Consider the following 57,671-nt stretch of genomic DNA (forward strand, 5'->3'; position numbering starts at 1 on the left):
GGTGACGATGGCACTATTTCAATTGTGCCCGCGGATTCGCCAAGCAATCAGTTGGTGGTATTGGACCGAATTCGATTGGTTAAGCCAGACCCGAAAGATTTGGAAAAAGGTTTGGATGGTTATGCACGATTGAAGGCTGATGCGCCTCCTGTACAACAGGAACAAGTAACCGTAGTCAGTGGCGCTTTGGAAAGCAGTAATGTGAATACCGCAGAAGCGCTGGTAAATATGATTGAGTTGTCTAGAAAGTATGAGATGCAAGTCAAAATGATGGCAACAACCAAAAATCATGCACAGAAATCTGATTCGATATTGTCGATTCGATAAGTTAGAGGGATAAAAAAAATGAATAGAGCATTATATGTTGCAAAAACGGGTTTAGAAGCTCAACAGTTTCGTTTAGCCGCTATTTCCAATAACATCGCAAACGCCAATACTTATGGATATAAAACTGGACGAGCAGAGTTTGATGATTTGATTTATCAGAATGTTCGTCAGCCTGGCGCTCAAGCATCACAAGATCAAGCCAATACCTTGCCTTCTGGTCTTCAGTTAGGGACGGGGGTGAAAGCCATCGGTGTGCAAAAAATCCATACGCAAGGTAACTTGATGGTAACCGATAATCAATTGGATATTGCGATTGAGGGAAAAGGTTTTTTCCAAGTTTTAGATCAAGAAGGTAACTTGATGTACACCCGTGACGGTTCATTTGAAGTGAATCAGAATGGCGATGTGGTGACATCATCGGGTTACTTGTTAGAGCCTAATATCAATATTCCGCAAGATGCAACTGAGATATCCATTACCCGTGATGGCGCTGTCTATGTTAGCCAACCTGGTAATGTCGAGCAAAACCAGGTCGGACAAATTGAATTGGCCAGCTTTATCAACCCAGCGGGTTTAGAGTCATTGGGGCATAACTTTTATTCTGAAACCACGGCAAGTGGAACTCCTAATATCAATAATCCTCAGACGGCTGAAGCAGGCGCTTTAACCCAAGGTGCGTTAGAAGCCTCTAACGTGAACACGGTGGAAGAGCTTATCGGAATGATTGAAGCGCAGCGAACTTATGAGATGAATTCTAAGGCGATATCTGCAGCAGATGGAATGATGCAGTACTTGAATAACAATACTTAAAACAATCTCTAAGACATTGAACGATTAATAGTTGAATGGCCTTATTAGAGCAATAAGAATCAAAAGAACCAGTGTGTTAAGACAGCTATAAATAAACTGGCATTAAGATAGGATTACAAAAATGAAAATAACAACAATGAAAAATTTTGGCGCTATTAGCCTTATTTTAGGTAGTGTTGTTTTGGTCGGTTGTTCTTCCGGTGCGCCAGAAAGAATGCAGAAAATAGATTATTCGCCAAGTTATCCTCTAAATATCCCTCAAGCGGCTCAGCCAGCCAACGGGTCTTTATATCAAACTGGGGCAATGACGTTATTTAATGATGCCCGTGCTCACAGAGTAGGCGATATTATCACTATTTCATTAAGTGAAAATATGACAGCCAAAAAGAAAGATGAGGCTAAGTACAATAAGTCAAACAGCCAAGATTACGGCATTACCACCCCGTTTAGTGTGACAACACCGAATAATATCATTGGCGACGCGATTAGTACCGTTACCTCTCCGTTAAAAGGGTTGAGTATAGGTTATGGTTCAGAAGGAGCCTTTTCTGGTAAAAGTGATGTTAAGCAGAACTCAAGTTTGTCCGGATCGATTGCGGTAACGGTGGTAGAGGTTATCCCGAATGGTAACTTGGTGATTCGAGGAGAGAAGTGGATAACCATTCATGATGGTGACGAGGTTGTACAGTTTGCAGGTATTATTCGCCCGGAAGACATTCAACCAGACAATACAATCTCTTCGGAAAAGGTAGCCGATGTTAGACTGGTCTATAAGGATGTAGGTATGACAGGTAATAATGCCCGTACTGGCGCAGGGACTCAATGGCTAACCAAATATTGGCCGCTTTAAGTGGGTTTTCTAAAATGATAGCATTAGTTTGAGTTGTGAAAATTTCAATGAAAATAAGTGGTTAAGGTTTTTAAAGCCAAAAAAATAGTCTAAAATGACAAATCTAATCCTACTGTTCTTTAATACTAAAGAATAGCAAAGTTTGATTACTTCAAGGTATTCAAAACTGATAAAAACCGTTTTTACCGATCTGTTTTTAAATCTCCTTTTTGCAGATCGGTTTTTTCCTTTTCAGTTTTCTCTAAATTTCAAAAAGCTACCAGGCCTGGTAACTTTGTTCTCATATTCAAAATTTTCGTAAATGCAAAAGAAATGATTTATAGAATTAACCGGCTTCAATGTGTTTTGGGTGGGTGTTGTTTTATAACGTCTTATAAACAAGTGGTTAACGGCCGTACTGTTGGTAACTTTAGTGTAAATTGTTTATTTGGCATAAGGCATGCTTTTACATACTCAGATAAAAACCATGAATTCATTAGAAATTCAGGTTTATATAACAAAAAATACGATAAACCAGAATAAATGGCCGTAACAGGCAAGGGATGTTCATATGTATAGCAGAAAAATAGTCATATTTTTGACGATACTACTGAGTTGGAGTAGTTTTAGTTATGCAGAGAGAGTCAAGGATATTGCGGATGTAGGTGGAGTTCGCTCCAACCAATTGGTCGGTTATGGCCTTGTCGTTGGTTTGAATGGTTCTGGAGATAAGACGCCTTTTGCCGAGCAGAGTTTATTGAGCATGTTGAATAAATTTGGCATCAAGGTGCCAGCTGGGGTTAAAACCAACTCTAAAAACATCGCAGCGGTGGCGGTTCACGCCGAATTACCCGCTTTTGCGAAGTCCGGTCAAAAAATTGATATTACCGTTTCATCTTTAGGTAATGCGAAAAGTTTAAGAGGCGGTACACTTTTGCTGACCCCTTTGAAAGGGGTGGATGGAAATGTCTACGCTCTAGGACAAGGTAACCTAGTTGTCGGTGGCTTAGATGCGAGTGGTGCAGATGGTTCCAGAATTACCATCAATGTGCCGAGTGTAGGGCGTATTCCTGATGGTGCTATGGTCGAGCGAACCGTCAATACAGGATTTGATTTAGGCAATACGATTACCTTAAATTTAAAAGATGCTGACTTTACTACGGCAACAAATCTGGTGAATGCGGTCAACAAAGAACTGGGTGCAGGAACTGCAAGTGCCGTTGATGCTGAAACGGTCGAGGTCATGGCGCCACGCTTGCCGAATCAACGTGTTGCCTTTTTATCGTTACTGGAAAATATTGAAGTTGTTCCAGGCGAGGGTGCAGCCAGAATTATCGTGAATTCAAGAACCGGTACCGTGGTTATCGGCCAAAATGTACGAGTCAGCCCTGCAGCCGTCACTCATGGCGGTTTGACGGTTAAGATTACCGAATCCAATGAGGTCTCTCAGCCGAATCCTTTTGCGGGGGGCAATACCGCTGTGACTCCGAATTCGGTTGTGGATGTGTCGACCAATGGAACAGGGCGCATGTTTAAGTTTCCTCAAGGGGTTTCTTTAAATGATATTGTCCAAGCGGTCAACAAGGTGGGTGCGGCGCCGGGCGATTTAGTGGCGATATTGGAAGCATTGAAACAGTCTGGTGCTTTAAAAGCAGATTTAATGATTATCTAGTCATCTAGGAGTAGAATAATGAATATAAACAGCCGTGTTGACGCCCTAGCAAACCAGAGTGTCGCTTCTAGCGAGCATCAAAACTATGCTAATCTTCAAGGTTTAGATGGTTTAAAGCAGCAAGCTAGAGAGGATCAACGCGCGGCTTTAAAGCCAGTTGCCGAACAGTTTGAAGCAATCTTTGTTCAGCAAATATTCAAAGAAGCGAGAAAAGTCAGTTTTGATGATGGTTGGCTCGATGGAAATCAGGGCGATTTTTATAAAGATTGGCACGATAAACAATTAGCGCAAGATTTAGCGGCTAAAGGAAATCTAGGATTTGCCGATAAAATAGTAGAGCAGCTTTTACCCAGTATTCCAGCGACTAAAAATATCCAACAACAAGAAGCGGTCGCGGAACAAAATACACAAGGAATCCCTGAAGAAAAACAACAACTGGTTTCTTCAACCAAAGATGCTCTAGCGTTAAGGAAAATCAAATAATTTTTGGTTTTTCAAATACTTACTCAAAAGGTAAGTCATAAATAGAATTACTATTCTGACCAGAATGAGGAATGAACTATGGCTGATATGTTAACTATCGCCTCACTATCTTTGAATACGTTCAAAAAGGCACTGGAAGTTACCAGTCATAACGTAGCTAACGTGTCTACCGAGGGGTATACAAAACAGCGTGTTATTATCCAGAGTAGCGCACCAGGTAATGCCGGTAATAACTACCAGGGTAGTGGTTCTATGGTGGGTGGAATAGAGCGTCTATATTCGGAATACCTACAAACCCAGCTTTATTCAAGTCAAAGTCTTTTAGATCGTTATGACACTCAAGCAAGCTTATCCAAACAAGTTGAGGGGATTGTTGCGAGTAACGATGAAGGTGTGCAAGAGTTCATCAATCGTTATTTTTCTTCCCTACAAGCATTATCAGATAATCCAGCTTCAACAACGAGTCGACAGCAAGTGTTGGATGAAGCGGGTAGTTTGGAAAGCCATGTCGGTAATTTAACAACGGTGCTCAATGACACCAGTGCTCAAACCAATAACCAGATTTCTGATGTTGTGACAGAGGTGAATAACCGACTTAAGTCTATTCAACAGATGAATGTGGAAATAGATAATATTCTCAAAAATACCGAAAGCACGCCAAATGACCTAATGGATCAGCGAGACCAGGCTATTTTAGAGATTAGTCAGTATATGGATATTAAAACCTACTACCATGATAATGGAGGGGTTGACCTTTATGCCGCCAATGGACGAGTACCGTTGTTGGCGAGCAATACGTTAATGCGCCTAGAAGCCAGTCGTAGTGATTATCAGGATGAAAACCGCACCGAGGTCTATGCTTATATCGGTGACCAAAAACAACTTATCAGCGATAAAATCGTTGGTGGTGAATTGGGTGGTCTTTTAGACTTTAGGGATAATATGCTCGGCCAGGCTCAAAACGATTTGGGGCTAACCTTAAATGGTATTGTCGCTTCTATGAATTGGCAGCATTATCAGGGGTATGACATAAATGGTGATGCCGGTGGAAACTTATTCCAACCCTTGTCCACTAATGCTATGGATAACCAAAACAATAAAGGTACGGTTTATGGTTCAGACATTACCGTCAGTTTTAATCCGAATGCCGGTGTGTCTGAACCGCCTTATGATGGTTTGACCGCTCTAAGTTCACAGCCCGCTACTTATGGTGATAAAGAAACTTATCTTGAGAATGCTTTCTCTGAAATAGGACAATTTCAGCCTAGAGAGTATGAGTTAATGTATAACGCATCAACGGACTCGTTTGATTTTTTTGATTACACGACTAAGCAACCAGTATTAGATAGTTCTGGAACGCCTATCTCGATAGCGAGAGGAACGGCGGCAAATGTCGAAGGTTTAAATTTTGACTTTACCGCAATCACTTCTGCGCCGGTTGATGAAGATTCTTTTTTGGTTAAACCGCATAAACAGATTTTAGAAGACTTTTCTAAAGTGATTTCAGATCCTGGTTTACTGGCTACTCGAGGTCAGAGTCCTGTTGATTCGAATTCCGATGGTAGCCTAGATGATGAAGTCCCTGCTCCAGCAGGAATTGGTGACAACGTCAACATTGCAAATATGGCAGGTTTACAATCCGCGAAAATTTTATTTTCTGGTATCGATGGTAAAGCAACCGAGAGTTTGTTAGGTGGTTACTCGAAAATGGCTTCGAATGTGGGAATGTATGTCAGGGGGACTAATATCCAGTTTACTGCCCAATCGAGTGTCCATGACGTGATGGTTACGCAGAGAGAGTCTTATTCAGGGGTTAGTTTAGATGAGGAAGCCGCTAATCTTGTCCGCTATCAGCAGGCATATGAAGCTTCTGCCCAAATTGTAGCCACGGTTCAAGAATTGTTTAGAACCTTATTAGATCTTTCAAGAGTATAGAGTCATGAGAATTTCAACGAACTTATTTCATAGTCAAGGGTTGCAGTCGATTCAAAAACATCAACAAGATGTTTTAGATGCGCAACTCAAGTTAAGTACTGGAAAGCGTATTAATGCGCCAGGAGATGATCCTGTTGCGCTTAATCAAATCCACTCTTTAAACCGCACCATGAACAGCATTGACCAATATGCAATGAATGGCGTATTCGCCAAAGCCCAATTGGTTTTTGAAGAAACGGCGATTGCAGATACAACCGATTCATTACAACGCGCGCGTGAATTAACGATTCAAATGTTAAACGGCACTTACACAGCGGAAGACCGTCAGGCTACAGGTAAAGAGATAGAGCAGATTATTTTGCAAGTACAAAATATGATGAATTACCGTAACTCTGAAGGTGAGTTGATTTTTGCCGGTAGCAGTGTGAATGCTGAAAAGGCGTTTGTTGAAGATGTCAATAATCCTGGGTATTACGCTTATATAGGTAGCCCTAATGCAGCAGGTCAGTTTGAATCCGATGGAGTTACCCCTGTTGAGGATCCATTGGCAAATTATGGATCGCGTTTTGTTCAAATTGGTTTTGATGATGATAATAAGTTAAAACCAAATGATGAGGGTGACTCTAGCCGAGTTAGAATCAGTGATAATGGACAAAAAGTTTTCGGTATCAGCACGACAACAACGTTTACCGGGACTCCTGATCAAAATATTTTGAATGTTTTAGTTGAATTGAAAAATGCCTTGAATGCCGGTTTGGAACCTCCTGCGGGAGTTGCCGAAGACTTGAAAGCGGGGATTGAGCAATTAGCAGAAGTCAGAGCCGAAATTGGTGGTAGACAAAATAGGATTCAGACACAGTTTGACGCGGGTGAGTCTTTCAAGATAGCGCTTGAAGAGCGCAGAATGGGCTTGGAAGATATGGATATTGTCGAAGGTGTTACCGAATTAACGAAAAGCCAAAATGCATTGCAGATGGCACAACAAGTTTTTTCACGTGTTCAAGACATGTCGCTGTTTAACTATTTAAGATAATATTATAAAGCTCTTTTAAGTTAACAATAAGACTTGGTATTCGTTTTGCTAAAGCCTCCTATATGGAGGTTTTTTTGTGGAAAAACAAATCAAATCAATAACAACGATTGCGTTAGTTTCAGGGCTTATTTTGCTTAGTGCCAGTTACGTTGTGCCGTTTCAAAACTGGATTTTATTGAATGCATCTGTTAATAAACCTACAGATAATCAAAGGGTTAATAGTGTTTTTTATGCTTCCGGTATTCGTGGGATGGTCTCGGAAAACAGTCTGACGAATAATGTGATGTCTTCAAATCTGGAGTTGATAGGTGAAGATAATGATATTGATGGTGTCAAAAAACAAGCATTACCTTTAGATTTGGTAGTTGGTTCAGTTAAAACTCCGTTTAATAATCTTTCTCAAGACGATGCGTTACGTGTTGAAGAGAAGTCTTTTTCTAATACCTATTCAGAAAATCTACCGAATCAAGTAAAGCCTAGAGAAATTCCTTTATTGGTTGAATTAGAGGATGAAGTTTTAGTTGAGTTTTCTGCAGACTATTCCAAAAGAGATATGCAAAAAGCGCTCTCACGATTGCTGGTTTTACCTGAACGTATTGACGCTAATCGAATGGTGGCTACAGAAGCGATCAATACCCGAATAAAACCTTATTTGTATGGGCGAGTTTTAAACGAATATAAAAAACCGATTCGTTATCCAGCCCAAGCTTTTCGTTATGCGGAATCTTTGATTTTGAACCATAGTGAGAAAGTTACCGATGAACAGGGTGATTTCGTTGTCGTAAGTATTCCTTTAACTGAATATCAGGTTCCTAATTCGGTTAAGAGTTACCAGGCCTGGGTGAATCAATACGCAAATCAATACGGTGTATCAGCAGAGTTGATTTTTGCAATTATGCATGTGGAGAGTGCTTTCAACCCTAAAGCGGTGAGCCAGTCTAATGCTCTTGGTTTGATGCAAATTAAAGCTGGTTCTGCTGGACGCGATGTGTATAAAAATATTGATCAACGAGCAGGTCAACCGACTAAAACGGAATTGTTTAATCCAAAAGAAAACATTCGATTGGGTACGGCTTATGTCAGTTTATTGAATAATGTGTATTTGAAAGATATTCGTAACTCTGAGAGTAGAGAGTTACTGACAATTTCTTCATATAACGGCGGGATTTCAACGGTGTTGAAGTTATTTGGAGCTACACCTGAAAAAGCTGTTAATAGGATTAATCAGTTGCACCCTAGGCAAGTATATCGTACCTTAAGATACAAGCATCAATCTGATGAAACCAAAAGATATATAGAAAAGGTTACTCAAGCTAAAAACCGTTATAAAGAACTTCTCAATTTTGCTGCTTAGCAATGTTGCCGATTACTTCATCAAAGCGAAATCGGTAATGTTCAATTTCGTCGATCGCTCTATTTTGTTCAAGATATTGATGCTGGAGAAATCATTACGGCTGAGCATGTTAAGAGTATTCGTCCGGGCTTTGGAATAGAGCCTAAGTATTTAGACTTGCTGATAGGTCGTAGGGTAAAACAGAGTGTAAGAAAAGGCCAGGCTGTGACTAAACAGATATTCGACCAGACCTGGTAGGAAATAGTTAAATTTTAAGTAGTGTCAAAAGGCCTAAAACAACATTATTTACAGTCTCTTTATATAGAGATAATGAGGATGGAGAGTCACGATGAGTTATAAAACCGAGCAGGAATTATTTTGGGCGGGTGAATTTGGCGATGCTTATAGTCAGCGAAATGATGGTGAACAATTACTCTTGAGTAAAATAGCACTTTTTTCAAAAATTGTGCAACGTACGGGAAGGTTGTCATCGGTAATTGAATTCGGCGCAAATATTGGCCTAAACCTCAAAGCGTTAAAGAATTTACTTCCTAATGCTGCGGTGTCTGCTGTTGAAATCAATGAGTTTGCTAAAAACCAACTAGAACAGTGGGGGGGGTGTGAAGCCATTTACCATCAGTCTGCTTTAGATTTTTCTTCTCCTAAAACCTATGAATTATCAATGGTTTTGGGGGTGCTAATTCACATCCATCCTGATGAGCTTGCCACTATGTATGCCAACTTGTATTCATCTAGTAGCCGTTGGATTTTATTATCGGAATCTTACAATCCCACTCCGGTTGCAATTGACTATCGAGGCAATGAAGGACGTTATTTTAAGCGTGATTTTGCTGGGGAAATGATGGCGCAATATCCAGATCTAAAATTGGTTGACTACGGCTTTGTTTATCGTAATGATCCAAACTTTCCTTTAGATGACACCACTTGGTTTTTGTTAGAAAAATGCTGACAATTTCATAGTAAGTGCATTCTTAGATTGCCTATAAAATCAATAAAGATGATAAAAAAATGATGCAAACACCTCAGATAGCATTAACTGAATTTAACGAAACGGTTCTTGAAAGTTACTTTCCTGACGTATTTCAACATACTCTGTCACAAACTATTTATAAAAACTTTGTTGGTTTGAGTTTGCCTGAAGATAAATTGTTTGTTGTATTGGGTACCGACTCAGGATTACTGGCAGATTACCTTTCTCAGATTGCAACGCCTGGACAACGGTTTATTTTGCTTGATCACGCTCCTGTTATTGAATGGCTTAAACAAAATAAAGAGATTAATCCTAAGATGGAACTGTACGCTTTTAATGATTTTAATTTTGAAGTGCTGTATGAAACACATCAAGATTATGTCATTAGAAATGCAATCATCTTGTTAAAGTCGCTTGTTGTAGATAGAGAAATGGATTTATACCAAGGGCTTTTTAGACGTTATGAAGAGCAATTTCAGCGCTTTAGAATCGATAGAGTGGATAACCGTGATTTTAAAAAGGTGTTTGATCAACAGCTCGAAAACGTTTGTGATTTAGTACACCCTTTACAGGTAATCAAAGACCGCCTTAAAGGAGAAGTACCCGGAATTATCTTGGGCGGAGGGCCTTCTTTAGATCAAATCATTCCATGGCTGAAAGTAAATCAGAATAAAGTTTGGATATTTGCAGCAAGTAGAATTTGTAAGAGACTGTTAAAAGAAGGGATTACCCCCGATTTTATTGCTTCGTTAGACCCTCAGCCTTTGATTTTTGAATATTCGAAGGAGATGTATCAATTTGCTGACCAGAGTATCTTAATTACTGGAGAACACCCTTATCCAAGATTAATCCAGCAATGGAAAGGTTTAAAAACCTATACTCGTCGAAGGTTTCCGTGGGCGAAAGGCAGTGAGGATAACTTTATTTCTGATGGACCCACAGTGACTAACGCTATGTTTGGCATGGCGGTCTATTTAGGCGTATCAAATCTCTATTTAGCGGGTGTTGATTTCTGTTTTACGCTAGACGGAGTGTGTCATGAATCGGGTAGTATTGAATCCCAAATGGGAATTAGGGATTACTTTGATACTCAAGCGATTAATTACAGAGGTGAAAAAGTAGGTACGAATATACAATTGTATGATGCACGCAATCTATTTGAAGAGCAATTTGCTAAGCTTTCAAAAACTTGGACTGGGTTACAAGCGCATAACTTGAACTCTGGCGCTGCGGTTGTTAACGGTATTGATTATCAATCCATTGAATCGTTAGATTTAAGTGTTGATAAATTTGATGTAGTGGATGTGTTTAAATCTGAGTTACAAGATTCTATTGAATCGCAAAAACAGTTTTTAAAGTTCTTAACCGCTGAGCTCAACCGGGCTAAGATTTGGCTTGAGCAGATTGCTAACAAAGCTAAAACAGGTGTTCACCTTACCTCTATCCTTTTCAAGGATGTTAAAAAACAGCCTGAAAGAATTAATGAAGTATTAAAGATAAAACAGCAGTTAGAAAATTATGTTGGTGTGGACTATCAAACAATGGTGAATTACGCCTATGTTGATTTTATGGAAACACTTCAGCCTGTCGAGTCAGAAGAAGCAATGTCTCAGCAAGAAATGACCAACGCCTTAATGGGTTTTTTTGGCGGCTTACAAAAAGGTTCGGAAGGATTTTTAGAGCGCATATTGTCCATTCGAAACGAGATCAACTTTAGAAAGTCTGAAATGGATTCTAGTACTCACTTTCCTGAATTAGCGCAACAGTGGTTAAATAAGGGGGTTCCTGGTCGATTTTATGTGTGGTTAGAAAGCATTGATGAGCATGGTTATGAATATTATTTGTCAAAGTTTCCTAATGAAGTTAAGGAGTTGGAATCTGCTTATGAAGAACTCGTTCACGATGAAAGAAAATTGAAGACCCGCTTTGAAAGCCGCCTGTCAGACCCTCAAGAGTATGTGTTGCAAGTCGTAAAGGCTTTTGAACAGAAAATGTTCCATCCAATAGAAAAGGTGATTCGTCAGCTTCAATCATTACCAAAAGAGCATTTTCAGGCCGTTAAGTTATTTGCAGAAGGTACTCTCTTTGAATTACAGAACCACCCTGAGCAAGCGTTAGAGAAATACTTAGAGGCTGATCCAGAAAAAACAAAAGCGTATGTTCTGCAAAGACTATTTCCTCTGGCATTTACTTTGAGTAAATACGATTTAGCTCTTGAAACTTTAGAAGTTTTGTGTCGATACGATAAAAGGTATATGCCTATTTTTGCAGACTCTTTAGCTTTGTTGGGTAATGTCGATGGTGCAATCCAAACTTACCAAGCTTATCCTTTACTTAAACAAGATACCAACGCAGTGATAAGCCTTCTTAAACTTTACGTTCAAGTAGGGCTGGTTGATTTGGCAAACACTCTGTTAAGTGAGGCTGAGGGAAGTCCCCTATTAGATCAGCAAAAACTTCAAAGCTTTGTTGATGATTTGAATACTTCATCATAAAACCCAATTCTTTTACAGGTATTTACCTGATTTGAATCACTAAGCCATTCTTCTGAATGGCTTTTTTTTTGTCCCATCTAAAAAAGTAAAAAATAATTCTAAAGTTTTTTAAATACGCACCGTTAAGGTAATTGAAGGCAAGAGACATTGCCTCAAATTAAAAAATAAATAACACAAGTAAACACACAACATACTTATTAAAAGTATAGGGAGAAATATCATGGCAATGGTAATCAACACAAACATCGCTTCTTTAAATGCAACACGCCAACTAGACCTATCTAGTCGTGAACAATCAGTATCAATGGAACGTTTGACTTCAGGTCTTCGTATTAATAGCGCAGCAGATGATGCGGCAGGTTTAGCAGTTGCAACAAGAATGACAACTCAAATCATGGGTACGGATATGGCGATTCGTAATACGAATGACGGTATCTCTCTTGCACAAACTATTGATGGTGCGGCAGAAGAAATGATGGGAATGATGCAGCGTCAACGTGAATTAGCAGTCCAGTCGTTGAACGGAACTTATTCAGCCGCCAACCGAACTGCGATGGATGCAGAGTTTAATGCGTTATCAGCTGAAATGACTCGAATCTCAAGCACAACAAAGTTTAATGGTGTATCTGTTCTTGATACTGCGGCTCAAATTGAAATTCATGCCGGTTGGGAGGATAACGCAGCAGACTCGATAGTTGTTACCGCAATTGGTGGAACAGCGATTGCAACTGCTGTAACAGCGCTAGGTGTAGACACTTCTGCAAATGCAGCTGCTGCAATTACTGGTTTAGATGGACAGATTTCAGTGTTAAATACCGCAAGATCAGGTGTTGGTGCAGTTCAAAATCGTTTAGAGCATACGGTCGCTAACTTACAAAATATTAGTGAGAACATTAGTGCATCACGTTCAAGCATTCTGGATGCTGATTTTGCAAAAGAAAGTGCTAACTTGGCTCGTACACAGGTCTTACAGCAAGCAGGTATGAGTATGTTAAGTCAAGCTAACCAAGCTTCTCAGAATGTAATGCAGTTACTGCAATAAGTAAAATTAGAGTTTATTAGGCTTTTATCAGGCCTGGTAACTAAAATTTTGAAGAGTTCTTTTTATGAGGCTCTCAAACGGAATTCGCCACCTAGTTGGCGGATAACATAAAAGTTAGAACGCCAACTAGGGCAAAACTAACATTTCTTTACAAAAAGGAGATTTATCATGGCAATGGTAATCAACACAAATGTAAGTTCTATCAATGCAACTCGTCAACTTGATGGAACAAGTCGTCAACAAGCAGTGTCAATGGAGCGTTTGACTTCTGGTCTACGTATCAATAGTGCGGCAGATGATGCGGCAGGTTTAGCAGTAGCAACCAAAATGACTTCACAAATTATGGGTACTGATCAAGCGGTGCGCAATGCGAATGATGGTATTTCTATGGCACAAACTATTGATGGTGCGGCAGAAGAAATGTCAAGCATGATGCAGCGTCAACGTGAATTAGCGGTACAATCATTAAACGGAACATACTCTGCGGCCAACCGAGCTTCAATGGATGCTGAATTTAATGCATTATCGGCTGAATTAACTCGTATTTCTTCAACAACCAAGTTTAATGGCGTGTCAGTTCTAGATACAGCTGTGTCAACTAACTTACAAGTTGGTTGGGAAGATAATGCTAATGATTCAATCAATATTACAACAATTGGTGGAACTGCGATTGCAACTGCTGTAACAGCGCTAGGTGTAGATACTTCTGCAAATGCTGCTGCTGCAATTACTGGTTTAGATGGCCAGATTTCTGTATTAAGTACAGCTCGTTCAGGTGTTGGTGCGGTTCAAAACCGTTTAGAGCACACTGTTGCTAACTTACAGAATGTGAGTGAGAATATTTCAGCAGCTCGTTCTAGCATTCAAGATGCAGACTTTGCAAAAGAAAGCGCTAACTTAGCCCGTACACAAGTGCTTCAGCAAGCGGGTATGAGTATGTTAAGCCAGGCAAATGGTAACTCACAAAACGTATTGGCTCTATTACGATAAACTTAGGTTTAGCGTGGATAGTCTAATTCACTAGTGAGCTAAATAGGAGGGATTGAGATGGACGTAAACTCTATATCATCCCCTGTACAGGGAACGAACTCTGCTCAGACTTTAGCAACATCGTCTAATGCAAATAAAGTTCCCCAACAACAGGTCGAGACCTCAGTCGTCTCTCCTAACTTGATAAAGGCTCAGCAAGAAACCCAAGAGATGTTGCAAAAACAAGTTGAACAGGTTAACTCAAGACTTGATCAACTTGGATTAGGTGTAACCTTTACGGTGGATGAAAATACTCAGTCTTCAGTAGTTAAAGTTATTGATAAAGCGACTGATGAAGTAGTTAAACAGTACCCAAATGAAGAATCGTTGAAAATGATGAAAAACATTCAAAACTATCTTGATTCGGTACAACAAAGTGGACTATCTAACAAAGAAGGTTTGACAGGTGCCTTATTCAATGAAATCATATAGATGATGAACTGAATTAAGGAGGGGGGTATGGCTGAGTTAAGCGGAATACAACCTAATAATCTGACTAAAATTCCTTTGGATGTGTCCACAACTCCCACTGCTTCTAGCGGTTTTGAGAGGGTAAGCCAGCAGGATGTTGCTCAACAAGTTGAGCAGAAGAAAGCGGGTTTTAAACAATCAACACCGCAAGAAGTGAGTGGCCAAATTGATGCAGTTGAGCTTGATAAGCAGATGAATGACTTAAATGCTCAGTTGCAAAAACTTCAAAATTATTTGAAGTTTGAAAGAGATGAAGATTCTGACAGAATGGTCATCTTCATTAAAGATAGAGAATCTGATGAAGTGATTCGTCAGATTCCTTCTCAAGAATTTTTAGCTATATCAAAAAGTATTGGACAATACTTAGAGATGAGCAAACAGGTTTCTGAAAAGATATTGCCACCCATTGGTTTGTTGACCAATGAAACTGTATAAAACAGGTGGTACCATTTCCCTTGTGTGTTTAGCGGCCTTTTGGCCGCTTTTTTTATTTTTAGCCCTAGAATTCTTAAAGTTTTTTATTTTTAGCCGTTATAGAAGTTATAACAAAAGATAAGTTGGCATTTTTGGTGCTAATGTTATTCTGAGATAAAATAAATTAAAATTCTTTTTCCCCGACCAGGAGCGCTGTTATGGCAAATGAAATTGGTACAACGCTTTTAAATACGTTAACAAATAGCACATTTGATATTGGTAATATGGCTAAAGTCATGGCTGAGGCTGAGGTAGCAGGGCCTCGTTCAATTGTGGAAAAGAGCCAAACTAAGGTAAATACAGAGTTAAGTGCATTGAAGTATTTAGAATCTAATATTACCGCTTTTCAAAGTTATTTAACGGACTTATCTTCCCCGAACCTATTTCAAAGTAGACAAGCTCAGTCTTCTAATGAGTCTGTTTTTACAGTTCAAACTAATGGAGTGCCTGTAACGGGCTCTTACCAAATTGAATCTGTACAAATTGCTAAAGCGCACACCTTGGTTGGTAATCAAACATATAGCTCAGCTTCAGATCTTATTTCAACAGGCAATTTGACTATTAGTGTTGGAGGGCAAACCCAAAATATACTTATTGATAATACAAACAACACCCTTGAAGGATTACAAAATATTATTAATAACGGTGATTACGGAGTTAATGCCTCGATTATTAATAATGGTGGTAGCTATCAAATTATGTTTTCGTCTAAAAATACTGGCGCAGCATCGGAAATATCTATTAGTGGGATTGTCGATTTTGATGTAAATGGCCTTACCACGACCACTGAAGCTCAAAATGCGGTTTTAAGCGTAAATGGATTGAATATTTCTAGTGCTACAAATACATTTAGTGAAGTTATTGACGGTTTAGAGATTAAATTAAATTCAGCTTCTCCAGGAACAACACAAAGCCTGACCGTAAATTCAGATTCGGAAAAAATTACCAATACAGTTCTAGATTTTGTTGATGTTTACAATCAATTAGATACGATTTTGGATGATTTAGGTTCTTATAAGCAGCTTACTCCGGAAGAAGAAACGATGGAGGATTATGCTTTTTTTGGTGATTTAGCAGGCAGTTCACTACTTAGAAGTTTAAAAGAACAGTTAAGAAGTTCGCTTAGCGGAGCCATTCCAGAATTAACCGATCCAAATACCCTTGCTTCAGTAGGGATCTCTTTTGATAAAGAGGGAAAACTTTCGGTAGATAGTGCTGTATTAGATAATTTAGTGAGTTCCAATTTAGATGCTTTATCCAGCGTTTTTTCAAAAAGTGGTCAGACAACGGATTCATTGATGAATGTTATTGGTGGCAGTGATGAGACTTTAGCTGGTACTTACGCGATTGATGTGACACAGCTTGCTGAAAGGGCAACTGTTACCGGTGGTAATGTTGTATATGCTGCCAATGAATATCGTGTTGCTGGAAGTTCTGTACAAGATCCTGTTGCCGCTTTGACTATTGAGGCGGGTTCATCCTTTGATATCTCTTTTAATGGCGGGGCTGTTTCTACTATTAATCTTACTTCTGGAAGCTATGGCTCTAGAGATTTAGTGGCAGCACAGATGCAAGCGGATATAAGTGCACAAACAGGACAGTCAGTTTTAGTAGCTTATGATTCATCGCAGTCACGTTTTGAAATTTCGAGTTCGACTGGAACGCTGGATATATCAGCAGCCACATTATTGCAGAATCAAGGTTTTTTAGCCGGAAACTATGCAAGTGAACAGTTAATTGATATTGCTACAGACGCCAGTTTTGATGTTTCTATCGATGGTTCAACTGCAGCATCTGCGGTTATTTCAGCGGACAAATACACTTTAAGTGAGTTAGCCGAAACTATGCGTAGCTCAATAAATAATTTGAGTGAAGTCTCTGCGTTAGGGGCGAGTATTAATATTGCTACCGCAGGTGATGCTTTAACGATAACTTCAGGTCGATATGGTTTTGCTTCAAATGTTTCGTTAACGAATTTTTTGAACTTCGGGAACGCGGGTTTAGCTACTGATTTAATTGATGCTGGGCAAAATATTGATGGTACGATTACTACGGCAAGTGGTAGTTTAAGCTTAGGGGCATACGCAGATAGTGATGATGGTCGTAAGGTTAAAATTTCCGATTATGCTGTTATTGGTACGACAGCCGCTGAAGTAAGGGGGTTAGAGTTTGAAATTCTTGGTGGCGCAATTGGCTCAAGAGGTGATATCGTCTTTTCCCAAGGTTTTGCAAGTCGAGTAAATGACACAATAGGACGTTTGCTAGATAGTGAAAACGGTCTTGTTACAGACAGAATGGATTCATTGACTAAACGGGTTAGTGAGCTAAATGATAAAAATGACAAGCTAGATGCGCGTTATGAAAAAATGTTATTGAAATATCAACTTCAATTTTCTTCATTGCAGTCGTTATTGTCTAGTTCACAACAAACAAGTGACTTTCTAACTGCAACATTCTCAAATAATAACAATAATAACTAAGATTGTTTGAATAGGTGAAAAATATGAACATGGCAATGAAAAAACAGTTTGTTCAACAATACGCTAATACATATGTAGAAACAGCTGTTTCTGAGGCAACACCTCATAAATTGGTTGAAATGCTTTATGATGGCGCTTTGAAAAATATGAATCTTGCAAAAGTATTTATGTTGCAAAAGGATTTTGAAAAAAAATCTACCCATATAAATAAGGCATTGGCGATTTTAGCCTCACTAAGAACTTGTGTTGATTTGGAGAAAGGAGGGGACATAGCTAAGAATTTATATGATTTATATGAGTACTGTTATCGTCGTTTATTTGAATCGTCACTAAAAAATGATACAGAAATTGTTGATGAGGTGATTTCTCATATCAGCACGGTTAGCGAAGCTTGGAAAATGATGCCTGATAATATTAAGAAGGTTTCAAAAGAGCAAATTGATAAAATCAAAGTTTAAGTTTAATGACTTTACAAAATACCAAAATATCCTTGTTGGCGCACTCAAAGAACATGCTGTTATCCGCGCAGAGAGCCGATTGGCAGAGGTTTTCAGAGTTAGATTCTGAGTGGCTGAAAATGCTGGAAACAGCAGTAAATAAATATGGACAACAAGTTGAAGATATTAGTTTAGAGCTGTTGGCTGATAATGTACAAATACAAGAATTAATCGAAAAAGAACAGAGGCTAATCCTAAGGAATCTACAAAACGATACTAAAAATATGGTTTCAGTTAAAACTTACTTAAAATAAACCTACAAAAAATGTTGCCAAAATTTTGACATCGCTATCAAAGCAGTATATAAAAGTGACCTAGGTGTCATACAATTAAACGGCGACTAGATGTCTCAAGAAATTTTTGCTTCACTCGTTGGCAGTGGTCCAGCGATGCAACAGGTTAAAAAACTCATCCTTCAGGTAGCGCAAACCGATGCGACTGTTCTGATTCTTGGCGAATCGGGTACGGGTAAAGAGGTGGTTGCACAAGCCTTGCACAATGTTTCGGATCGATCCAATAAGGCTTTTATTCCTATTAATTGCGGCGCTATTCCCGCAGAACTTTTAGAAAGTGAACTCTTTGGTCATGAAAAAGGGGCTTTTACCGGGGCGATTACCGCTCGTAAAGGCCGTTTTGAAATGGCTGAAAAAGGTTCCATTTTTCTGGATGAAATTGGCGATATGCCGCTGCCGATGCAGGTTAAGCTGTTACGCGTTTTACAAGAACGAATTTACGAAAGAGTGGGCGGCAATAAAAGTTTTGAATGCGATGTTCGTGTTATTGCCGCTACACATAGAAATTTGGAAGATAGCATTGAAGCGGGGGATTTTCGTGAGGATCTTTTTTATCGCTTAAACGTCTTTCCGATTGAAATGCCCTCCTTACGGGAAAGACCCGAAGATATTGTTGAACTCCTTGAGTTTATGTTGAGCCGTATCCAGGCCAATGGTCGAAAAATCCCTACCTTCTCTGAAAAAGCTTTAATTGCTCTCCAAAACTATCCTTGGCCAGGTAATGTACGCGAGCTTGGTAACCTTTCAGAAAGACTTTCTATATTGTTTCCAGGCTTGCCAGTCGATTATGATGATCTACCTGCAAAATATCAGGTTGAATTGCCAGAAGATGCCCAGTTAATTGTTGCTCCAAAAGCTGAAGACTCGCAAGTGAGTAGTGTTGAGGTGTTGCAAAACACTACTGCAGAAAAGGATGAATTGGATGAGAAGTTAAGCAATGCCAACTCTTCATCCAATGCGTTTGAATCATCAGATTTAGTGAATACGACGCCTAATTTGGACGAAGGTTTGGATTTGAAGTCTTATTTAGTGGAGATGGAGGTTCAGCTGATTCAACGGGCTCTGTCACAAACTGATGGCAATGTATCTCAAGCTGCAAAATTATTACAAACGAATAGAACAACTTTGGTAGAAAAAATTCGTAAGTATGATTTGTCATAACCACAATGTAATGAATGTTAGGTGAATTGAGTTGATTAATATTGAAGAGCAAAAGCGTTTGAATGAGTTGGAAGCGGCTTTTGATTTGTTTAATCAAACCTCAATGCAATTGACCTCGTCCTACGATGCTCTTCAGACTCAGGCCGCCCATCTTCAAAAACAACTTGCGGAAAGCGATCAAGAAAAAAGACAAGTAGCGGATAAGTTGAGCCGCTTGTTGGATTTGTTGCCTGCTGGTGTGATTGTTTTAAATGAAAAAAATCAAATACTCGAAATGAATCCAAGTGCGAAATCGATCTTAGGTGAAGATGCGATTGGGCGTGATTGGGATATTGTCATTATGAATGTCTTTCTGAATTCAAATGATGCTGGAGAACTCATTACCCACGACGGTTTGGTTTTTCAACTATCGGAATCTCCTGCGGATAGTGATTTAAGTCGTATTCTATTGATTCAGGATGTGAGTGCGGCAAGGCAATTGCAAGAACATGTCAGTCGTCACCAACGATTGCATTCTATGGGTGAGATGGCAGCCTCTTTGGCTCACCAGATTAGAACGCCTTTGTCTTCTGCGTTGCTGTATGTTTCTCAAATGAACTCCGAACATTTGGATACGGATAAACGCGAAAAATTTGTAGGCAAGGCGTTGAATAGTTTGAATCACTTAGAGTCCTTGGTTAAAGATATGTTGCGCTATGCCAAAGGCGGTAAAGGTAGCGAAAAAGAGATTTTAATTGATTCTTTGATTGCTAACTTGGAACAAGCTGTTGATGCTCAAATCACACAGTCGAACAGTAAAATCCGTTTTAATGGATTCTTACCAGGCCTAGTCATTACCGGGGATCAAGATGCATTGATGACTGCATTGCAGAATTTAGTTGGAAATGCCATTGATGTGGTTGGCCAAGCGGCGCAAATAGAAGTCAGTGTGAATAAACTTTCCGATGAAAAAGTGGATTTGGTCATTAGTGACAAAGGGCCAGGCATCGAATCGGAAAAGTTAGAAAAAATTTTTGAACCTTTTTATACCAGTAGGGCAAAAGGGACGGGTTTGGGTTTGGCGGTTGTTAGAGCCATTGCCGAAGCACATGGTGGTGAAGTTTGGGTTAAGTCAATAGTGGGTTATGGCACGCAGTTTGGGTTGCGTTTACCATTAACGTCTAGAAAGGAAACTGTATGAGTATTGCCAAAATTTTGGTGGTTGAAGATGATTGTGAACTTCAAGAGGCATTGGTTGATACTTTAACGTTAAATGGCTTTGAAATTATCAGTGTAAGCAGTGCCGAGGAAGCTTTGCAGGCTTTAGATGACGAAATTGGCATGGTGTTTAGCGATATCCGCATGGATGGCATGGATGGTTATGCGCTTATGTTGCGAATCCGTGCAATCAAGCCTTACTTGCCGATTGTCTTGATGACCGCTTATGGCACCATTGAACAAGCGGTTGAGGCGATGAAAGCCGGTGCTGTGGACTATATCGTAAAACCCTTTGAAGCCAGTGTTTTGGTGGAAAAGGCTAAGGTTTATTTCAATCGTGATGCTTCCAGTGAGGATGACTTTATTGTTGCCGAGCCTGCTACACAACAGCTTAAGACGATGGCTAAAAAAGTCGCTCAAAGTGAAGCCAGCGTTTTAATTAGCGGGGAGAGTGGTACCGGTAAAGAGGTTTTAGCCCGCTATATTCACATGCAGTCTCCTCGTGCTAAACAGCCGTTTGTTGCGATTAACTGCGCAGCCATTCCAGAAAGCATGCTTGAAGCGATGCTGTTCGGTTATGAGAAAGGGGCTTTTACTGGGGCTGCAAAAGCGATGCCTGGTAAGTTTGAGCAGGCGCAGCATGGGACGATTTTCTTGGATGAAATCGGTGAGATGAAACCGGATTTACAAGCCAAGCTTTTACGTGTGCTCCAAGAAAAAGAGGTTGAGCGTATCGGAAGCTCCAAGGTGGTTGAGTTGGATGTGCGTGTCCTGAGTGCTTCAAATGTCGATATGAAAAAAGCGATTGGCGAGGGAACCTTTAGGGATGACCTGTTTTATCGTTTGAATGTCTTCCCAATGCATTTACCACCTTTGAGAAAGCGTCAAAGAGATATCGCGGCGATAGCGGAACGTTTAATTCAGAGGCATTGCGGTTCTACCCGAGTTCAGCCAATGATTTCCGCCCCGGCGATGAAACGCCTTATTCAATATACCTGGCCTGGTAATATTCGCGAATTAGATAATGTGATTCAGCGAGCCTTGGTTATGATGTCTGGTGATACCATTCAAGAGCAAAATATCTTATTGGACGAAGGGTTTGAATCCAATGTTGTGTTAAGTTCATCCTCCGATTCGGAGTCAGTCCAATCTGCTAAAAACGATATTGATGCCATTAACGAGTCTGAAGTTGTAACGCTATCTTATGAAGACGACTTTACTCCCATGGAGTTACCAATGGATTTAAAAGCCCGAGAAACTCAGCTGATTTTAGAAACGCTTAGGCAGAATTCTGGGCATCGTCAAAAGACGGCAGAAGCGTTGAATATTAGTCCGCGAACTTTACGTTATAAGATTGCCAAACTTAAAGAACAAGGTGTTGATGTGCCATAAAATCCCCGTTATCGGCCAATTGAATAATTAGTTTAGAGAATTGTTGGTTTTTTGACGGAAAAATGGCATATCAATTGCTGAAAGACGTTTAGAACTATGTGATAATGCATTGCATTCATAGAATTTAGTTGAAATAGCATACTGCCTTTTTTGGAGTTAACGATACAGATGAACCCGATTGATACGCAAAGTTTAATGTTGCAAATGAGATCTCTAGCTGCGCAAGCTGAGTCCAAGTCCGTTGTGGATGCAACAGAAAGTGTGCAAGCAGGAGGCGATAAAGCGGCTAATTTTGCCGATTTATTGGCTGAGTCTGTGCAATCTGTTAACCATGAGCAGCACAAAGCTGGTGATATGAAAAAAGCCTTTGAACAAGGTGATTCGGAAATGGAATTGTCTGAAGTTATGCTTCAGGTTCAGAAAGCAAGTTTGTCTTTTCAGGCCATGACCCAGGTAAGGAATAAACTCGTTGAAGCCTATAAAGATGTGATTAATATGCCTTTATAGTTAGCAGCTTGATTGTCTAACTAAAATTAAAAGATAAGAAGATTTCATAATGGCTGAACAACAAGCTTCAATAGATAACACACTGAATACCATGCCTCCTTCTGGTGTTGGGTCTACGCTGTTAAATAATCTCACTTCTTTATCGGTTGCCAAACAGGTTAGCTTGGTTGTCGCATTAGCTGCGTCACTGGCTTTGGTTGTTGGGATTGTACTCTGGTCACAAAATACTCCGTATACCTTGCTTTTCGGCAGCGTTGATGCCAAAGATATGAATGAAATCGTGCAAACATTAGAGCAGGATGGCGTTAAATATCAGATAGATCAGGCTAGCGGTGGGATTCTAGTTCCAACCGATAAGGTTCATTCATTACGTCTTAAACTTGCCGCCGCAGGGTATCCCAAACAAGCCGCAACAGGCTATCAACTTTTAGATGCCGAACAAGGGTTCGGTATTTCTCAGTTTAAAGAAACCACCCGTTATCATCGAGCATTAGAAGGTGAGCTGGCCAAGTCGGTATCCTCTATTAATGCGGTCAAGTCTGCAAGAGTTATGTTGGGGTTGCCTAAACGTTCGGTGTTTGTTCGTAAACAGCAACAACCTTCGGCATCGGTTGTTGTTAAGCTTTATCCTGGTAGAACCCTGAATGAAGAGCAAGTGAGTGCCATTGTCTACCTGGTCGCCTCTAGTATTCCCAATATGGATGTCAAGTTTGTTACGGTTGTTGACCAACATGGTAATTTATTAACCGGTTCTCATTCGAATACTGGCATGCTTAACATGAGTATGAAGCAGCTTGATTATACTCGACAGGTTGAAGAGACGCTTTCCAATAGAATTATTAAGTTGCTGGCTCCTATTGTTGGTGGTGAAAATAAGGTTCGAGCTCAGGTTACAGCCGAACTCGACTTTACTCAGCAAGAGCAAACACGTGAAAACTATGAGCCTGATCCGGAAGCCGTGCGTTCTGAACAGGAAGTTAAAGAAATCAATCGTAATCAGGGACCAACAGGGATTCCTGGTGCTTTAACCAACCAACCCCCAAGAGCAGGCCTTGCTCCTGAAGAAGGCTATACGCCAGAAAACGATCCAAATCTTAAGAGCTCAAGTGAGAAGAAAACCAAAAACTATGAGCTGGATAGAACGGTTAGCCATATCAAAAATGCTGTTGGTAACATTCATCGATTATCCGTTGCGGTTGTGTTGGATGATAAGACAAGTTTGGATGAAAATGGTGCGATTGTCCGTCAACCGTTGGGAGACGAAGAGTTGCTGCGTTATAGACGTTTGGTGAGTGATACCGTCGGTTTAGATGAAACAAGAGGCGATACTTTAAGTGTTGTAAACGCCTCATTTGTTGTTGCGCCAACCGAAGAGCTGGAAATGACACCTATTTGGCAAGAGTCGTGGTTCTGGAATTTGGTTAAACAGTTGTTAGCAGGCCTGGCGGTGTTGATTATCATCTTTGGTGTGATTCGACCGATGTTAAGAGATCTCTCTAAGAAGGAAAAGACTTATTTGGAGTACCCGGATGATGTTCCTGAGGAAGAAGAAGAGTTAGAGAATGTCGATGAAATCTCTAAAGCTCTTGAACAAATGAATGAAGAGGTTGAGCAAACAGCAGCCGAATCTGAAGCGGAATCACAAGCTGAGCACGAGTTATTAGAGAAAGTACGAGCTATTGTGGCTGCAGATCCAAAAGTTGCCGCCCATGTAATCAAACAGTGGATGTCTGGAGCTTAATATGCCTGAATCAGTGATTGAAGAAATAGGAAAACAAAAAGATATTTCCAAGCTTGATAAAGCGGCCATCTTATTACTTTCTTTAGGAAAAGACTCCGCAGCTAAAGTGCTTAAGCATTTAAATCCGAGAGAAGTGCAGCAAATCGGCTCAGCCATGACATCTGTAGAGAATGTTTCTCATGGTGATATTCACCATGTTATGAAATCTTTTTTAGATGAGATTGGTGAGGATGCGTTAGGTGTTGATCCAAGTGAATACGCTCAATCGTTAATGGCCGATGCTCTGGGCGATGGCGGTGGTCATCTTATGGATGCTGCCTTGCTTGGTGATCAGGTTAAGGGCTTGGAAGCTTTGAAGTGGCAGCATCCTTCAACGATTTCCAATATGCTTCGTAACGAACACCCTCAGGTTGTTGCAATCGTTTTATCTTATTTTGATTCGGATCAGGCTGCAGAAGTGTTAAGAGGTATTCCAGAGCGTTTTCAGGCCGAGGTCATTTATCGTATTGCAACCTTAACGACCATCCAGCCACGAGCACTGTTTGATTTGAATGATGTTCTTCAAAACGCTTCAAGTGATGGCGAGGGTGGTAAACTCGCTACCATTGGTGGTGAGAAACGCGCTGCAGAAATCTTGAACTTAGTAGGTGGCGGTGTTGATTCTAGAATCCTGGACGATATTGCCATTGAGCATGAAGATGTCAGTAAAGCGATTCAGGACAAAATGTTTGTCTTTGATGATATTGGTGGAATCGATGATAGAGGTATTCAGGCAATTGTGGCTGAAGTTCCAAGTGATCTATTGGTTGTGGCGCTTAAAGGTGCTGATACTGCGATTAAAGAGAAATTCCTATCCAACCTATCCAAACGACAAGCCGATATTATGCGCGATGATTTAGAAACCGGTGGTCCTGTTAAGCTTAGTGCGGTTGAAGATGCACAGCGTACCATTATTCAAACCGTTCGCCGCTTAGCCGATGAAGAGAAGGTCATGATGCCTGGCGGTGGTGAGGAGTTCGTGTAAGTGGATGATCAGTCTCTTAACACGGAAAGTTCTTTCAAAGAGGAGCAGATTCCTGTAACCAAACTTGTACAATCCACGGATTTACAATCGCCTAATATTGAACCATGGAAATTATCCAGTTTTGAAAAAGATGAGGTCGCAGAGACGACCAAGGTGTCTGCCGAAGTTTATGAAAAACTGCAGCGAGAGATCCAGCCTGAAATTCAGAAGCAAGCTGAATTGATAAAGAAAGACGCTTATGACTCTGCGTTCAAACAGGGGTATGACGAAGGTTTTCAAAAAGGGCTTGAAGAAGGCTCCAAGCAAGGAGAGCTAGAAGCTAAAGCTCAAGTAATGGAAACGATAGAGCCTAAAATAGAACAATTTGACGCTATTCTATCGGTTTTACATAAGCCTTTTGATTCTTTGGAGCAAAAGATTTATTCTGATTTAGTTGATTTCGCACTACATGTTGCCCAAACCGTCATTAAAAAAAATGTGCTTGAAGATAAAGATTGGATTTTAAACTCCGTGCAAGAGTCGGTTGAGCAGTTGCCAGAGTCATCAAGTGTCATTAATGTTTATCTACATCCTGATGATTTAGCTTTTTTACAAATTTCAAAACCTTCCATCTCCGAAAAATGGCAGCTACATGAAAGCCACAATGTCTATAAGGGCACTTGTTTGGTCAAGCAGGATTATTCAACTATATTGAATAGTTGGATCGCCCGTTTTGACGATATTGTAGAGCAAACCTCTCAAGAGAAAATGGTTGAATCAGAAGACAGCACCAGCTCTAAATCTTAAATTCAAATTTTTAGTTTGATCTTGCGTCCAAGTATTTTTACCAAAAATAGAAGAAAACCATGGAACTAACCAGTCGTTTAAACCGTAAGCTAAGCGAACGTTTGCAGCATTTGCAGGATGTGGCTATCAAGCCTCAGTCTTTAAAGGTTGCGGGACGTTTGGTGCGCATGGTTGGGATGACTTTAGAGGTTGTCGGTACTTTTGCGCCTATCGGTTCTCGCTGTCAGATTATGCGCGGTGTTGATTTGCCTCCGATAGAAGCCGAAGTGGTGGGCTTTCACGATGGAAGGCTATTCTTAATGCCGATTGGTGATACCAATGGTTTGTCGCCCAATGCTGAAGTGTTACCGGTTGAAGGCGGTGTGAAAGTCGGTGTCGGGCAAGCGATGCTAGGTCGTGTAGTAAGTGGCACTGGAGAACCATTGGATGGTTTAGGTGCGATTGAAGTGACCGATTATGTTCCTTTGTCAGGTGAAAGAATCAATCCATTGAGTCGTCATCCGATTACGGAATCATTAGATGTTGGTATTAAAGCAATCAATGGACTGTTAACTTTAGGAAAAGGGCAGCGTATTGGTTTGATGGCAGGAACAGGTGTTGGTAAGAGTGTGTTATTGGGTATGATGACACGTTATACCGATGCCGATGTTGTGGTGGTTGGCTTGATTGGTGAGCGTGGTCGCGAGGTAAATGAGTTTGTTCGTCAAAACTTAGGTGAAGAAGGTTTGAAGCGTTCCGTGGTGGTGGCTACGCCAGCAGATGATCCACCGTTAATGAGAATGCATGGTGCCATGCTTGCAACAGCAATTGCCGAATATTTTAGAGAACAAGGTAAAAATGTATTACTGTTAATGGATTCTTTAACTCGTTTTGCCCAGGCGCAGCGTGAAATTGCTCTAGCGGTCGGTGAGCCTCCTGCGAGTAAAGGGTATCCGCCTTCGGTTTTTGCAAAGCTTCCTCAGTTGGTTGAGCGAGCCGGAAACGGTAAGTTGGGGGGCGGTTCAATCACCGCAATTTATACCGTATTGGCTGAAGGTGATGATCAGTCGGATCCTATTGTTGACTCTGCTCGAGGTGTGTTGGATGGGCATATTGTCCTCTCACGAGAGATTGCTGATAGCGGACGTTATCCGGCTATCGATGTTGAGTCTTCCATTAGCCGTGTTATGGTTGAAATTGTTCCAGAAGAGCAATTGGTCATGGCTAGAAAATTTAAGAATTTGTACTCTACCTATCAACAAAACCACGATTTAATCAGTGTAGGGGCTTATCGTAGAGGGGCCGATAAGGTTATTGACGAGTCTATTGCGAAACACCCAGTGTTGAATGAATTTTTATCCCAAGGTATTCATGAGCATTATTCGGTTGAACAATCTTTAGAAGCGCTAAAAAAAGCGTTAAGTTAAAGTTGTATTTTTTGCGGTTGAAGAAAAGGTAAGCTTGTGGCAAGTCGACTACAAAGAATAAAAAAAATTATTGAGTTAGCCGAGGTTGAATTAGATCAAGCCGCGCAAACTTTTGCGCTTATGCAATCTAAATTGGCGGATGCTCAGTCACAATTAAGCTCGCTTGAGAGTTATCAAGCTGAATATGCTAAAAAACCGAGTTCGGTATCTCAAATATCTCCAATTCAATTGCAGACCCATAATGCTTTTGCGGATAAGTTGGTTCAGGCCGTGTTCGCTCAAAGCAATCAGGTGGCAGAGTCCCATAAAATGGTTGAGTTAGCTCAACAAAACTGGATTGAAAAACGCTCCCGGGTTAAAGCGCTAGAGGCCTTGGCTAAACGCATACAGAATAATGATTCTATTAAACTTAACAAGCAAGAACAACGAATGATGGACGAGTTAGCTTCTCAAAAATACCTTCAGGATACCAACGGTTTTATTTAAGTTTTATATCTAGGCATGCATATTGCTTTTCTTGAATTACTGAATAATATAGAGACGAGAGTCAATTATGCTTATTTCTTCTAATGTTTTACCAGCTGAACAACATGCTGAGGCGATGTCGCTTAAAGACAAAGGGCAAGCTTTGCCACAAGAGGCAAGCTTTTCAAACTTATTTGCCTCAATGTTTCAAAGGGCTGAAGATAAGCCAGCAAGCTCGGAATCTTTGTTGGATTCGCCTGCCGGCATCTTGCCTGGTTTGCAAGGCATTGATGTAGAAGCTTTAGACGCTACATCTTTATCTTCACCGGTTTCAGATGTTGCCGTTTTGTCAGGTTTGGATGGTTTTGACATTTCTGTAAATACTGAGGTTGCTGAAGGAAATGTTTTATCAAGCCTAAATCTTGCAAAAGACGGGGTTCAATCACCAGTTGGTGTTTCACAAGAATTGGATTCTGCTGAAAGTCCTGGTGTTGCACACAATATCATGAGTCTAGTTGAACATATTGTGGCCTCTAGCAAGGTGGCGGGGGATAATCGTCTAGTAAAAAACAATTCAAATGAAAATAGCGCCTTAAGAATGGATGAGCCATTGTTAACCGACCTGTCAGAGGAAAAAGTCCTTTCTTCAGAGATGGCTGATGGGACAATGGTTGATAGTGAGATGCTTTCAAGTACAACCCAGTCAGATGGGCGCGAAAAATTGCCAGCACTAATGATTGACGCCATAAATAATGACGTCGTTGAAGATGGGTCGAATGGCAATGGTGACGTCAGTTCATATATGCCTGGTTCAGATAGCGATTTAAACGTTATCACTCAAATGGATAGTGAACAAAAGCCCCAAGTTGGATTGCCGGAGTCCTCAGTAGTTTTGCAAACACCTAGTAGAGAGGGTTCTGAGGTTGATACTGATTTAGCTGTAAATCAGCTTGATTTGAAAGCGGTTTCTGAGGGAGCGGTTATTGCTTCTTCACCAGGGTCGGCAATGAATGGACATAGTGTAAACACTTCTCAATCGTCGACCTCGGTAGGTAGTTCAAATTCTCAGAGTCAGGCGCAATGGGGAGCTTCGGGTAGTGAAACTCAGCAGTCATCTTCAAATTCCGCTCAAAATAGCCAATCGTTTTCTCAGGGAACGGCTCAGCAGCAGAATCAAATGATGCAAGCACAAATGCAAAAAACGCAGGGTATTGAGCAACAGATGGTTGTGAAAGCAACGGATGAATTGTTGGCTAAGACAGATGTTAAAGAGGGGGTGTTAGGTACTGATTTGGTGACAGCTGAACGACGTGTTCAATTGCCATTAGGGATGCAAAGCATCGCGCTTCCAGTTAAGTCTCCCCAGTGGGGGCAGGCTCTTGGGCAGCGTGTTGTCTATATGGCAAATAATCAGTTGCAACAGGCAAGTATTACATTAAACCCCGACAAGTTAGGTCCGGTTCAAGTCAAATTACACATGGATAAAGATAAGCAGGTTCATGTCACTATGACGGCACATCATGCAACAACAAGAGAGGCAATGGATAATGCTTTGCCAAAATTGCGTGAGATGATGGAGCAGGCAGGTATAGACTTAGGGTCTTTGGACGTTGGCGATGATAGGCAGTTTGCCGAAGATATGAACTCACAATCTGGATCGAGTAGTGTTCATGTTAATTTAGAAGAACAAGATTCAGATTTGAAAAATGAAATGTCACCTACACAAGTAGTTGCTACAGATAATATTGTTGATTTTTACGCCTAGGAGCGAATTATGAAATTTGTAAAAAGTGTTGCTGCATTCTTTGCTCTGACAGCAACCAATGCATATGCTGATTCAACTATTGCAGGAATCCCGACGTTTGGATTTGTCATGATGGTGGTGGTAATCACTGCCGTTGTTGTCGGTGCTTTTGTTTATTTACTATTATGCAATAAGTCTGGAGCTTGTGATCAATCCGAGTTAGTTAATGCCATAAAAAATATTATTCAAGAGGATGATCTTGCCACTACGATTGATATTCCGAATTCAGATCCAAAATTGATTAATGCGATAAATTCCTTGCTCGAAATGGCTTCGAATCAGGTGACTAAGGAGATGATTGAAAAATCCACTTTTCAATCTAAGGTTGCCGACTTGGACGTGCAGATGGAAGAGTTGAATGAAACGTTAGCTGCGTGCTATGCACAGCAGCAGATGTCTGCACCAGCTACATCGGCGGCTTTTGATAATAGTGAGTTGTTAGCGTTATCGGCGAAACTTTCCTCAAAACTTGATGCTTTGAATACGGGATCTTCTCAGGGAATTGAATCAGCGGCGAATGTTATTAATGAAGTGAGCGGTTTAACCAATGAAGTAACGCACGCTTCAGGAGTGATTAAGCGCCTTGAAGAAGACAGTAGTAATATCGGAACGGTATTGGTTTTGATCAGAGATATTGCAGAGCAAACCAATTTGTTGGCGTTGAATGCGGCAATCGAAGCTGCTCGTGCGGGAGAGCATGGGCGAGGTTTTGCCGTTGTAGCTGATGAGGTTCGAATTTTAGCGGGTAAAACTCAGCAGGCCACGACAGAAATCCAGACAATTATTGAGGAATTACAACAACGTGCGAGAAATGCTGTGCAAGTCATGGAAAATGGTCAGAATCGCGTAGGTTCGACTCAAGAGCAAGCTGGGCGGGTGAGTGAGATATTTAATGGTATTGTCGAGCACCTTTCTGAGTTAAAATCTGCTCAGCAAGAATTATCAGCTGTTATTCAGAACAGTTAAGTAAAGCATAAAAATAAAATAAAGCACCGGATTAAAGGGAAGACTTAAGCATGAAAGCAATAGTAGGTACACTTGTTGTAATCGGTACCTTACTGGGTGGATATTTACCACACGGTAGTATTGGTATTATGATTCAGCCACTAGAGATGGTTATTATCTGTGGTGGAGCTTTGGGTGCCTATATCATTGCTAACCCAGGCTGGGTTGTTAAAGCGGGTTTTTCTCAGGGTTTAGGGTTGGCCAAACCACATCATGTTAACAAAGAACTCTTTATGGAGTTGTTAGGTTTGATGTTCAAAATATTCAATAAGGCTAGAAGAGAAGGTTTGATGTCTATCGAAGCTGATGTTGAAGACCCTCATGCGAGCGAGTTATTCAATAGCGCTCCCAAAGTCGCTGCAGATCATCATGCAATCGATTTTATCTGTGATTACCTACGACTGATGATTAGTGGTGCGAGTAACCCATATCAATTAGAGGACTTGATGATCCTAGAGTTGGATGCTCATCATCATGAGGCTATGATGCCAAGTGGTGCTGTTGGTAAGGTTTCTGAAGCATTGCCGGCATTTGGTATCGTTGCAGCCGTTTTGGGTATCGTCATCACTATGAGTTATCTTGATGCCGGTCCAATGGAGATCGCCCATCACATGTCAGTGGCATTGGTTGGTACCTTTTTAGGTATTCTTATCGCTTATGGTTTTATTGCGCCGATTTCTTCTGAGTTAGCAAACCGTGCTGAAGCTGAAAGTGCTTTCTATTCGGTGATTAAAACCTGTTTGATGGCTAACCTGAATGGTTATGCCCCTCAGGTGGCAGTGGAATTTGGCCGTAAAGCGGTGCCTAGCCATGAACGTCCGACTTTTACTGAAGTCGATGAATTTTTACAGAGTCAGAAGTAAAAAATAATTAATAATCTTAACGCTAGTTGAACTGCTATGGCTGATGAACAATCCATCATTATAAAACGCTTAAACAAGTGTCCGCATGTCGCTCATGGTGGGGCATGGAAAATTGCGTTTGCGGATTTCATGACAGCAACAGCGGCATTCTTTTTAATGCTGTGGGTTTTAGGTGGAACCAATGATGAAGAGATGAAGGCCATGGCTGAGTTCTTTAGAGATCCAACTGTGATTGAGTCATCTCCTATGTCATTGGTAGAATCGAAAGAGGCGGGAAGAACTTCCGATGCCATGATTGATATGGGTGGTTTTAAAGATTCGCCGAAAGGGCAGGAAGGTGATGAAGATGGTTCTGGCAAGGCTCAAGAAAAGGCTCAAATGGAGGCGATGAAGCTTGAGTTAGAACAAAAAATAGCCGAAAGTCCGACCCTAAAAGAGCTTAAAGAACAGTTGAAGATTGATGTCACGCCTAACGGTTTGCAAGTTCAGATTTTAGATGACCGTAAGCGTCCAATGTTTGGTTCAGGTGTAGATCTTCCAAAAGAGTATGCATCAAAATTACTGCAAGAAGTTGGTAAGGTTCTATCGACTACCAATAATAAAATCAGTATTGCCGGACATACCGACTCTTCTGGATATCATGATAGTTCAGAATATACAAACTGGGAGTTGTCTGCCGATAGAGCAAATGCCGCGAGAAGGTTGCTGTTGCAAGGCGGTGTCAACCCAGAACGAATTGCTCAAGCGGTCGGAATGGCTGATACCGTGCCGTTTGATAAGGAAAATCCGTATAATCCTCGCAACAGAAGGATTAGTATCATTGTTTTGAATAAAGAAGCTGAAGAGCGTTTGCGTAGTTTAAGTGATGCTCCTAAAGTAGAAGATTTAAGTAAAGAGTTGTTATTAACGCCTAATTAACCCAATGACGAGAAAAGGGAATTATTATGTCTGAAGAAGTTAAAGAAGAAAAGAAAAGTGGTGGTGGCAAAGGCCTTATTATTGCTTTATTAGTGGTGGTTATTCTTCTCTTAATTGGTATTGGGGTAATGGCTTTTCTACTGCTTAGTAGTGATAAGCATGCGGAAGATAAAACAAGTGATACAGAGGTTCACGCTTCAGCCGAACATGGCGATGGCGGGCATGGTGATGAGCAAACTGATGGTCATGATGTTGGTCATGCTAAAGAATATTCGCCAAAATATAAACAGTTTGAACCGCCTGCTCCAGAAGCTCCACCATCGTATTTCACCATGGATAAGTTTGTGGTGAATTTTTACGGTGATGGTCAGGCCAAGTTTTTAGCGGTGGATTTAAAGTTTATGTCCTATTATCCACAATTGGTCGGCGATGCCGGTGAAATGGAACATTTACGCCCAATCTTAAAAAATGACATTGAGCGTTTGTTGCGAAATCAACACTACAATGAATTAAGTAAACCTGACGGACCTGATAAGCTACGAGCTGATATTTTGGACGTAACCCGTAAAGTTTTAGAAAAACATAATATCTATCCAGATTTACTGGAAGATGTTTATATGACACGTTTTGTCATGCAGTAAGGCGATTTAAATGGATGATATCTTAAGTCAAGATGAAGTCGATGCCCTATTAAAAGGGATGGGTGGCGGCGATGTGGAAACTGAAGGTGATGATACTTCAGGGGCGCAGGGTGCCAAAGTCTATGACTTTACCAATCAGGAACGTATCGTACGTGGGCGTCTTCCTGCTTTAGATATTATTAATGAACGTTTTGCACGAGGCTTCCAACGCCATTTCAATGAAATGATTATGGCGAGTGTTGAGGTTACCGCAGGTGAAGTGAAAATCATTAAAATGATTGATTACTTGCGTAATCTTTTTGTACCGACAAGTTTAAATATCTATCGCATTAATCCCCTCAATGGAGTGTCGTTATTCACTTTAGACTCAAAGTTGATCTTTACCGCAGTTGATATTTATTTTGGAGGAACAGGTTTATTGCCTTTCAAAATTGAAGGTAGGGAATATACTCCGGTTGAAATGAGTATGGTGCGTAGTATTCTGGATATTACCTCAGAGAACATGCGTAAAGCATGGGGCCCTGTAATGGATATCGAGATCGAGTATATGCATTCGGAAATGAACCCTAAATTTGCCGGAATTGTTGATCCGACTGACATGATTATTGTCAGTCCTATTAACGTCCGTTTTGAGGGGGTTGAAGGGCGTGTAGACATTGTTATGCCTTACGCAATGTTGGAACCCGTCAGAGATAAACTTGAAGAGGGTATGCAGAACCTTCAAGGTGAAAGCGATAATCGTTGGTCTAGAACCTTAAAAGAAGAAGCCAAGAATATTGAAATCGACTTAAGTGTGAGCTTGGCCGAGCTCCACATGAATGTTGATGACTTAATGAAAATGGAAAAAGGCGATATTATTCCATTAGAAATGCCAAAAACGGTGACTGTTAAAGCCGAAAATATTGCGATAATGCGCGGTAAGCTTGGTGAAAGTCATAATAAGAAAGCTGTAAAAATTGAACAAGTTTTACGTCACCCCGCTTATCAAGAGCGAACGATAGACAATGTTAAGGAGTGGTACGATGAGTGATGAAGAAGATTTAAGTGCGTGGGGCGATGCATTAGCGGAACAAGCGGAATCTGAAGGTGGTTCGGATGATCCGTGGGGTGATGCTTTATCTGAGCAAGCCGATGCCGAAGCTGCGAATGCTGGGGCTGAGGCGATCAGCTCTGCTGCATTTGATGAGTTAGCTGCCGAACGCGGCAATAGTAAGGATAAAGTCGACCTAGATGTGTTGATGGATATTCCTGTTACCCTTCAGTTGGAGATTGGGCGAGCGAAAGTATCCATCCGTAATTTGTTGTCTTATACGCAGGGTTCCGTGGTGGAAATGGACCGTTTGGCCGGAGAGCCTTTGGATTTATTAGTTAATGGCACATTAATCGCTCACGGCGAAGTGGTTGTTATCAATGATAAATTTGGGGTTCGATTGACAGATGTTGTAAGCCCGCAAGAACGTATTAAGAAACTTAAATAATGCCAATGAAATATTTTAACCAGGCCTGGTTATCTTTTGTTTTAACGTTTTATTCGTTGTCTGCTGCGGCTGAGACAAAAGCCTCCACTTCAATTGGTGAAGGTGTCACTCAGCCAAGTGAATATTTCGGACAAATCGTCTTCTCTTTAGTGCTTGTCCTGTTGATTATCTTCATTTCCGCATGGCTGTTAAGACGTTATGGCCGCTTTCCAGGTGTCGCGGAAGGCAATTTGAAAGTACTTGGAGCCTTGTCGGTTGGACAGCGTGAACGGATACTTTTGTTACAGGTGGGAAGCGAACAGATTTTAGTCGGTGTTACCAGTAGCAGAATATCTCGATTACATCAGCTTGAAGTCCCTGTAGAAGTAAAGGATAATGTGCCGGTTAGCAGTCAGTTTTCGCAACGTTTACAAGAAGCGTTAAAACCTAAGGAAAATAAGCCACACGACCGTGAAGACCATTAAGCCACTTCTCTTATTAGCTTTAACTTTTTTTCCTATTTTAACCTGGGCAATGCCAGGTATTCCTGCATTTACCGTAGAAACGGATGCGGCGGGTAATCAAGATTACACCTTAACCATCCAGATTTTATTGTTGATGACGGGGTTAACCCTGTTGCCAGCGGCGTTAATTGCCACCACTTCTTTCTTACGGATTGTGATTGTGTTAGGTCTGCTTAGGCAAGCTTTAGGTACTATGCAAACCCCTTCAAACCAAGTCTTGATAGGACTTTCCTTGTTCTTGACCTTATTCATCATGACGCCCGTTTTGGATAAGGTTTATAGCACCGCTGTTGCACCATATTTAGATGAGCAGATTCAGTTCAAAGAAGCGGTGGAGTTGGGTTCTAAGCCAATGCATCAGTTTATGTTGCAACAAACCCGAGAAGATGATTTGGGGATGTTCGCCGAAATGGCCGACGTCACCCTAAATGATCCGCAAACCGTACCGTTTAAAGTGCTTATTCCGGCCTTTATGACCAGTGAACTAAAGACCGCTTTTCAAATCGGTTTTATGCTATTTATCCCTTTCTTAATTATCGATTTAGTCGTGGCGAGTTTATTGATGTCTATGGGTATGATGATGCTGTCGCCGATGATTATTTCTTTGCCATTTAAATTGATGCTGTTTGTTTTAATCGATGGCTGGGCGTTAGTCGTGGGAACATTAGCTAACAGTTTCGTTGTGCCCGGAGGGATATGATGCAAGAAGAGTTTGTATTGTCACTCGGTCAAAAGATGTTGGAAGTGACAGCGATGTTGGCTGGTCCTTTGCTCATTCCCGCACTGGTCATTGGTTTGATTGTCGGGATGTTTCAAGCGGCAACCCAAATCAATGAGATGACCTTAAGTTTCATCCCTAAGTTGGCTGTCGTCGGTATCGCGCTGGTTGTAGCCGGGCCATGGATGTTGAACACCTTAATCTCTTTTACCAAAGAGTTGTACCAAAACATTCCAGCTTTAATAGGCTAAAAAATGACTTTTAACTACCCAGAATTTTTGCAGCTGGTTGGTTTGTACTTCTATCCCTTCGTACGCATTGGTGCAATGCTCTCCATTATTCCCTTATACGGCATTCGAGCGGTTCCTGTTCGCGGACGTGTCATTCTTGCCGTGTTTTTAACTATTGTCATTGCGCCTGCATTGGCTTTGCCTCCTCCTGTGGATCCTTTCTCGTGGAGAGGGGTTTTATTTATTCTGCAGCAAGTCTTGATTGGTTTAGCGATGGGGGTCGTGTTTTTAGTCGTTTTCCAGGCTTTTGTGGTAGCGGGGCATTTAATCGCGATGGGGATGGGTTTGGCGTTTGCATCGATGGTCGATCCTGGAAGTGGTGTACAGGCGCCGGTGGTTGCACAATATTTCACCATTGTGGTGACTTTGCTATTTTTGGCTATGAATGGTCATTTATTGGTCATTCAGGTCATGGTGGACAGTTTTGAGTATCTTCCGATAGGCATTAACTTCTTAAATGCGGAAAGCCTACGGCTTTTAGTCGAGTTTGGAAGCTATATGTTCTCTGCTGGTGTTTTAGTTGCGTTGCCGGCTATTACCGCTCTATTGCTGATTAACGTTGCCTTTGGGGTCGTGACAAGGGCGGCACCGGCTTTGAATATTTTTGCGGTAGGTTTTCCGGTGACCTTGATAACAGGCCTGGTCATGCTTTCATTGACGACCCCGCTGATACTGCCACATCTGCAAGAGTTGATTCATCGAGCATTGGAGGTGATTACTCAGTTAAGGTTAACAGGAGGCTAAGCAATGGCTGAAAATGCTGATGGTAGCGAAAAGTCCGAAGAACCTACCCAGAAAAAGCTCCAGGATGCCAGGGATAAAGGCCAGGTTCCCCGGTCAAAAGAGCTTACGACTTTATTGATGACGCTTTCAGCCGCCGTTTTCTTACTGATGTACGGCTCTGTCATGATGAAGGATTTTATTGCTCTTGCATCAAGGGGTTTGAGTTTTGATCGTGATGTCGCTTTTGATGAACTTAAGCTGTTCGATTTGGTCACAGCTATTGTCATCGATGCCATCTACTTAATGACGCCTTTTATTTTGGTCATGGTTATCATTGCTTTGATTTCTCCAACTTTGTTAGGCGGCTGGTCTTTCAGTGCCAAAGCGATGGCCCCTAAGTTCAGTAAACTAAATCCTGTTTCAGGTATCAAACGCATGTTTTCGGCAACAGCGTTACTTGAACTTTTCAAAGCATTGGCCAAATTTACATTGGTCATTGCCATGGCAACTTACTTTCTATATTTTACATTCGATGAAGTTTTGGCATTGGGTATCGAGCCGTTACAGTTTGCCATGGCACATGCCGGGATCTTAATTGTTAAGGCGTTTATTTTTGTCAGCCTGTCTTTATTGATTGTTGCGGTTATCGATGTGCCATTTCAATTATGGCAACACAATAAACAGCTTAAAATGACAAAACAAGAAGTTAAGGAAGAGTATAAGCAACAAGAGGGAAATCCCGAAGTCAAAGGCCGTATTCGTCAGGTACAAAGGGAAATGTCGCAACGCCGAATGATGCAAAAAGTACCTCAAGCAGATGTGATTATCACCAACCCGACACATTTTGCGGTAGCGCTCAAATATGACCCCGAAAGTATGCGAGAACCCTTGGTCATTGCGATGGGTTCCGACTTTATGGCTGCGCAAATCAGAACAATTGCCAAAGAGAATAATATAACAATTGTAGAAGCCCCCCCTTTGGCTAGGGCTTTATACTATAATGCTGAATTAGATCGTCCTATACCTTACGATTTATTTAAAGCAGTGGCTTCTGTACTTGCTTATGTATACCAGCTTAAAGACTCTGGAAAGGCTGAAAATGTAGATTTTGCAAATTTACCAATTCCAGAAGATATGAAAACTGAATGAGACGAAAGATAAAGGTCTCAATTTTTAGGTGCTAAAGTTACTTAATGGATTTTAAACAATTAATTAGCAAGATTAAGGCAAATATGACCAGCGGTTTAGGGATTCCTATCGCTGTTTTAGCCTTATTGGGAATGGTAACCATTCCTTTGCCGGCATTCTTATTAGACGTTTTTTTTACATTTAATATCGCTCTTTCCTTGGTTGTCTTAATGGTCACGCTTTATGCAAAACGACCATTAGATTTCGCCATCTTCCCAACCATAATTTTATTAGCGACTCTTTTCAGGCTCTCTCTGAATATCGCCTCCACACGTGTGATTTTACTTGAAGGTCATAACGGCGGAGCCTCAGCGGGTCAAGTCATCGAAGCGTTCGGTGAGTTCGTTATCGGTGGGAACTATGCTGTCGGTTTGGTGGTGTTCGCTATTTTAGTGGTCATTAACTTTGTGGTTATTACCAAAGGGGCTGGCCGAGTAGCTGAAGTCAGTGCTCGTTTCACTTTGGATTCGATGCCTGGTAAGCAAATGGCAATCGATGCCGATTTGAATGCTGGTTTGATTACCCAGGAGCAGGCTCAGGTAAGACGTTCTGAAATAGCGACAGAAGCTGAGTTTTACGGCTCTATGGATGGGGCGAGTAAGTTTGTTCGAGGTGACGCCGTTGCCGGAATCATCATCTTGTTCATTAACTTGATAGGTGGGTTTGCCATCGGTGTTGGGCAACATGATCTGTCATTCGGGGATGCTGCACAGGTGTATACCCTTTTGACCTTGGGGGATGGCCTTGTTGCCCAAATTCCCGCTTTACTGCTGTCCACAGCTACGGCAATCATCGTTACTCGAGTAACCGGTGGTGATAAAAAGGATATGGGCGAACAGATGCAAATGCAGATGTTTGCAAGTCCAAAAGCTTTGGGAACCACAGCTGGAATTGTCGGTTTTTTAGGTTTGATTCCTGGTATGCCCAATTTCGCGTTTCTAGCCTTTGCCAGTGTTGCAGGTGGTGGCGCTTATCTTATTTACAAACAACAAAAAACCTTAGAGAAGGTTGAGCCAATCATTCCTGAAGAAATAGAAGCTGAAACCAAACCCGCCGACTTGAGTTGGGATGATGTCCAAGCGGTGGATGTCTTAGGTTTAGAAGTTGGTTATCGTTTAATTCCGATGGTAGACCAATCACAAAATGGCCAATTGTTAGATCGAATCAAAGGGGTTAGACGTAAAGTTTCCCAAGAGCTTGGTTTTTTGGTTCCTCCCGTTCATATTCGCGATAATTTGGATCTTAAACCTAATCAATACCGAGTCATGTTGATGGGAGTTCCTTCCGGTTCAGGAGAGGTTTATCCGGATAAGGAGTTGGCGATTAACCCTGGTCAAGTATTCGGGGATATACCTGGCCTGGTCACCAAAGACCCAACCTTTGGTTTGGACGCGGTATGGATAGCGCAAAATGACCAAGACCAAGCGCAGGCATTGGGTTATACCGTTGTCGATGCGAGTACCGTGGTAGCGACCCACGTCAGTCAGTTGGTTCAAGATTATGCTTATGAACTTTTAGGCCATGATGAAACACAGCAGTTGCTTGATAAGTTGAAAGTGTCTTCACCTAAGTTGGTGGATGAACTGGTTCCTGATAAATTGCCATTGGCGACTGTCGTTCGTGTCCTGCAAAACTTATTACAGGAAAAAGTTTCTATTAGAGATATGCGTACCATTCTAGAAACCCTTACTGAAAAAGCATCGATTACTCAAAACGCCAGTGAGTTAACAATACATGTCAGAACGGCTTTAGGGCGTTCTATCATTCAGGATATCGTTGGACAAGACCAGGAGTTGAAGGTGATTACGCTTGATCCAAGTTTGGAACAGTTATTGCTCCAAGCTACTCAAGGGGCTCCAGAAGGGCAGTTGGCCATAGAACCTGGCCTGGCAGAAAGGTTGCATTCAACCTTGAAAGAGGAGTCTCAAAAGTTAGAAGTATCTGGGCAATCAGCGGTATTGCTGGTGGCTCCACAAATTCGATCGCAACTTGCAAGATTATTTAGATATAGTTTACCTAGCCTATATATTTTGGCTTATTCTGAAGTGCCAGAAAACCGACAGATTAGCGTTGTCGCCAGTGTAGGCCAGGGAGGTTAGTGTGAAAATTAAGCGTTATTTCGCACCAAATATGCGTCAGGCTATGAATTTGGTCAGAGAAGAGCATGGTGATGATGCCGTTATTTTATCCACTAAGGATACAGGTAATGGTGTGGAAGTCGTTGCGGCTCTGGATCCAGACTCTAATGCGGCCCAAGAAAAACAAAATGTGATGAATAGTGGTAGCACTTTCCATTCACCAGAAGTGCATCAAGGCCAGTCTGCACAACAACAGGTAAATAGTTCTGCAGAACTGGCAAACATGGCTGGCGAACTAAAAGCGGTTAGGGCGATGCTGGAAAATCAGCTTTCAGGATTGGCTTGGGGGCAGAGTGAACAGAACGATCCTGCTAGAGTGGATTTACTAAAAAAACTGCTTCAGCTTGGCGTAGGTTGGAAGTTGAGTGAAGAACTTGTGAATGGTTTGTCTGTTATTAACCAGCAGGCCTGGTCAAGAATCTTGGACAAGATGGAATCGGAAGTACCCACTGAAGAGCGTGATCTTCTTGAAAGAGGGGGGATTGTCGCTTTGGTAGGGCCAACAGGTGTCGGAAAAACGACAACCATTGCAAAGATGGCGAGTCGATTTGTAATGAGAAATAGTCCGAATGAGTTGGCTTTGATTACCACGGATTGTTATAAAATTGGCGCACAGGCACAGTTGAAAACATTTGCCGAGTTAATTAATGTTCCGGTCCATGTAGCGAAAACTCAAGGCGAGCTTTATGCGCTATTGACTTCCTTAACAAATAAAAAATTGATATTGATCGATACTGCTGGAATGAGTCAGAGAGACCTACAATTATCTCAACAGGTTACTTCAGGTCATCAGGGGATTACAACGGTTAGAAATTACTTGGTGATGTCTGCGGCTACACAATTATCGGTAATGAAAGATATTGTGAAGTCTTTTAGCCAGGTCGTCCTTACAGGTTGTATTTTGACTAAGGTCGATGAAGCTGTACAATTAGGTAATGTATTAACGGTTTTGATTGAAGAAAAATTACCGATAGCTTACCTTTCAAATGGGCAAAGAGTCCCAGAGGACTTAGAATCTGTGAGGACAAGAGAGTTGATTGATCGAGCGATAGTCCTAGGTCGGCAAAACACACAAAATAATGATAATGAGCAAGCGTTCCGTTTAGGAATGGGTAAGGAGATTTCAGATGCTCAATGACCAAGCGGCAGGGTTACGTGCAATGCATGCTAATAAAACACAGTCTAGAGATTCAACGCCTCAACCAGTAAGAGTGATTGCGGTTGCGAGTGGTAAAGGTGGCGTAGGTAAAACCAATGTTTCGGTTAATTTGGGAATCTCATTAGCTCAACAAGGCAATCGTGTTTTGCTGATGGATGCAGACATGGGGCTGGCAAATGTTGATATTATGCTTGGTTTACAAACCAAATATAATTTGTCGCATGTGCTCGATGGAGAAAAAACATTACAAGAAGTCATTGTCGAAGGTCCAGGTGGTTTGAAGATTATTCCAGCGGCTTCTGGGGTTCGACGGATGGCACAGTTGAGTGCCATGGAAAATGCAGGAATCATCAATGCGTTTTCCGAACTAAATGGTGAGCTAGATATCCTTATTGTCGACACGGCAGCCGGTATTGCAGACAGTGTGATTAGTTTTTGCCGAGCGGCTCAAGAGGTCGTGGTGGTGGTGACCGATGAACCGGCATCGATTACCGATGCTTATGCTTTAGTCAAAGTGTTAAGTCGTGACTATCAGCTCTCAAAGTTTAGATTGTTAGCGAATATGAGTAGAACGCCAGCCCATGGCCAGCAGCTTTATGAAAAGTTCGCTAGAGTCTGCGAACAGTTTTTAGATGTGAGTATCGATTATTTAGGTACGGTACCTTTTGACCATGATTTACGTGAAGCGGTACAGAAACAGATTCCTGTAACAGTGTATCGTCCTAATAGTTTGGCTGCCAAATCCTTTAAGGGGATGGCTAAAAAAATAGAAACTTGGCCAATTCCTCGCGGTGTAACGGGGTATTTGCAGTTTTTTGTTGAAAATTTATTTCAATCTGGGCATTGAATAAGGTAGCGATTAGAGCATGAGCGGTACAAATGTTTACGAGCAAGTTCAAAAGCAATCCAGTAATGATTTATTGGATTTAGAGTCTTATTTACCTTTGGTAAAACGTATTGCGTATCACCTTAAAGGCCGCTTGCCCGATAGTGTATTTGTGGATGATTTGATTCAATCCGGCATCATTGGGTTGATTGAAGCCATGCATAAGTTCAATGCCAATCAAGGGGCTAGTTTTGAAACCTATGCGGGAATTCGAATTCGCGGTGCAATGCTCGATGAAATTCGGAAAGGGGACTGGACACCTCGTTCAGTTCACCGTAAATCGCGAGAGGTGAGTGAAGCTATTGCTAAAGTTGAGGCAAAATTTGGTCGTGAAGCTCGAGATGAAGAGATTGCGATTGAAATGGGGATTGAAATTGAGCAATATCATCATATTTTGCAAGACACCAACTCTGTCCAACTTCTATCTATTGATGAGCCTGATCACGATGAACTTTCTGAAGAGCGCATGGTCGGTAGCAGCGCAACCCCTTTAGGTGAACTTACCGAGAATGGCTTTCAAGAGGCTTTAGCACAAGAAATCACCAACCTCCCTGAAAAAGAGCGATTGGTCATGGCCTTGTACTATGATGAAGAGTTGAACCTGAAAGAGATTGGTGAAGTTTTAGAAGTGAGTGAGTCTAGAGTGAGTCAAATACATAGCCAGGCTATCAAACGTATCCGCTCTAGGATGGTCAATTGGATATAGAAAACGTAAAATCGATTAAAGTTCATTAGGGCTACCTCCTCGTGCATATTGATAGAGATTTGAAAATTTTGGTTGTTGATGACTTCTCAACAATGAGAAAGATTGTCAAAGATTTGCTCAATGAATTAGGCTTTAGTCAATATGATGAAGCCGATGATGGCGAAACGGCGTGGCCAATGATTCAATCGGGTGAGTATGACTTTATAGTCAGTGATTGGAATATGCCTAAGATGTCAGGTGTGGAATTGCTTAAAAAGGTTCGAGCACATCCGCATTTAAAAAACACACCATTTTTACTCATTACCGCAGAAGCCAAACGTTCACAGATCATAGAGGCGGCAGAAGCTGGTGTAGATGCTTATATCGTTAAACCTTTTACCGCCGCGACACTTTATGAAAACATTCATCAGACACTTAAGAAGGCGGCCGAAAGGCGGTAATAAATTTTGTCTTATTTAAATTAAAAGAAAAAAGCAAAGCTCTGTTATCGTTAGTCGGTAAGTGAGCTTTTTTTTTGTAATGCATATACCACTAAGGACTTTTAAATGACATTTCCAACTCAAGTAACGCTTGATATGGCGCAGGAATTGGTTGCTGCTCTTCAGAGTAATGATGAGGCAAAGGTGACAGAAATTATTGATTCGATAACACAAATACGCGAGTCTGAATTGTATTTACAATTAAGTGGTTTAACCGCAAATCTACATCAAACTCTTGATGATTTGAATGACAGTACGTTGTTGATGCAAACTAAGCATGATATTCCTGATGCGACGGAACGTTTACAGTATGTGATTCAGACGACTGAAGAGGCGAGTAATAAAACCTTGGATGAAGCGGAGCAAGCCTTGCAAAACCTTGAGATTGTAAAAAGTCAAATTGATGGTGAGTTGACTGATGAGGCCAGAGAAAAATTGAAATTTGAGTTGGCGTTAATCGCCGACAAGTTGACTGGTATTATGTTGGCGCAATCCTTCCAGGATTTAACCGGCCAGGTTTTGAATAGGGTTATTTTGATAATTAGTTCCTTAGAGCAGAGTTTGATTCAGTTGATTGAAAGTGCCGGGCACGATTATCATGCCATTCCTGAGAGGGTGGAAGATGAGAAGAGTCAAAAGGCTTCTGAAATGAAGGGCGTGGGGCCAAATGTAACACAGCACTCTAAGCAGGATATTGTCGAATCACAAGATGATATTGATGATTTGTTAAATGATTTGGGGATTTAACAATTCCGTTTCTTTAAAGCGTTATCTTTTTAGCGGTTTCTAGGTTCCGCTTTGATGATGCGTGAATAATTAATTAATGGCATAAGGATTGCTTTTGTTTTTGGTATTGATTGGTTCATTAACAGTGTTCAGGATGCTGTTATTGTCTTAAAAATTACCAAGGGGTGAATACTGTGGATGAAGAGATTTTACAAGACTTTTTAGTTGAGGCATCTGAGTTGGTTGATCAACTAAATGAGCAGCTAGTAGACTTAGAGCAATCGCCCACAGATGCTGATCTACTTAATGCTGTATTTAGAGGTTTTCACACAATCAAAGGTGGTGCTGGATTCTTAGGTATCACCCCTCTTATCGAAGTTTGCCATAGAGCTGAAAATGTATTCGATAAGATTCGTAATGGTGATGTGAGTTATGACGCGGTAGCGGCCGATGTCATTTTACGTGCTTTCGATGTGATTAGCGATTCGATTGAACTCTTGAATGATGGTGAACGTGAACTTCCAGAAAACAACCCTCAGTTACTTGTCGATTTAGATGTGTTAACCAAAGGGGGAGCCGCTCCTCAAGTTGTTGTTGAACCGCCTAAGGCTGAGGTAGGTCTTAAGTTGGCCGAAGGGGTCGATCCTGATGGCGATATGACGGATGAAGAGTTTGAAGCGTTGCTGAATCAACGAGATTCTGGTGCCGAAACTGCCGAGTCGTCTTCTGCCGGTTTATCTCTTGCCGAAGGGGTTGATCCTGATGGAGATATGACGGATGAAGAGTTCGAAGCTTTATTGAACCAACGTGATGCCGTTTCTAGCAACCCCTCAAATGAAGATTCGAATGCGCTTTCTTTACCTGAAGGTGTCGACCCTGATGGCGACATGACGGATGAGGAGTTCGAAGCTTTATTGAACCAGCGTGATATGGTTTCTGATGAGCCAGAGATTGTTTTACCGCCATCAAAGCCGATAGTGACACAAGCGGCAGCCCCTGCTCATAAGCCTATGGCAAGTTCTTCTGCAAAACCGGAAGCCAAAGCTCCGGTAAAAAACAATACCGAGTCAACGGTTCGAGTAGATACCAAACGTTTAGATGAAATTATGAACCTGGTCGGTGAATTGGTATTGGTTCGTAACCGTTTATTGACGTTAAGAGGCCCAAATCAGAATCTTGAAGACATTTCAAATGCAGTAGGCAATTTGGACCATGTTACTACGGACTTGCAAGCGTCTGTGATGAAGACTCGAATGCAGCCTGTTAAAAAGGTGTTTGGTCGATTCCCGCGTGTTGTCCGTGATTTGGCTAGGAAGCTGGGCAAAGAAATCGAACTTGAGCTGAAGGGTGAAGAGACCGATTTAGATAAGAATTTAGTCGAAGCCCTTGCCGATCCACTAGTGCATTTAGTGCGTAATTCGGTGGATCATGGTGTGGAAATGCCTGCCGATCGTATTGCCGCTGGCAAACCTAAAAACGGTACGGTTGTTTTAGCCGCTCAACAAGAAGGGGATCATATCCTGCTATCTATTACCGATGATGGAAAAGGAATGGATCCTGATTTGCTCCGTCGTAAGGCGGTTGAAAAAGGCATGATGGATGAAATGACAGCAAACCAGCTAGATGATAAATCAGCGTTTGAACTGATTTTATCAGCCGGATTTTCTACTGCAGAAACGATAAGTGATATTTCTGGTCGTGGTGTGGGAATGGATGTTGTTAAAAATATGATTACCAAACTTAATGGTAGTATCGACATCCACTCTGTTTTAGGTCAAGGCACTGAAATTAGTATTCGAGTTCCTTTGACTTTAGCGATCCTACCCACCTTGATGGTCTCTTTTGGGAATGATAGTTATGCAATTCCATTAACCAGTGTTCAAGAAATTTTTGATTATGACAGTAGCAAAACCAATAAGATCGATGGACAAATGATGGTTCGTTTAAGGGAACGTAGTGTTCCGTTATTCTTTTTGTCTGAATGGTTGGCGCCGGATTCGGTCAAAGACGACTATCGTGGTGACAAGGTTATTATTGTTTCGGTGGGCAATCAAAGAGCAGGCCTGGTTGTTGATCAAGTTAACGGCCAAGAAGAGGTGGTTATCAAGCCTCTAGGTGTTGGTTTGAAACATGTCTATGGTTATGCAGGAGCAACGATTACCGGGAACGGCAATATTGCTTTAATTTTAGATTTACCTGGCGTTGTACAGCGTTTTCAATAGGGAGAGGTTAGATGGAATTGGCTAAAGGGTCGTTATCTACTTCAGTGCGTGCCACGAACTCGATGGATGATGAAGATGAGTACACAGGACCAAGTGCACGGTGTGTCTTGTTCACGATGGAAAACGAAATTTATGGTATTCATGTTAAAAAGATACGTGAAGTTCTTCGTGTAGGCAAAATTCGTAAAGTAGAAGGTTCCGATTATCAAATTTTAGGTGTAATCAATGTTAGAGGTGTCATTGTCACCGTGGTTGATACACGTATTTTATTTGGAATGCCTTCAAAAGAGATAACGGATCTATCTCGTATCATTATCGTTGAGCTGGATGATGAGCGTACTGTAGGGATGTTGGTCGATTTTGTGATGGAAGTCAAAGATATTCCAGAAAACCGTTTTGAAGCTTTATCAACGACCAAAGATAATGCGTCAAAATACATTCAGAGTATTGCGCATTTTGAAGATAATGTGATTATCTTGATTGAAGTGGATAACATGTTTAGTTGACTTAAAAATTAACATGTAATTACCACTAATTTATAACCGCTTAAAAGCGGTTATTTTGTTTTTGTGGCAGGGGAAATTCTTAGAGTGTTTGCTCTTCTTTAGAACTGGGATTATCTTTGTTTGAGTTTGGGTTTTCCATCGGGGATTTGCCACTTAATTGGTAGGCAAAAATCAAAACTTGGGCTACTGCTTCATACAGCGCTTCGGGGATTTCATGGTCAAGCTCAACTTGGCCTAGCAGATTAACCAGTTCGGGATCTTGTTGGATTGGAATGTTGTGGGCTTTGGCGGCTTCAATAATCTCTTGAGCAATGTACCCTCGACCTTTCGCGGTCACTTTTGGGGCACCAGAGCCTTCGTATTCAAGTGAGACGGCTAAATTATCAACAAGTGTTTTGGTTTTGCTCATAGATTTAATCGCAAGACGGTTTGATCAAAATTTGGTTTTTTTCAGAGATAAAAAAAGCGGTGAAAACCGCTTTTTTAGAAAGATAATGCTTGGTCGATGCCAATTTTTTTAGCGCTGCTTGTCAGGATTTCTGGAGTGTTCTGCCAAGATATCTTTTTGCCATTTTCAAGGGCTGTTTTGACTAATACCAGTAACGCTTGTAAACCAGACGTATCAATAGTCTCTACTGCAGACGCTTCAATAGAGATTTGATCACCAGCATCATTAAACAGTTTATTCAACTCGTTATAATGAGCTTCAATATGATGAATCGTTAAATTTTCTGGTAGCTGAATTGTCTCACTCATGATTCTGCCCTTGTTCTAAGTGGATTAAAGCACTCGACTGATTACTGAAAGCAATTTTTCTGGACTAAAAGGCTTAACAATCCAACCCGTTGCCCCAGCTTCTTTACCTTTTGTTTTCATATCACCCGAAGACTCTGTTGTTAAACAAAGGATTGGTGTGAATTTGAAGTTAGGCATAGCACGTAGAGCGGTAATTAGCTCGATACCATTCATATTAGGCATGTTAATATCTGTAACAATCAAATCAAATTGATTTTGCTTGGCAATTTCTAGGGCAGCGGCACCATCTTCTGCTTCAGTTACATCATGTCCTGCAGATTTAAGCGACATGCTCACCATTTGTCTCATAGATTTAGAATCATCAACAGCTAAGATTTTTGACATCTTACTACTCTCACTTTTTGAAATTTGATATTTGAATACGGTTAACAGAAAGCCATTATACAACTGGTTATTCTATATTTAGGGCTTTTTTTATGTGGGTTAAAATACCGTCATTAATTAATTGGTCCACATGCAATACAATCACCATTTTATCGGCAACGGTTGCCAGGCCATTTACGTACTCGGTATGAATTGTCCCTGCCATTTCAGGAGAAGGTTGGAGTTGACTCTCTTTTAATGAGTATACGTCTGAAACGCCATCAACAACTAATCCAATAATTTTTTGTGACCCTGAGCTATCTTCTGAGCGGACAATGATTACAACGGTAGAGTCGTTGTATGTAATGTCTTGCAAACCAAATCTAACTCTTAAGTCTACAATGGGAACCACTGAGCCTCGAAGGTTAATTACCCCCATTACATATGCAGGAGTATTGGGTATCGCAGTGGTTTTTTCCCAACCTTTGATTTCTTGAACACGCAAGATGTCAACACCATACTCTTCTTTGCCTAATACAAAGCTTAAAACTTGATCGTCAACGGTCTCGTTTTGCTCAATGTGTTCTTGAATAGCATCCAAGTTTTTATCCATGTTGGCTATCTCTCTTTGGTTTGCTGGACTTAAGATTAAGTTAACCGATTCATAAGAAAAGGTCTAGTATTGCTCAGAGTTATTTAAGCAAATAAATAATATAATAAAATCATATGAGGGGCTATTAATTAGCACATCATAATAAATTTATCTCAAGCAATTATATTGCCAAATGCAAAAGTTACTCTGTTATTCGCGTTAAATTTTAATGTCGATTAACGCCATTTTGGTGGAAGTATCGGTTTTAACGGGCTTTTGTGATGAAATTTGAATATTGTTCAGTTTCAGACCAGTCCTATCGAGTAATTCTTGAAGTGAACCGAGTTGTTGTTCAACCTTGTTTTGAAGCGGGGCTGTTTCGCACCATAAATAACAATCTAGTGTACCGTTGTCGGAAAGTCTAAGTTTTACGGAAAGTAGTCCTTCGGTTAGTGTTGAGTCAATATACGCTTCCCATTGGTTCTTGTCGTTTTGGTTAACTTTTCTGAATTCTATGTAGTCTTTGATGTTGTCTTTTGTGGTTTCATAAGGAATTTCTAACGGAGTGATGGTGGGGTTTTCAAAAAGCTGGACTTGTTGCACGGTAAGCCGGCTTAAGGCTTGGTTTAATAAGTGGGAAAGTTTATTTAAGCTGTTTGATGGATTCTGTTGCTGCAAATCAGTTACTTGTTGTTGGAGCTGTAGAATTTGGTTTTTTAAGTCGTTTTTAAAGTTCTGTGGAGTTTGATTTCGTGCTTGAGTCGCTAGTTTAGACTCTAAGAATAGGCCGCTGTCGTTTAGTTTTTGTTTAATGTTGTCTGCATTCAAACCTTGGTTTCTTTTAGTTACCTGCTCCATAAGTTGTTGGAGAGGGGCTTGAAGGTTGGCCGGCAAAGATTGCAACAGGTTAATTTGTTGAAAAACTTGTGTTAATGGTGCTTGAGACGGAATAAATTGCCGATAAGCGGCCTGCATAATGGTTTGATTACTGAGATCGCTGGTTGGTTTGGTTGGTGTGTTGACTATTGAAAGTTGAATTTCAGGCGATATTTGGTTGACTTTTACCTGAACGGAACCGTTTGCGGTAATAGGCTGTTTGCTGTTTGCTATGAGAGTTTGGTTGCCGATAGTTAATTGAACTTGATGGTTGTTTATGGGGTTAATGCTGGCCGTGAGTAATTGGCCTACTTTAAGCAAACTACCTGCAGGGCTATTTGATTGCACGGTAAGTGCATTCGCTGGAATTAAGTTATTGGATACCGTTACCATGATTTCAATACAAATTTAAAGGTTTTGCTTGCAAGGAATATCTAACAATTATATTGTTATAAAAATTGCTAGATGAATTTAATTTAATTCGCTGTGTGCTTGAGTTGAAAGTTAATGATGCAATTGTCAGTATACACAGTAACTGCTTGATTCTAAAATATCGGCTCTAGGCCATAACTTAAGGTGTCTTTATCAATATGAGTGAACGAGAGTTTGAATTCAAGGATCAGGATTTTAGTCGTGTTAAAACGATTGTTTATGACTACGCGGGTATTGATTTAAATGATTCAAAAAAGAATCTAGTTTATAACCGGTTATCAAAACGTATTCGTTTTTTAAATATGCACAGTTTTTCGGAGTATCTAGATTTTGTTGAAAATCAAGGAGAAGCCGAATTTGTCCATTTGATTAATGCAATCACAACAAATCTAACCTTCTTTTTCAGGGAAAATCATCATTTTGACTATTTGGCGAAGACGGTTATCCCAGGCCTGTTGAAATCGAATTCGGCATCAAAAAAAGTTCGCATTTGGTCGGCTGGTTGTTCTACAGGTGAAGAGCCATATTCAATCGCCATCATATTGAAAGAATCCATGCCTGCTGGCTGGGACGCAAAAGTGATTGCAACCGATTTGGATTCAAACGTAGTGAGTGCAGGTCAAAGCGGTATTTACAAAATGGATCGCTTAAAAGGCGTTAGTGAAGAAAGAAAGAAACGCTGGTTTTTAAAGGGGTCTGGTTCGCAAGAAGGTTATGTGAAAGTAAAGCCTGAGCTACAACAAATCATCGAATTTGGTCAACTTAACTTAATGCACGACTGGCCATTAAAGGATGATATTGATGTTATTTTTTGTAGAAATGTGGTGATTTACTTTGATAAACCGACCCAAAGTAAATTATTCAACCGTTATGCCGATAGGCTTCCAGAAAATGGACATCTTTTTATAGGGCATTCGGAATCTCTATATAAAGTCTGTGATCGCTTTGAGCTTTTAGGGCAAACTATTTACAGAAAAATAAAATAACCCAATTTATTCAAAAGACACTCTGAACAGTTAGTCATCGTTATTTAAGGGAATAAAGTGAACACACCAATTAAAGTTCTAATCGTTGATGATTCGGCATTAGTTAGAAAAATGCTCCAAGAGATGTTATCAACCGATCCAGCCTTGCAAGTGGTTGGTACCGCATCTGATCCATTTGATGCTAGAGAAAAAATTAAGCAACTGCATCCTGATGTTTTAACCTTAGACGTCGAAATGCCTAAAATGGATGGTGTCACGTTTTTGAAAAACTTAATGCGATTGCACCCGGTTCCGGTTGTGATGGTTTCAACCCTTACTGAAAAAGGGGCGGATGTCACCTTTGAGGCGATGGATTTAGGGGCTGTAGATTTTGTGACTAAGCCTAAGATTGATTTGGTTCATACCTTTGAGGCTTATACCTCTGAAATTTGCTCTAAGGTAAAGACCGCGGCCAAAGTTAGTCGAGCGATGTTGGAGCGTCAATATGCACGTTATATAGCAAACCAGACCAGAAAGCCTGTATTGGCTCCAGCCATGGCTCGACCTGTTCAAAAACATTCTGCTGATGCCATCATAGAAAAATCCGCTTTCAATAGTCGTCATTTTAGAACAACCGATAAGATTGTTGCCTTAGGTGCGTCTACAGGCGGAACAGAGGCTATAAAGGAAGTTTTGATGCGTCTACCTGCCAGTGCACCAGGTATCGTTATTACTCAGCATATACCAGCGGCTTTCAGTTTGCCGTTTGCAAAACGTATGGATACCATAACCGAAATGACCGTAATGCAAGCGGAAGATGGTCAACAAATTCTGCCGGGTCATGTCTATATCGCGCCTGGGGATAAACATTTATTGATTGCCCGTGATGGTGCGCGTTATATTTGTCGCCTTAATGACGGGCCTCCGGTAAATAGGCATAAACCATCGGTTGATGTGATGCTTAGAAGTGTGGTCCAAAACGTCGGGCCTAATGCGATTGGAGTCATGCTTACTGGAATGGGAGCGGATGGAGCTATGGGGATGAAAGAACTTCAGGAAGCGGGTGCTCCAACCATGGCTCAAGATGAGAAAACCAGTGTTGTCTGGGGGATGCCGGGTGAAACCGTAAAATTAGGTGCTGCGGATTTTGTTGTGCCGCTGGAGCAAGTTGCCAATAAAATCATGGAATTGGCCAAGCGTTAAAAATTACCAAAATGTAAAATCTCAATAAGATGCTGACGATAAATCTATGGGGAATTCAGTTTTGCCATAGATTTTTTTATGTACAGAATCTTCGCTTTTTTTAGTGGTTAATCAATTGATTTAATGCTTGGCATATTAACTGCTTCATCAGATGTTAAAATACATTTTATTTACCAAAATAGCTTATGTGAGTTTTCACTTTTTTTTCTTGTTGTAAGCTAAAAGTTCTAAGGAAGATTATCATGCTTGATGTCATCAAAACCTATTGGCCGGCCTGGTTAATGACCTTGCTAGGTGTGGTTTTAAGTTTTATGGAAATCCCCTATATTGGTGTCATTATGCTTCTAGTGGTTTCAATTGTTTGGACCTTGCTAGTGGCAAATTTTGCCAAGTTCGGTGTTAATAAGCAAAGCAAAGAAAGTCTTTCTGGCTCCGATGAGCCTGTTTCAGCCCCTCAAGTGGCGATGACCAGCGATGATAAAGCGGCTATGCTCAGGGTGATAACCGCTGATGAATCATTACGTCTTATCATGAATGATGTCGATGCGGTGATTTCGCAAGAAGTTGGTATCGTGGGCGATGAATTGATTCAAGTCAAAACATTGGTATCTGAGGCAATCGATACTTTAAATGGCAGTTTTTCGAGTTTACATGAGCAAACACAAGCCGAGTATCAGTTAGTGGTCTCTCTGTTAGACAACTTGGGCGGTGGTGAAAACTCTAATGAAATGAGTATTCAAAAGTTTTCTGCCGAGATTAAGGTGGTCTTACAGTATCTTATTGATTTGTTGACCAATGCGAGTCATCGCAGTACTCAGACGGTTTCAAAAATTGATGATATGGTGGGGCAAATCGAATCTATTTTCCATCTTTTAGAAGATGTAAAAGGTATTGCTGACCAGACTAACTTATTGGCTTTAAACGCTGCAATAGAAGCTGCCCGAGCGGGAGAAGCAGGGCGAGGGTTTGCGGTGGTGGCAGATGAAGTGCGTAAACTGTCCTTGAATTCAAATGTATTGAACGAACAAATTCGTAAACAGGCTGAACAAGCGCGAGTAACGGTTGATCAGGTAAGAAGCATTGTTAGTGAAACGGCCACAAAAGACATGGAGCATGCGGTCTCTTCACAAGATAAAGTGGGCACAATGTTAGGTGACTTAGAAGATATGAATGATGGTATCTCCTCTAAACTCGGTGATGTATCAGGCATGATTTCTGAAATTGAGTTAAGTGTTTCCAATGCGGTGCGTTCTTTACAGTTTGAAGATATTGTTAGGCAGTTGGTTGAGCAGGTGATGAGTCACTTGCAGAATCTAAATAATTTCTCCAGTGAAATTGGTGAGTTTATCGAACAAAGCCAAATGAGTCCGGCTCAATCTGAAGATGAGCATAAGCAACGTGTTGAGGAGTTTAGAGCTAAAATCCATCAAAAACGCCAAGAAATACAAGATACTCGTATGAGCCGAGTCAATACCTCAAGTATGGATGAAGGTGAAATAGAGCTGTTTTAGTTGCTAAGTATTTGATTTTAAAACATGGCTTCGTAATGGCAAAAGATAAAAGCCCCAATATTTCTAGAAAATGTTGGGGCTTTTGCTTTTTGATGAGATATGAAAGATTACAGAATCGAGTCTTTAATCTATCGCCATTAATTACATAGCCATATTACCCATATGGTCGTTCCAGAAACTACCAAAAATCAAACTGAAGATAATGCCTGTTGCAAAAACGATATACCAATAGCGGCGCATTCTGATTTGAAACTCGGTTTCTTCATCTGGTCGGTCTTTGAAGAAGACAAGCATGAATCCCACGGCAGAAATGAACCCGGCAATATTCGCTAGATAGTGCCAACCTGTTAACATGGCGGTAACACCAAGAATTAAAATAACAGCATAGGTAATGAGTAATAAACGCATTTGTTTTCCTTTTTGTGACTTAAGTTGAACTTTAGTTGCTTTGAATGTGTCGTTAGATACTTTGCACATATTGTATTGAATTTGTTTAATGGAATTGGGTTTTTAGGTAAAGATTATGTATAAAGTGATATTTTTTGTTCCAGAAAGCCATCTGGAAGAGGTTAAGTTCGCGATGTTTGAGGCTGGAGCAGGTCATATAGGAAACTATGATCGCTGTGCCTGGCAGGTGAAAGGAGAGGGACAGTTCAGGCCGTTAAAAGGCAGCCATGCTTATCTGGGTGAGCAAAACAAGTTGGAAAAACTTGAGGAGTATCGAGTGGAGTTGGTTTGCAGTGAGGTCAATATAAAAGCGGCAATTATGGCCTTAAAAGCATCGCATCCTTATGAAACCCCAGCGTTTGAGGTGTTACAAATCGTAGAGGTTTTTGGGAGCTGAGCATTTCGTAAATCAGATGGCTATCAAGCTGATAAACAATCTTGAGCGCTTCAAAATATAGTAATACTTTTATATTAGAATTTGTTGATATGCTTGTCGGCTTCGATTAATATGTGCGGGTTGTTTCATTACAACACTCCTCTAAAAGAGCTAAGATTGTTCCCCTTTATTATGGAACCCCCCGGTTAAGGTATTCTTAACTGGGGTTTTTTTTGTCTGTTGATTTTAAAAGGATTTTTAAAATCAATAGAGCTATAGGGAGCTAAACGCATTTAGAGGAGAGAAGGGGAGGTGTTAGCGGTATTATTCAGCTTTATCAAACTGGATTAACTCAATCGTGAATAATAGCGTTTTGTTTGGCCCGATTGTTTCGCCGGCACCTTTTTCTCCATAAGCAAGGTTAGACGGAATAACCACTTCCCACTTATCACCTGGTTTCATGTGTTTTAAAACTTCTCCCCAGCCTTTAATGACATTACCCATTTGGAATTTTAGAGGGGTACCGCGTTTATAAGAACTATCAAACACTTTTCCGTCAATAAAAGAACCTTCATAGTGGGCGAATATGGTGTCATTTTCTGTCGGTGAGTTACCTTTTCCAGACTTGATGACTTTATATTGGATTCCGCTATCTAAAGTTTTAACACCGGCTTTTTTGGCATTGTCAGCCATATAAGCTTCACCTTCTTTAAGGTTGGCTTCGCCTTGGGCTTTACGATGAGCAATCTGCTTTTGCATCATCTCTTTTTTAACTTCCGTAATCGCTTTCATCATCTCTTCTTCAGATAGGCGAGATTTACGGTTGTTCATGGCGTCTTCAAAACCTAAGGTAAATGCTTGGATGTCGATTTTTAAACCTTGTTGAGCAAAGTTTTTCGCTAAATCACTCCCTAAGGTGTAGCTGGCTTTTTGTTCTGTCGTGGTTAAAGGATCTGCGGCAATCACGTTCTGAGTGGTGAGTAAGCCTAATGATAAAAAGAGAATTTTCTTCATTGAAATGCCTTTTGATTTGATAAGGATAATTTTTTTTAAAAACTGTATTTTCACACTTACCAGGCCTGGTAAGTGTGAACAAAGTATTAAATAACTTTAAGAAACTTAGGATTAAAGGTTATCTAAATATTTTTCGGCATCTAGAGCGGCCATACAGCCTGCTCCTGAAGAAGTGATTGCTTGTTTATAGACTTGGTCCATAACGTCACCGGCAGCAAAAACACCAGGAATAGAAGTTTGAGTTGCATTACCTTGCAGACCGCTTTGAACTTTAATGTAACCATTAACCATTTCAAGTTGTCCTTCGAATATTCCAGTATTCGGAGTATGACCTATCGCAATAAATACCCCAGAAACATCAATCTCTTTGGTTTCTCCGGTTTCAGTACTCTTCAGGCGTAATCCGGTTACCCCCATGTTGTCGCCAAGGACTTCATCTAACGTTGAGTTGAATTCAATATTGATATTGCCATTATCAGCCTTCTCTTGAAGGTGTTTAGCAAGGATTTTTTCAGAAGAGAAGCTGTCGCGACGGTGCACAATGGTCACCTCTGCAGCGATATTAGAAAGGTAGAGTGCTTCTTCAACAGCGGTGTTGCCGCCACCGATAACCGCTACTTTTTGGTTACGGTAGAAAAAACCATCACAAGTTGCACAAGCTGAAACCCCTTTACCTTTAAAGGCTTCTTCAGAATCTAAACCTAGATATTTAGCCGAAGCACCGGTAGCGATGATTAAAGCATCACAAGTGTATTCGCCAGAATCGCCAATCAATTTAAATGGTTTTTGGTTTAATTCGGCAGTGTGGATATGGTCAAACAGGATTTCCGTTCCGAAACGTTCCGCATGTTGCTGCATGCGTTGCATTAAATCCGGTCCTGTCAGGCCTTCAGGATCACCTGGCCAGTTGTCGACTTCAGTCGTTGTTGTTAATTGTCCACCTTGTTGCATCCCGGTAATCATTACAGGTTCAAGGTTTGCACGTGCCGCGTAAACCGCTGCGGTATAACCTGCAGGACCTGAACCTAAAATTAATAATTTGCAATGTTTTGTGGCCATAACAATATCCTTTTTGTGAATAAGATTCGATTGGGTTGTAATTAATGGTTACGATTGCTGACAAGCTTACTTGAAATTCAATCAAGGTTATAGTCAGATTCTCGTCTTTTTGTATGCTAAAATTTTAGCAGTTTTTAGAGAATAAACGAGACTAAAATCACGTTTGTTCATATTCGTAGAATAAGTTTCACTTGTCACTCATTTTAAATAGGGTAAAAGTCTCTTTACATGTCTTTTAAATCAGCAAAACCAGAAAATAAACCAACACCGTCTAACCATGAAAATATTACCACCATGAAACGCTTCGGTTGGATTTTGAAGGACGGTGTGGTACTGAGTTGTATTGGCTTGGCGTTTTTTCTATTTATTGTGCTCTTTAGTTATTCACCGTTGGACTCGGGATTTGATTCGGTGGGTGAAGTTCAAGATATTCAAAATTACGGCGGGAAAACCGGTGCTTGGATATCGTCCATGCTGCTTTATGTTTTTGGGGTATTTGGTTTCTTAATTCCATTTGGAATCCTTCTGGCTGGCTGGGTCACGCTCAAGATACGTACTGGTAATGAGTTGGACTATTTGAGATTTATTCTCAGTCTACTCGGGTTGTTGCTGTTAATCACTTCTGGCGCTGGTCTGGCAAATTTATATATGCAGCCCGATGCGTTGATTGAGTTACCTTACTCTGCCGGCGGTGTCTTGGGTTATGAATTGAGTAATGGCTTGGTCGGCTCCATCGATCTATTAGGCGCCACGCTGGTTTTATTGATTTTATTTGCGGTGGCTTTCAGCATGTTGAGTAGCTGTTCGTGGTTGACGATTATCGAGTTTACGGGCGAATCGGCGGTTAAATTCAGCGATAAAATCACCAGCCTATTCCAAGATAAAGTGATGGAATCGGATAAGGTCAAAGAGCAAGTTCAAAAAATTCAAACCCAGGTGAAACAAGGGGTTTCTAAAATCAATGTCAGTGGTGGCGATGCCGCTGAAGCCAGAAAACAGTGGTTGGCTAAAATCCTGCCGCCTAAAGATCCTGCCGAAAAGGGTGGTGTCGAGCCGCTTTCTAAGGAAAAGGCGTCAGAGATAAAGGCCATCAACTCGCAGGCTGCTGTTCCAGGAGATCCTTCTATTGACCTTAATCATATGGAGGATGTTGCTTCTCCGACAGCAAGTCAGGTTCCTCAAGCTGTTTCTAGCTCGGTAGCAACCGTGGCAGCACAACCAACTTCAGCAGACGCTGTGGCGAAAGGGGTC

General features: G+C 41.0%; 60 protein-coding genes (2 of these 60 running past the window's edge). 52 read left to right on the forward strand and 8 right to left on the reverse strand.

The window, feature by feature from the left end; genetic code table 11:
- From flgF to L6421_RS04010, 47 genes are all read left to right on the forward strand, one after another.
- On the forward strand, positions 1–327 hold the final stretch of the coding sequence (flgF, locus tag L6421_RS03780) for a flagellar basal-body rod protein FlgF (RefSeq protein ID WP_237263740.1). 417 nt of this gene lie to the left of the window's left edge; 327 of the gene's 744 nt are visible here — the last part of the coding sequence; the start codon falls outside the window, past its left edge; it ends in the stop codon at positions 325–327.
- Positions 328–345: 18 nt separating this feature from the next.
- A complete protein-coding gene (gene flgG, locus L6421_RS03785) occupies positions 346–1,137 on the forward strand; it encodes a flagellar basal-body rod protein FlgG (protein WP_237263742.1) in 792 nt (263 codons plus the stop codon).
- Between the two features lie 121 nt (positions 1,138–1,258).
- Positions 1,259–1,987, forward strand: a complete 729-nt coding sequence (locus L6421_RS03790) for a flagellar basal body L-ring protein FlgH (RefSeq protein ID WP_237263744.1) — start codon at positions 1,259–1,261, stop codon at positions 1,985–1,987.
- A 550-nt stretch (positions 1,988–2,537) separates the two neighbouring features.
- Positions 2,538–3,638, forward strand: a complete 1,101-nt coding sequence (locus tag L6421_RS03795; protein ID WP_237263747.1) for a flagellar basal body P-ring protein FlgI — start codon at positions 2,538–2,540, stop codon at positions 3,636–3,638.
- Between the two features lie 18 nt (positions 3,639–3,656).
- A complete protein-coding gene (locus tag L6421_RS03800) occupies positions 3,657–4,121 on the forward strand; it encodes a rod-binding protein (RefSeq protein ID WP_237263749.1) in 465 nt (154 codons plus the stop codon).
- Positions 4,122–4,199: 78 nt separating this feature from the next.
- A complete protein-coding gene (gene flgK, locus L6421_RS03805) occupies positions 4,200–6,056 on the forward strand; it encodes a flagellar hook-associated protein FlgK (RefSeq protein ID WP_237263750.1) in 1,857 nt (618 codons plus the stop codon).
- A 4-nt stretch (positions 6,057–6,060) separates the two neighbouring features.
- Complete coding sequence (flgL, locus tag L6421_RS03810; RefSeq protein WP_237263752.1) at positions 6,061–7,089, forward strand: flagellar hook-associated protein FlgL; 1,029 nt, start codon at positions 6,061–6,063, stop codon at positions 7,087–7,089.
- A 76-nt stretch (positions 7,090–7,165) separates the two neighbouring features.
- Positions 7,166–8,443 (forward strand): murein transglycosylase domain-containing protein, encoded by a 1,278-nt coding sequence (locus L6421_RS03815; RefSeq protein WP_237263754.1) that lies wholly within the window; start codon positions 7,166–7,168, stop codon positions 8,441–8,443.
- Between the two features lie 30 nt (positions 8,444–8,473).
- Positions 8,474–8,680, forward strand: a complete 207-nt coding sequence (locus L6421_RS03820; protein WP_255695519.1) for an SAF domain-containing protein — start codon at positions 8,474–8,476, stop codon at positions 8,678–8,680.
- A gap of 91 nt (positions 8,681–8,771) precedes the next feature.
- Entirely contained in the window at positions 8,772–9,392 is a 621-nt protein-coding gene (locus L6421_RS03825) for a pseudaminic acid biosynthesis-associated methylase (RefSeq protein WP_237263756.1), read from the forward strand.
- Between the two features lie 59 nt (positions 9,393–9,451).
- Complete coding sequence (locus tag L6421_RS03830) at positions 9,452–11,908, forward strand: 6-hydroxymethylpterin diphosphokinase MptE-like protein (RefSeq protein ID WP_237263758.1); 2,457 nt, start codon at positions 9,452–9,454, stop codon at positions 11,906–11,908.
- A gap of 220 nt (positions 11,909–12,128) precedes the next feature.
- Positions 12,129–12,950 (forward strand): flagellin N-terminal helical domain-containing protein, encoded by an 822-nt coding sequence (locus L6421_RS03835; RefSeq protein WP_237263761.1) that lies wholly within the window; start codon positions 12,129–12,131, stop codon positions 12,948–12,950.
- A 168-nt stretch (positions 12,951–13,118) separates the two neighbouring features.
- Complete coding sequence (locus L6421_RS03840) at positions 13,119–13,940, forward strand: flagellin N-terminal helical domain-containing protein (RefSeq protein WP_237263762.1); 822 nt, start codon at positions 13,119–13,121, stop codon at positions 13,938–13,940.
- A gap of 57 nt (positions 13,941–13,997) precedes the next feature.
- Positions 13,998–14,411, forward strand: a complete 414-nt coding sequence (locus L6421_RS03845; protein ID WP_237263764.1) for a flagellar protein FlaG — start codon at positions 13,998–14,000, stop codon at positions 14,409–14,411.
- 27 nt (positions 14,412–14,438) lie between these two features.
- Positions 14,439–14,885: a flagellar protein FlaG gene (locus tag L6421_RS03850; protein WP_237263766.1), complete on the forward strand. Its 447-nt coding sequence runs from the start codon at positions 14,439–14,441 to the stop codon at positions 14,883–14,885.
- A gap of 197 nt (positions 14,886–15,082) precedes the next feature.
- Positions 15,083–17,404, forward strand: coding sequence for a flagellar filament capping protein FliD (fliD, locus tag L6421_RS03855; RefSeq protein ID WP_237263768.1), 2,322 nt, complete (start codon positions 15,083–15,085; stop codon positions 17,402–17,404).
- Positions 17,405–17,427: 23 nt separating this feature from the next.
- Positions 17,428–17,862: a flagellar export chaperone FliS gene (gene fliS, locus L6421_RS03860; protein ID WP_237263770.1), complete on the forward strand. Its 435-nt coding sequence runs from the start codon at positions 17,428–17,430 to the stop codon at positions 17,860–17,862.
- 5 nt (positions 17,863–17,867) lie between these two features.
- Positions 17,868–18,155: a hypothetical protein gene (locus tag L6421_RS03865; protein WP_237263772.1), complete on the forward strand. Its 288-nt coding sequence runs from the start codon at positions 17,868–17,870 to the stop codon at positions 18,153–18,155.
- A 90-nt stretch (positions 18,156–18,245) separates the two neighbouring features.
- Complete coding sequence (locus L6421_RS03870) at positions 18,246–19,355, forward strand: sigma-54 interaction domain-containing protein (protein WP_237263774.1); 1,110 nt, start codon at positions 18,246–18,248, stop codon at positions 19,353–19,355.
- Positions 19,356–19,386: 31 nt separating this feature from the next.
- On the forward strand, positions 19,387–20,535 hold the full coding sequence (locus L6421_RS03875) for a sensor histidine kinase (RefSeq protein WP_237263776.1): 1,149 nt from the start codon (positions 19,387–19,389) through the stop codon (positions 20,533–20,535).
- Positions 20,532–21,944: a sigma-54-dependent transcriptional regulator gene (locus L6421_RS03880; RefSeq protein WP_237263778.1), complete on the forward strand. Its 1,413-nt coding sequence runs from the start codon at positions 20,532–20,534 to the stop codon at positions 21,942–21,944. Before L6421_RS03875 ends, L6421_RS03880 begins: the two co-directional genes overlap by 4 nt.
- A 168-nt stretch (positions 21,945–22,112) precedes the next feature.
- Positions 22,113–22,451, forward strand: coding sequence for a flagellar hook-basal body complex protein FliE (gene fliE, locus L6421_RS03885; protein WP_237263780.1), 339 nt, complete (start codon positions 22,113–22,115; stop codon positions 22,449–22,451).
- 49 nt (positions 22,452–22,500) lie between these two features.
- Positions 22,501–24,192, forward strand: a complete 1,692-nt coding sequence (fliF, locus tag L6421_RS03890) for a flagellar basal-body MS-ring/collar protein FliF (protein WP_237263782.1) — start codon at positions 22,501–22,503, stop codon at positions 24,190–24,192.
- Between the two features lies 1 nt (position 24,193).
- Positions 24,194–25,216, forward strand: coding sequence for a flagellar motor switch protein FliG (fliG, locus tag L6421_RS03895; protein WP_237263784.1), 1,023 nt, complete (start codon positions 24,194–24,196; stop codon positions 25,214–25,216).
- Positions 25,217–26,002, forward strand: a complete 786-nt coding sequence (locus L6421_RS03900; RefSeq protein ID WP_237263786.1) for a FliH/SctL family protein — start codon at positions 25,217–25,219, stop codon at positions 26,000–26,002.
- Positions 26,003–26,061: 59 nt separating this feature from the next.
- Positions 26,062–27,408: a flagellar protein export ATPase FliI gene (fliI, locus tag L6421_RS03905; protein ID WP_237263788.1), complete on the forward strand. Its 1,347-nt coding sequence runs from the start codon at positions 26,062–26,064 to the stop codon at positions 27,406–27,408.
- A gap of 36 nt (positions 27,409–27,444) precedes the next feature.
- A complete protein-coding gene (gene fliJ / locus L6421_RS03910; protein ID WP_237263789.1) occupies positions 27,445–27,894 on the forward strand; it encodes a flagellar export protein FliJ in 450 nt (149 codons plus the stop codon).
- 67 nt (positions 27,895–27,961) lie between these two features.
- Positions 27,962–29,638: a flagellar hook-length control protein FliK gene (locus L6421_RS03915; RefSeq protein ID WP_237263791.1), complete on the forward strand. Its 1,677-nt coding sequence runs from the start codon at positions 27,962–27,964 to the stop codon at positions 29,636–29,638.
- 9 nt (positions 29,639–29,647) lie between these two features.
- Positions 29,648–30,643 carry a methyl-accepting chemotaxis protein gene (locus L6421_RS11520; RefSeq protein ID WP_311195292.1) on the forward strand — a complete coding sequence of 332 codons (996 nt, stop codon included), beginning with the start codon at positions 29,648–29,650 and terminating at the stop codon, positions 30,641–30,643.
- A gap of 50 nt (positions 30,644–30,693) precedes the next feature.
- Positions 30,694–31,545 (forward strand): flagellar motor stator protein MotA, encoded by an 852-nt coding sequence (gene motA / locus L6421_RS03925; protein ID WP_237263793.1) that lies wholly within the window; start codon positions 30,694–30,696, stop codon positions 31,543–31,545.
- Positions 31,546–31,581: 36 nt separating this feature from the next.
- Entirely contained in the window at positions 31,582–32,463 is an 882-nt protein-coding gene (motB, locus tag L6421_RS03930) for a flagellar motor protein MotB (RefSeq protein ID WP_237263795.1), read from the forward strand.
- 26 nt (positions 32,464–32,489) lie between these two features.
- The gene (locus L6421_RS03935) at positions 32,490–33,104 is read left to right on the forward strand and encodes a flagellar basal body-associated FliL family protein (RefSeq protein WP_237263797.1); all 615 of its coding nucleotides are present in this window, start codon (positions 32,490–32,492) and stop codon (positions 33,102–33,104) included.
- A gap of 10 nt (positions 33,105–33,114) precedes the next feature.
- Positions 33,115–34,134 (forward strand): flagellar motor switch protein FliM, encoded by a 1,020-nt coding sequence (gene fliM / locus L6421_RS03940; RefSeq protein ID WP_237263799.1) that lies wholly within the window; start codon positions 33,115–33,117, stop codon positions 34,132–34,134.
- Positions 34,127–34,582 carry a flagellar motor switch protein FliN gene (gene fliN, locus L6421_RS03945; protein ID WP_237263801.1) on the forward strand — a complete coding sequence of 152 codons (456 nt, stop codon included), beginning with the start codon at positions 34,127–34,129 and terminating at the stop codon, positions 34,580–34,582. The genes fliM and fliN overlap by 8 nt, the downstream gene beginning before the upstream one ends.
- Complete coding sequence (gene fliO / locus L6421_RS03950; RefSeq protein ID WP_237263803.1) at positions 34,582–35,046, forward strand: flagellar biosynthetic protein FliO; 465 nt, start codon at positions 34,582–34,584, stop codon at positions 35,044–35,046. The genes fliN and fliO overlap by 1 nt, the downstream gene beginning before the upstream one ends.
- A gap of 49 nt (positions 35,047–35,095) precedes the next feature.
- On the forward strand, positions 35,096–35,785 hold the full coding sequence (fliP, locus tag L6421_RS03955) for a flagellar type III secretion system pore protein FliP (protein ID WP_237263805.1): 690 nt from the start codon (positions 35,096–35,098) through the stop codon (positions 35,783–35,785).
- Entirely contained in the window at positions 35,785–36,054 is a 270-nt protein-coding gene (gene fliQ, locus L6421_RS03960; protein WP_237264531.1) for a flagellar biosynthesis protein FliQ, read from the forward strand. Before fliP ends, fliQ begins: the two co-directional genes overlap by 1 nt.
- 3 nt (positions 36,055–36,057) lie before the next feature.
- Positions 36,058–36,837 (forward strand): flagellar biosynthetic protein FliR, encoded by a 780-nt coding sequence (gene fliR / locus L6421_RS03965; RefSeq protein ID WP_237263807.1) that lies wholly within the window; start codon positions 36,058–36,060, stop codon positions 36,835–36,837.
- A gap of 3 nt (positions 36,838–36,840) precedes the next feature.
- Positions 36,841–37,965, forward strand: a complete 1,125-nt coding sequence (flhB, locus tag L6421_RS03970) for a flagellar biosynthesis protein FlhB (RefSeq protein WP_237263810.1) — start codon at positions 36,841–36,843, stop codon at positions 37,963–37,965.
- Positions 37,966–38,009: 44 nt separating this feature from the next.
- Positions 38,010–40,103, forward strand: a complete 2,094-nt coding sequence (gene flhA, locus L6421_RS03975; protein WP_237263811.1) for a flagellar biosynthesis protein FlhA — start codon at positions 38,010–38,012, stop codon at positions 40,101–40,103.
- 1 nt (position 40,104) lies between these two features.
- Positions 40,105–41,280: a flagellar biosynthesis GTPase FlhF gene (gene flhF, locus L6421_RS03980; RefSeq protein ID WP_237263813.1), complete on the forward strand. Its 1,176-nt coding sequence runs from the start codon at positions 40,105–40,107 to the stop codon at positions 41,278–41,280.
- Positions 41,270–42,148, forward strand: a complete 879-nt coding sequence (locus L6421_RS03985; protein WP_311195293.1) for a MinD/ParA family protein — start codon at positions 41,270–41,272, stop codon at positions 42,146–42,148. Before flhF ends, L6421_RS03985 begins: the two co-directional genes overlap by 11 nt.
- Positions 42,149–42,167: 19 nt before the next feature.
- Positions 42,168–42,893: an RNA polymerase sigma factor FliA gene (locus L6421_RS03990; protein WP_237263815.1), complete on the forward strand. Its 726-nt coding sequence runs from the start codon at positions 42,168–42,170 to the stop codon at positions 42,891–42,893.
- Positions 42,894–42,934: 41 nt separating this feature from the next.
- Positions 42,935–43,333 carry a response regulator gene (locus L6421_RS03995; RefSeq protein ID WP_446033474.1) on the forward strand — a complete coding sequence of 133 codons (399 nt, stop codon included), beginning with the start codon at positions 42,935–42,937 and terminating at the stop codon, positions 43,331–43,333.
- Between the two features lie 105 nt (positions 43,334–43,438).
- A complete protein-coding gene (locus L6421_RS04000) occupies positions 43,439–44,119 on the forward strand; it encodes a protein phosphatase CheZ (protein ID WP_237263817.1) in 681 nt (226 codons plus the stop codon).
- Positions 44,120–44,292: 173 nt separating this feature from the next.
- On the forward strand, positions 44,293–46,320 hold the full coding sequence (locus tag L6421_RS04005; protein WP_237263819.1) for a chemotaxis protein CheA: 2,028 nt from the start codon (positions 44,293–44,295) through the stop codon (positions 46,318–46,320).
- Between the two features lie 11 nt (positions 46,321–46,331).
- Positions 46,332–46,826, forward strand: a complete 495-nt coding sequence (locus L6421_RS04010) for a chemotaxis protein CheW (RefSeq protein WP_237263821.1) — start codon at positions 46,332–46,334, stop codon at positions 46,824–46,826.
- Positions 46,827–46,905: 79 nt separating this feature from the next.
- Here the strand turns inward: L6421_RS04010 and L6421_RS04015 are convergent, their stop codons facing one another.
- The 5 genes from L6421_RS04015 to L6421_RS04035 form a co-directional block, all read right to left on the reverse strand.
- Positions 46,906–47,235, reverse strand: coding sequence for an EscU/YscU/HrcU family type III secretion system export apparatus switch protein (locus L6421_RS04015; RefSeq protein WP_237263823.1), 330 nt, complete (start codon positions 47,233–47,235; stop codon positions 46,906–46,908).
- A 74-nt stretch (positions 47,236–47,309) separates the two neighbouring features.
- Positions 47,310–47,582 carry an STAS domain-containing protein gene (locus tag L6421_RS04020; RefSeq protein ID WP_237263825.1) on the reverse strand — a complete coding sequence of 91 codons (273 nt, stop codon included), beginning with the start codon at positions 47,580–47,582 and terminating at the stop codon, positions 47,310–47,312.
- A gap of 24 nt (positions 47,583–47,606) precedes the next feature.
- Positions 47,607–47,966, reverse strand: a complete 360-nt coding sequence (locus tag L6421_RS04025) for a response regulator (RefSeq protein ID WP_237263827.1) — start codon at positions 47,964–47,966, stop codon at positions 47,607–47,609.
- Positions 47,967–48,033: 67 nt separating this feature from the next.
- On the reverse strand, positions 48,034–48,558 hold the full coding sequence (locus L6421_RS04030) for a chemotaxis protein CheW (RefSeq protein ID WP_237263829.1): 525 nt from the start codon (positions 48,556–48,558) through the stop codon (positions 48,034–48,036).
- A 198-nt stretch (positions 48,559–48,756) separates the two neighbouring features.
- Complete coding sequence (locus L6421_RS04035; protein WP_237263831.1) at positions 48,757–49,761, reverse strand: hypothetical protein; 1,005 nt, start codon at positions 49,759–49,761, stop codon at positions 48,757–48,759.
- Positions 49,762–50,003: 242 nt separating this feature from the next.
- Here L6421_RS04035 and L6421_RS04040 point away from each other — a divergent pair, with 242 nt between their 5' ends.
- The 3 genes from L6421_RS04040 to L6421_RS04050 all read left to right on the forward strand — a co-directional run bounded on the left by L6421_RS04040 (position 50,004) and on the right by L6421_RS04050 (position 53,524).
- Complete coding sequence (locus tag L6421_RS04040) at positions 50,004–50,831, forward strand: CheR family methyltransferase (RefSeq protein WP_237263833.1); 828 nt, start codon at positions 50,004–50,006, stop codon at positions 50,829–50,831.
- A gap of 57 nt (positions 50,832–50,888) precedes the next feature.
- Positions 50,889–52,013 (forward strand): protein-glutamate methylesterase/protein-glutamine glutaminase, encoded by a 1,125-nt coding sequence (locus L6421_RS04045; protein WP_255695503.1) that lies wholly within the window; start codon positions 50,889–50,891, stop codon positions 52,011–52,013.
- 242 nt (positions 52,014–52,255) lie between these two features.
- Complete coding sequence (locus L6421_RS04050) at positions 52,256–53,524, forward strand: methyl-accepting chemotaxis protein (RefSeq protein WP_237263835.1); 1,269 nt, start codon at positions 52,256–52,258, stop codon at positions 53,522–53,524.
- A 141-nt stretch (positions 53,525–53,665) separates the two neighbouring features.
- Here L6421_RS04050 and L6421_RS04055 read toward each other — a convergent pair whose 3' ends face one another.
- Positions 53,666–53,932: a hypothetical protein gene (locus L6421_RS04055; RefSeq protein WP_237263837.1), complete on the reverse strand. Its 267-nt coding sequence runs from the start codon at positions 53,930–53,932 to the stop codon at positions 53,666–53,668.
- A gap of 115 nt (positions 53,933–54,047) precedes the next feature.
- Between L6421_RS04055 and L6421_RS04060 the strand changes: the two genes are divergently transcribed.
- Positions 54,048–54,368, forward strand: coding sequence for a YqfO family protein (locus L6421_RS04060; RefSeq protein ID WP_237263839.1), 321 nt, complete (start codon positions 54,048–54,050; stop codon positions 54,366–54,368).
- A gap of 303 nt (positions 54,369–54,671) precedes the next feature.
- Here the strand turns inward: L6421_RS04060 and bamJ are convergent, their stop codons facing one another.
- Both bamJ and trxB read right to left on the reverse strand, forming a co-directional pair.
- A complete protein-coding gene (gene bamJ, locus L6421_RS04065) occupies positions 54,672–55,361 on the reverse strand; it encodes a BamJ family beta-barrel-assembly machinery protein (RefSeq protein WP_237263841.1) in 690 nt (229 codons plus the stop codon).
- A gap of 111 nt (positions 55,362–55,472) precedes the next feature.
- Positions 55,473–56,420 (reverse strand): thioredoxin-disulfide reductase, encoded by a 948-nt coding sequence (gene trxB, locus L6421_RS04070; protein ID WP_237263843.1) that lies wholly within the window; start codon positions 56,418–56,420, stop codon positions 55,473–55,475.
- Between the two features lie 228 nt (positions 56,421–56,648).
- Between trxB and L6421_RS04075 the strand changes: the two genes are divergently transcribed.
- Positions 56,649–57,671 carry the 5' portion of a DNA translocase FtsK gene (locus L6421_RS04075; protein ID WP_237263845.1) on the forward strand. It continues 1,548 nt past the right edge of the window, so only the first 1,023 of its 2,571 coding nucleotides appear in the window; its start codon is at positions 56,649–56,651; its stop codon lies off the right edge, out of view.

It is taken from the genome of Thiomicrorhabdus immobilis, from assembly GCF_021654855.1.
Classification (GTDB): Bacteria; Pseudomonadota; Gammaproteobacteria; order Thiomicrospirales; family Thiomicrospiraceae; genus Thiomicrorhabdus; species Thiomicrorhabdus immobilis.

Coding starts and splice junctions, on each gene's coding strand:
- fliN (WP_237263801.1), top strand. CDS start 34,127: ATGAGTGATGAAGAAGATTTAAGTGCGTGGGGCGATGCATTAGCGGAA.
- motB (WP_237263795.1), top strand. CDS start 31,582: ATGGCTGATGAACAATCCATCATTATAAAACGCTTAAACAAGTGTCCG.
- fliM (WP_237263799.1), top strand. CDS start 33,115: ATGGATGATATCTTAAGTCAAGATGAAGTCGATGCCCTATTAAAAGGG.
- L6421_RS11520 (WP_311195292.1), top strand. CDS start 29,648: ATGAAATTTGTAAAAAGTGTTGCTGCATTCTTTGCTCTGACAGCAACC.
- L6421_RS04060 (WP_237263839.1), top strand. CDS start 54,048: ATGTATAAAGTGATATTTTTTGTTCCAGAAAGCCATCTGGAAGAGGTT.
- L6421_RS03840 (WP_237263762.1), top strand. CDS start 13,119: ATGGCAATGGTAATCAACACAAATGTAAGTTCTATCAATGCAACTCGT.
- flgK (WP_237263750.1), top strand. CDS start 4,200: ATGGCTGATATGTTAACTATCGCCTCACTATCTTTGAATACGTTCAAA.
- L6421_RS03865 (WP_237263772.1), top strand. CDS start 17,868: ATGACTTTACAAAATACCAAAATATCCTTGTTGGCGCACTCAAAGAAC.
- L6421_RS03915 (WP_237263791.1), top strand. CDS start 27,962: ATGCTTATTTCTTCTAATGTTTTACCAGCTGAACAACATGCTGAGGCG.
- trxB (WP_237263843.1), bottom strand. CDS start 56,420: ATGGCCACAAAACATTGCAAATTATTAATTTTAGGTTCAGGTCCTGCA.
- L6421_RS03850 (WP_237263766.1), top strand. CDS start 14,439: ATGGCTGAGTTAAGCGGAATACAACCTAATAATCTGACTAAAATTCCT.
- L6421_RS03845 (WP_237263764.1), top strand. CDS start 13,998: ATGGACGTAAACTCTATATCATCCCCTGTACAGGGAACGAACTCTGCT.
- L6421_RS03880 (WP_237263778.1), top strand. CDS start 20,532: ATGAGTATTGCCAAAATTTTGGTGGTTGAAGATGATTGTGAACTTCAA.
- fliP (WP_237263805.1), top strand. CDS start 35,096: ATGCCAGGTATTCCTGCATTTACCGTAGAAACGGATGCGGCGGGTAAT.
- fliO (WP_237263803.1), top strand. CDS start 34,582: ATGCCAATGAAATATTTTAACCAGGCCTGGTTATCTTTTGTTTTAACG.
- fliS (WP_237263770.1), top strand. CDS start 17,428: ATGAACATGGCAATGAAAAAACAGTTTGTTCAACAATACGCTAATACA.
- bamJ (WP_237263841.1), bottom strand. CDS start 55,361: ATGAAGAAAATTCTCTTTTTATCATTAGGCTTACTCACCACTCAGAAC.
- L6421_RS03985 (WP_311195293.1), top strand. CDS start 41,270: ATGCTCAATGACCAAGCGGCAGGGTTACGTGCAATGCATGCTAATAAA.
- L6421_RS03795 (WP_237263747.1), top strand. CDS start 2,538: ATGTATAGCAGAAAAATAGTCATATTTTTGACGATACTACTGAGTTGG.
- L6421_RS04015 (WP_237263823.1), bottom strand. CDS start 47,235: ATGAGCAAAACCAAAACACTTGTTGATAATTTAGCCGTCTCACTTGAA.
- L6421_RS04025 (WP_237263827.1), bottom strand. CDS start 47,966: ATGTCAAAAATCTTAGCTGTTGATGATTCTAAATCTATGAGACAAATG.
- L6421_RS04010 (WP_237263821.1), top strand. CDS start 46,332: ATGGAATTGGCTAAAGGGTCGTTATCTACTTCAGTGCGTGCCACGAAC.
- L6421_RS03835 (WP_237263761.1), top strand. CDS start 12,129: ATGGCAATGGTAATCAACACAAACATCGCTTCTTTAAATGCAACACGC.
- L6421_RS03935 (WP_237263797.1), top strand. CDS start 32,490: ATGTCTGAAGAAGTTAAAGAAGAAAAGAAAAGTGGTGGTGGCAAAGGC.
- L6421_RS04030 (WP_237263829.1), bottom strand. CDS start 48,558: ATGGATAAAAACTTGGATGCTATTCAAGAACACATTGAGCAAAACGAG.
- fliG (WP_237263784.1), top strand. CDS start 24,194: ATGCCTGAATCAGTGATTGAAGAAATAGGAAAACAAAAAGATATTTCC.
- fliQ (WP_237264531.1), top strand. CDS start 35,785: ATGCAAGAAGAGTTTGTATTGTCACTCGGTCAAAAGATGTTGGAAGTG.
- L6421_RS03870 (WP_237263774.1), top strand. CDS start 18,246: ATGTCTCAAGAAATTTTTGCTTCACTCGTTGGCAGTGGTCCAGCGATG.
- fliI (WP_237263788.1), top strand. CDS start 26,062: ATGGAACTAACCAGTCGTTTAAACCGTAAGCTAAGCGAACGTTTGCAG.
- L6421_RS03825 (WP_237263756.1), top strand. CDS start 8,772: ATGAGTTATAAAACCGAGCAGGAATTATTTTGGGCGGGTGAATTTGGC.
- fliF (WP_237263782.1), top strand. CDS start 22,501: ATGGCTGAACAACAAGCTTCAATAGATAACACACTGAATACCATGCCT.
- flhB (WP_237263810.1), top strand. CDS start 36,841: ATGGCTGAAAATGCTGATGGTAGCGAAAAGTCCGAAGAACCTACCCAG.
- flhA (WP_237263811.1), top strand. CDS start 38,010: ATGGATTTTAAACAATTAATTAGCAAGATTAAGGCAAATATGACCAGC.
- L6421_RS03800 (WP_237263749.1), top strand. CDS start 3,657: ATGAATATAAACAGCCGTGTTGACGCCCTAGCAAACCAGAGTGTCGCT.
- L6421_RS04055 (WP_237263837.1), bottom strand. CDS start 53,932: ATGCGTTTATTACTCATTACCTATGCTGTTATTTTAATTCTTGGTGTT.
- motA (WP_237263793.1), top strand. CDS start 30,694: ATGAAAGCAATAGTAGGTACACTTGTTGTAATCGGTACCTTACTGGGT.
- L6421_RS04040 (WP_237263833.1), top strand. CDS start 50,004: ATGAGTGAACGAGAGTTTGAATTCAAGGATCAGGATTTTAGTCGTGTT.
- fliD (WP_237263768.1), top strand. CDS start 15,083: ATGGCAAATGAAATTGGTACAACGCTTTTAAATACGTTAACAAATAGC.
- L6421_RS03990 (WP_237263815.1), top strand. CDS start 42,168: ATGAGCGGTACAAATGTTTACGAGCAAGTTCAAAAGCAATCCAGTAAT.
- fliR (WP_237263807.1), top strand. CDS start 36,058: ATGACTTTTAACTACCCAGAATTTTTGCAGCTGGTTGGTTTGTACTTC.
- L6421_RS03830 (WP_237263758.1), top strand. CDS start 9,452: ATGATGCAAACACCTCAGATAGCATTAACTGAATTTAACGAAACGGTT.
- flgL (WP_237263752.1), top strand. CDS start 6,061: ATGAGAATTTCAACGAACTTATTTCATAGTCAAGGGTTGCAGTCGATT.
- L6421_RS04020 (WP_237263825.1), bottom strand. CDS start 47,582: ATGAGTGAGACAATTCAGCTACCAGAAAATTTAACGATTCATCATATT.
- flgG (WP_237263742.1), top strand. CDS start 346: ATGAATAGAGCATTATATGTTGCAAAAACGGGTTTAGAAGCTCAACAG.
- L6421_RS04000 (WP_237263817.1), top strand. CDS start 43,439: ATGACATTTCCAACTCAAGTAACGCTTGATATGGCGCAGGAATTGGTT.
- L6421_RS03790 (WP_237263744.1), top strand. CDS start 1,259: ATGAAAATAACAACAATGAAAAATTTTGGCGCTATTAGCCTTATTTTA.
- fliE (WP_237263780.1), top strand. CDS start 22,113: ATGAACCCGATTGATACGCAAAGTTTAATGTTGCAAATGAGATCTCTA.
- L6421_RS04050 (WP_237263835.1), top strand. CDS start 52,256: ATGCTTGATGTCATCAAAACCTATTGGCCGGCCTGGTTAATGACCTTG.